The following is a 43403-nucleotide window of genomic DNA, read 5'->3' on the forward strand; positions in this document are numbered from 1 at the left end:
GGTCACCGCCGTGCGAGGTGACGGCGCTGTCGGTGACACCGTGCAGATCCGCGTACGAGGACGGCAGATAGACGAAGACGCCCACGCCGACCAGGACGAGCGAGATCACCGCGGAGATGAAGAATCCACGGTTGATGGCGGTCATTCCGCTGCGGTCGGCGCGCCGCGGGGCGACCGCGAAGATCCCGATCATCGCGGTGACCACGCCGATCGCCGGAACGATCAGCGGAAAGGCCAGTCCGGCGTCGCCGAAGGCGGCCTTGCCGAGGATGAGCGCGGCGACGAGCGTCACGGCGTACGACTCGAAGAGGTCGGCGGCCATGCCCGCACAGTCGCCGACGTTGTCGCCCACGTTGTCGGCGATGGTGGCGGCGTTGCGCGGATCGTCCTCCGGGATGCCCTGCTCCACCTTGCCGACGAGGTCGGCGCCGACGTCCGCGGCCTTGGTGAAGATGCCGCCGCCGACCCTCATGAACATCGCGATCAGCGCAGCACCGAGGCCGAAGCCCTCCAGCACCTTCGGAGCGTCGGCGGCATAGGCGAGGACGACACAGGAAGCCCCGAGCAGACCGAGACCCACGGTGATCATGCCGACCACGCCGCCCGTGCGAAAAGCGATCTTCATCGCCTTGTGCGAAACGGCAGTGAGATCTTTTTCGGGTTCACCCTCCGCGGGCGTCGCCTCCCGCGCGGCAGCGGCCACACGGACATTGCTGCGTACGGCGAGCCGCATCCCGATGTATCCGGTGGTCGCCGAGAAAAGCGCACCCACCAGGAAGAACAACGAACGGCCCGCGCGCTGCGACCAGTTGTCGGCCGGAAGCAGCAGAAGCAGGAAGAAGACCACGACGGCAAAGATGCCGACGGTGCGCAGCTGCCGGGCCAGATAGGCATTCGCGCCTTCCTGGACAGCTGCCGCGATCTCCTTCATACGGTCGGTGCCCTCACCGGCCGCCAGCACCTGACGCACCAGCAGTCGGGCGACGACCAGCGCGGCTACAGCAACGGCCGCGACGGCGACCACGATGACGCGATCGTCATCGGTGAGCACCGCGGCCGCGAGAGATGCGGGCCGGCCGGAAGGGGTGGAAAGTGCGGAATCTTGCGTCAGTCCTGCCAGTGGGGTGTTGAAGAACTCCGCCATACGTCCTCCTTGACGCTCAGCGCTCAAGACGTGGACGGATTGTAAGGAGCGGAAGCCGATCAAAACAGTGCGCGGTAAATGTAATTGACCTTCTCGAGCGGATCGGTAAATGATCGTGCCCACAGATCGACCCGAATGCAGTAATGGGGCAGGCGCATTTTCCGTAGATCAATGATCACATAGAAATGAAAAAAGGCCCTGCTCAGCAGGGCCTCAAAAGACGGATCAAGAAATGGGTCGGGGATGGTTCGGGGGAGGAATCCGACAGGATCGGGACCGGCGGACCGCCCGTGATGGCTGCAGAGCCTCAGGGAAGCACCGTCACTGGCGTCTTCGGCCAGCTCATGCGGATCACTCCGCCGTTGGCCCCCGATCTGACTTCCACATCGTCGACGAGGCCGCTGATGACCGCGAGACCCATCTCGTCCTCGCCGTCGGCGTCGTAATCCGGCCCATCGAGCCCCACGCCGGGCGTGGCGCCGCGTGTCGCGGGGGCCTCGGCGGACCCGCCGGGCTCAGGTTCGGCGCCCGGCCCTGGCACCTCGTCGCCGACCTCGATCGAGAAGGACTTCTCCTCCTCGATCAGGACGACCGAGACGGGAGCGGCGATGCCATGACTGCGGTGCAGCCCGACTGCGCGGCTGCAGGCTTCACCGACGGCGAGTCTGACCTCGTCGAGCACGGCTTCATCGACCCCCGCCCGGCGCGCCACGGCGGCTGCCACGAGACGGGCCGTCCTGACGTGTTCGGGCTGGGCACTGAAGCGGAGTTCAACGGTGGCCATGGGATCCCCCTCAGACGTACGGGCGTGCATCCCGGCGGCCCGGGCACGCTGCCCGGATACCCCGGCTCTTCTTCGGGTCTTCTTCCGGTCTTCTCTTCGCGTTCATTTCGGACTGCTTCCGGATTTCTTCCGAACTTCTTCCGGAACCGACGAACCCGACGGCCGACCGATCTGATCGGCGGCGCCGGACAGCCGGCCCACTGACGTCCGGTCCGTCTGCCGACCGGCGGACGGGCCACCCGAGCGACCGAACAGCCGACAGCCGACCGACAAGCGACTGACCGCCCGCCAGACGACCGGTCGGCAGGCAACCGACCACCCGCCGGCCGGCCGACCGACAACCGACCGGCCGCCGATCAGCTGCCCAGCAACCGGAGCACTGGCTGCCCAGTCTCCCGGCCACCGGCACCGACTGCCTGACTGCGGCAACCGGCCATCCAGGCCACCTGCGCGGCACCGGCCGCCGGTCACGGCTGCCGGTACACCCACCGCTGGTCGGACCGCGGACCGACCGCGGACCGGCCGTCAGTCGGTGGCCGCAACGGCCTCGTCGACCGTGGTGTGAATCGGGAACACCTTGGTCAGACCAGTGATCCGGAAGATCTTGAGAATGCGCTCCTGGTTGCAGACCAGGCGCAGCGAGCCCTCATGGGCCCGGACACGCTTCAGGCCGCCCACGAGCACGCCGAGGCCGGTGGAGTCGAGGAAATCGACGCCTTCCATGTCGACAACCAGGTGGTAGCTGCCGTCATTCACCAACTCGACCAACTGCTCGCGCAGCTTGGGCGCGGTATACACATCAATCTCGCCACCGACCTCGACGACCGTACGGTCGCCACCAGGGCCGGACACATTGCGAGTCGACAAGGACAGGTCCACGGATCCTCCAGCACCTTGCTATCGAGCGGTCGCCCCTCGGTCTCCCCGGCGGAGCCAGGGGACGGATCGCCAGCCGCGATGGCATTCAATCACTTACCAGCAGCCATGCACGACGCCTTGGGACCATTGTCCGTCACGCCAGTGACACACTCGGTGCCGATGGCCAAGAATCACCGCCCCAGTCGACCAGCCGAGAACAGGGACTCCCGCCCCTCTCCCGCCATGGTCCTCGACCGGCTCGCCGCAGTGGCGGGCCGGTCCGCGCGCATCACTCATACGGAGCACTTGCCCCCGCGCACGGGAACCCATGCCATCTGGCCCGATCGCATCCGGCCAGAAGTGATCGCCGCGATCCAGAAGGCCGGAATCGGCCATCCGTGGGCGCACCAGGCCGCCGCCGCCGAGCACGCCCTGGACGGCGAGTCCGTGATCATCGCCACAGGCACGGCTTCCGGTAAGTCGCTCGCGTACCTCGCCCCGGTACTCACCGCCCTGCTCGACGGCTCCGAGGCCCCGAACGGCCGTGGCGCGACGGCCCTGTATCTCGCCCCCACCAAGGCCCTGGCCGCCGATCAGAGGCGTGCGGTGAAGGAGCTCGCGGCACCGCTCGGCAACGCCATCAGGCCTGCGGTCTACGACGGCGACACCCCCGTCGAGGAACGCGAATGGGTGCGCCAGTACGCCAACTACGTCCTGACCAATCCCGACATGCTGCACCGCGGGATACTCCCGTCCCACCCCCGCTGGTCCTCCTTCCTGCGCGCCCTGCGCTTTGTCGTCATCGACGAGTGCCACACCTACCGCGGTGTCTTCGGCTCCCACGTCGCCCAGGTGGTACGCAGGCTGCGCCGCCTGTGCGCCCGCTACGGAGCGGATCCGGTCTTCCTCCTGGCCTCGGCCACCGCGGCGGAGCCCGCCGTCGCGGCGGGCCGCCTCACCGGTCTCCCGGTCAAGGAGGTCGCCGACGACGCCTCGCCGCGCGGCGAGCTGGTCTTCGCCCTGTGGGAGCCGCCCCTGACCGAGCTGCACGGTGAGAAGGGCGCGCCCGTCCGCCGTACCGCCACCGCCGAGACCGCCGATCTCCTCACCGATCTGACCGTCCAGGGCGTCCGCTCGGTCGCCTTCGTACGCTCCCGGCGCGGCGCCGAGCTGATCTCCGTCATCGCCAAGGAACGCCTCGCCGAGGTGGACCGCTCCCTGCCCGCCCGGGTCGCCGCCTACCGCGGGGGCTATCTCCCCGAGGAACGCCGCGCCCTGGAGCGCGCCCTGCACTCCGGCCGACTGCTCGGCCTTGCCGCCACCACCGCCCTCGAACTCGGCGTGGACGTGTCCGGCCTCGACGCCGTCGTCATCGCCGGCTATCCGGGCACCAGGGCGTCGCTGTGGCAGCAGGCGGGACGCGCCGGACGCTCCGGCCAGGGCGCACTGGCCGTCCTGGTCGCCCGCGACGACCCGCTGGACACCTTCCTCGTCCACCATCCCGAGGCGCTGTTCCAGCAGCCCGTCGAGTCGACCGTCCTCGACCCGGACAACCCGTACGTCCTCGCCCCGCACCTGTGCGCCGCCGCTGCGGAGCTGCCGCTCACCGAAGCCGATCTGGAGCTCTTCGGCCCGGCCGTGGCCGAACTGCTGCCGCAGCTGGAAGCCGCGAAGCTGCTGCGCAGACGGACGTCGGGCTGGCACTGGACGCGCCGCGAGCGCGCCGCCGATCTCACCGACATCCGGGGCGAGGGCGGCCGCCCCGTCCAGATCGTCGAGGAGCGCACCGGCCGGCTGCTGGGCACCGTCGACGAGGCTGCCTCGCACACCGCCGTCCATGAAGGCGCCGTCCATCTCCACCAGGGCCGCACCTATCTGGTCCGGAAGCTGGATCTGGAGGATTCGGTGGCCCTGGTCGAAGAGGCCAACCCGCCGTACTCGACGACCGCCCGCGACACCACCGCCATCGCCGTCCTGGAGACCGACACCGAGATCCCATGGGGCGACGGGCGGCTCTGCTACGGCTCCGTGGAAGTCACCAACCAGGTCGTCTCCTTCCTGCGTCGCAAACTGATCACCGGCGAGGTCCTCGGCGAGACCAAGCTGGATCTGCCGCCCCGCACTCTGCGCACGCGCGCCGTGTGGTGGACCGTCACGCAGGATCAGCTCGACGCCGCCCGCATCAACCCGGAGATCCTCGGCGGCGCCCTGCACGCCGCGGAGCACGCTTCGATCGGGATGCTGCCGCTCTTCGCCACCTGCGACCGATGGGACATCGGTGGCGTCTCCGTACCGTTGCACCCGGACACTCTCCTGCCCACGGTCTTCGTGTACGACGGGCATCCGGGCGGCGCCGGATTCGCCGAGCGGGCCTTCCACACCGCCCGCGCATGGCTGACCGCGACCCGCCAGGCCATCGCGTCCTGCGAATGCGAGGCCGGCTGCCCGTCCTGCATCCAATCCCCCAAGTGCGGCAACGGCAACGATCCACTGCACAAACGCGGCGCCGTGCGTCTCCTCAGCGAGCTTCTCCGATGTGCTCCGCCGGAGCCTGGGGAGCCGGACCGTCCGGAGTCGTCGGAGGCGACGGCTCCGGAGAGTCGGGAACAGCCACCGGAGGCCCTGCCCGGGACCTGACCGCCGGTTCGTACGGCCCGAAACGCACCCGGGCCGTCACATCGGCGATCTCTCCTCGCACCACGCACCGGACCACCACGGCCCCCTGTGCCGCGGCCACCTCCTCGGCCGCCCCGCATGCCTCCTTGGACCCTTGCAGGGCCCGGTCGGCCGCGGCCAGAGCCGCCAGGTCAGCCGCTGCGCCGGCCCGGTGCCGAGCGGCCACCACCTGTCCGAGCGCCAGCACGACAGCGAACACCGCACACAAGGTAGCCGTGGTCATCGCCACCCACACCGTCGCCAGCCCCCTGTCCCGGTCGGCCAGGCCCTGGTCCGGGTCTCGGCCCCGGCTCCGTCCGCGACCGGGGCCACAGGATCCACGTACGTGGAGCCACCCGGTCGCAGCCCTCGCGGCACCGCGTCCCATCCCGGTCATGGCGTCACCCCCACCGTGTCCTCGGCCAGTGCCGCCGTCTCCGCATGAAGCGTCAGGGCCAGCGGGCCGAGTCCGGGCGTGGGCGCCGCCACCCTCACCCGCCACAACTCCCCGGCCCGCTCCATCGCGATTTCAGCCCCGCCGGGTGCCGCCGAACGGGCGGCTTCCAGCACCTGCGGCTCCGGTTCCGAACGGGCCGCAGCCCTCGCCCCCGCCCTGGCCGCGTCCACGCACCGGATCTGGGCGGAGGCGGCCATCAGCGCCCAGACCAAGGCCAGGGCGAACACCACCAGTACCGGAATCGCCATGGCCGCTTCCGCCGTCACCGCACCCCGGTCCCCGCCCGCGCCCGCGCCCGCAGTCCCCGAACGGCCCCCGGCGCACGCCCCAGAACCGTTCCTAGAACTTCGCATCAAGTGCGTCCTTCAGCAGTGACTGCAGCGCGGACATGACCGGCTGGCTGGTCACCACCTTGTAGAGCACCGCCGCGAACGCACAGGCCGCGATCGTCCCCACCGCGTATTCGGACGTCGTCATTCCGTTGTCCGACCGGACTCGGCGCACCATGCTCCGCACCCAGCCCCTGATTCGCTGCACCATTTCAACCCCCGCGAAATATGTAATTAATACTGAATAGAGACTTATCAGTGCTTTTCATTCAGCCGGAGTGAAGCAGGCCGGTCGCCAGCCCGATCACTACCGGCGCCACCCCGACCGCCAGGAACGCAGGCAGAAAACAGAGTCCGACCGGTGCGGTGATCAGCACGCCTGCCCGCTGGGCACGCGCCACAGCCGCGCTCGCCCGCTCTGCCCGCATCGCCTCGGCAAGCCGCGCCACCGGCTCCGCCGCCGGAGCTCCGGTCGATCCCGCCCGGTCCAGGCAACGGGACAGCGCACCGGCGCCCGGTATCTCCCCGAACCGCCCCCAGGCCACCGCCGGTTCACCGCCGAGCCGGATCTCCGCCGCCGTCCGTGCCAGACGCACGCCGACCGGCCCGCCCAGCGACTCCCCCACCGCCTCCGCCGCCTCCCGGGGCCCGGCTCCGGCCGAAATGCAGGCCGCCAAGAGATCTGCTGCCAGCGGGAGTTGACGTACGACCTCAGCCGTCTCCGCAGCGCCGGCACCCTGTTCGCCGCTGCGCCGGGCCCGCTGCCACCGCCGGGCGCCGTACGCCCCCGCCAGCCCGGCCACGCACCCCAACAGGCCGCCGACCAGGACCACGCCCGTCGCCACAGCCCCCAGCGGCGCGATCCACTCCTTGGCTGCCCTGCCGGAAACCGCGCGCCCGGGCCGGGGCTTCTCCGCGCCGATCGCCATCAGCACCGCACCCCGACGGCGTACCAGCCGCCTCCGCCGCCGCCCCGACAGGACGAGAGCCAGATACAGGACCACGCCCAGAACCGCCCACACCGCCGCCACCAGGTAGGCGGCTTCGCCGATGACCCCGTTCATGCCGCCTCCCCCGCCCGTACGATCCGTCCGGCCCAGCAGAGCCCGGCAGCCTCCAGCAACCCACCTGCCACCAGACAGACCAGCCCGGCCGGCGTGTGCAGCAGCACCCCCAGCGGATCTGCTCCGAGCGCCGCACCCAGTCCCAGCCCAAGCACCGGCAGCAGCGCGAGCACGGCCACCGTCGACCAGGCACCCGCCAGTTGGGCCCGTAACTCCTCGCGTCTGCGTCGCTCGGACCGCAGCGCGCCCTCCAGACGGTCCAGCCCCGCCGCGAGCCCGGCCCCGCCGTCCACCGCCACCCGCCAGCAGGCCGCAACCCCGGCAAGCCCGTCCAGACCCGGCTCCCGTGCCGCCTGCCCGAGCGCCCCCGGCACATCGCCACCGAACCGCGCCGCAGCGGACACACCGGCCTCCGCCGCTCCCATCACCCCGGTCCCGCGGACAGCGACGAGCAGCGCCTGCCCCGGCTCGTGTCCGGCCCGCAAATCACCCACGACTGCGCCGCACAGCGCCACCACCCCATCGGCGCGGCGTTCCCGCTCCCGCGTCAGGGCCTGTTTCCGCAGCCACCGCCGCACCAGCGGCACCGCGACCGCCCCGGCCAGCACCGGAAGCACCGACTCCCCCAGCACAGCGATGGCCAGCGCCACCGGCAGACAGAGCCATTCCCGCCGCTCCCGCAACCGCGCCTGGAACCACGCCCGAATCCACTCCCAGCGCGCGCGCAGTGGCGACTCCACCACGCCGTCGACGAACAGCACCCGGGCTCTCCGCCGCCCCTGGTCCTGCGCCACTGCCAACCAGGCCGCCACCGCGACGCACAAGGCCGCCGCGCAGCCCGCACCCGCCGACAGCCCCGGCGTCGCACCGCCGCTCACAGCGCGCCCCCGATCAGCGACCGCAGCCGCTCCCAGCCCCGCTCCCGCACGAATCCGCCGGCGCCCCAGCGCAGCGCCGGCACGGTCACCACCAGCCCGGCCGTGTCCCGCTCCAGGACCTGCACCTCGGCGATCCGCCGCTGCCCGGCCCGGTCCCGTACGAGATGGACCACCACCGACAGCGCCGCCGCCAACTGGCTGTGAAGTGCCGTCCGGTCCAGCCCCGCCGCCGTCCCCAGCGCCTCAAGGCGGGCTGGGACGTGCTCGGCAGCATTGGCGTGAACCGTCCCGCAGCCGCCCTCGTGTCCGGTATTCAGCGCGGCCAGCAGTTCGGTGACCTCGGCACCCCGCACCTCCCCGACGACCAGCCGGTCGGGCCGCATCCGCAGCGCCTGCCGCACCAGGTCCCGAAGGGTCACCCGGCCCGCCCCCCTCCTGATTGGCGGGGCGCGACTCCAGACGCACCACGTGCGGATGGTCCGGCCGCAGCTCCGCCGAATCCTCGGCGAGCACGATGCGCTCACGCTCCCCGACCGCACCCAGCAGACTCGACAGGAGGGTCGTCTTCCCTGCTCCCGTCCCCCCGCTGATCAGATACGAGACCCGGGCGTCCACCAGGGCCCGCAGCACCCGGTCGCCGCCCGGTGGCACCGTCCCAGCCGCGACCAGTTCCGTCAGCGAGAAGGCCCTGGGGCGTACCACCCGCAGCGACAGACACGTCGAGCCGACGGACACCGGCGGCAGCACGGCGTGCATACGGGTGCCGTCCGGAAGCCGTGCGTCCACCCAGGGCCGGGCGTCGTCGAGCCGCCGCCCCGCCACGGCCGCCAGCCGCTGCGCCAGCCTGCGCACCGCGGCAGCGTCCGGGAACGTCACCCCGGTGAGTTCGAGCCCGCCGCCCCGGTCCACCCACACCCGATCCGGCGCACAGACCAGCACATCCGTCACCGCGGGGTCGGAAAGTAGCGGTTCCAGCACCCCGGTCCCGACCAGCTCGCCGCGCAACTCATCGGCCGCACCGAGCACTTCGGCATCGCCGAGCAGCCGCCCCTGGGCACGCAGCGCGGCCGCGACCCCGGCCGGGGTCGGCGCCGCGCCGCTCTGCGCCAGCCGCTGCCGTACGGCGTCGAGCAGCTTCTCCGTCATGACGCACCCCCAGCGGTGCGGTTCCCAACGCCCTCCGGGACGAGCGCCCGCTCCCAGAAGGCCGTGCAGAACCTGGCCAGTGGACCGCGCGCACTGCCGCCGGGCGGTGCCCCGCCGTCCTGGGCCGCCAGCAGCCCGGCGTCGAGCGGGAGTTCACCAGCAAGCGGCAGCCCAAGCGCTTGTGCTACCCACCGTTCGTCGAGGCCCGCCGCGTACGGACCGCGCGCCACCACCCGCAGGTCGTCCAGGACCATTCCGGCCATCGACGCCACCCGCTTCGCCGCCGCGACCGCTCGAAGCTCCCCGGGGACCACCAACAGCCCGAGGTCCAGCTGTGCGAGCGCCTCGGCGACCGCCTCGTCGACCCGGCGCGGCAGATCGACGACGACCACCCCGCCGAGCCTGCGCGCGGCGGCCAGCACAGCCTGTATGGCCGGCGGCGGGATCACCACCCAGTCGTCGCGGCCCCAGCTGAGCACCCGCAAACCGTGCAGTGCGGGCAGCGACTCCTCCAGCGCGCCTCCGCCGACCCGCCCCTTGGAATGGGCGAAATCCGGCCACCTCATTCCCTCGGTCCGCTCGCCTCCGAGCAGCACATCGATGCCCCCGCCGAGCGGGTCACCATCGATCAGCATGGTCCGCCGCCCGGCCCTGGCCGCCGTCACCGCGAGGGCGCAGGCCAGTGTGGACGCGCCGGAGCCGCCCCGCCCGCCGATCACCCCGACGGTGAGCGCCGGCCGACCCACACCTTCCGCCGCATTGGCGATCTGGTCGACGAGCCAACCCTCAGAGTCGGGCAGCCTCAGCACATATTCGGCCCCGATCTCCACGGCGCGGCGCCAGACGTCCGGGACATCCTGGTCCCGGCCGACGAGCATCACACCACGCCTGCGCGCCACCCCGCGGCACCGCTGGGCGGCGTCGTCGCCCACGAGAACCATCGGGGCCTGCTCCCAGCTGCCTCTGCGCTCGGGCAGCGAGTGATGAACTTCCGGTTCCGCTCCGGCGGCAGCGCACAGCCGCAGCAGATCGTCGAGGAGTTCCACATCCTCGGTCACGATCAGCGGTCCGCCCCGCCGCACTTCGGCGCTCGGCAGACGATCCCGTGCGTTGGATTCAGCCACGATCCCCACCCCCTTCTCACTGCACCTTCATCGCAGTTCGCGCTGATCTCGGAGCGTTCCGGGATCAGCGATTCCACAACCCGCGGACTTCGCGGCTGGAATCACCGTGCAGCGCTTCGGGAAATCGTGTGGATCTTGCTCAAAAACTGTGGACAACTCCACCGTTGTGAATAACTCGGTCACTCATACCGGCGACTTCCGGAGAGCAGCCCTTCCGCTACGCACCGTGACGGGTCACGATGGTGAGAGACGGGGGCAAGAAGCGGGCCGTCGTAGCCGAAATGGAGGCGGAATCCTTGATTCCGAACCGCAGAAATGGGTCCGGACATGCGACGACCCCCGCCGGGGGGGAGAGCGGGGGTCGTCCCCACGGCCGACTCGGGGGGGGAGGAGCCGGACCGGGTTAGCACGGTCGCGAACGATCCGTGACTTCCATGGTGTACCCGAGAGCCTTCTCAGGCAAACCCACGCGCCAGAGTTTACGCCGAATGGTGGGCCCCTATGCTCTGCCTTGTGGAAAACCGCTTCTTGCCGCGCACAGCAGCCTTCTTCGACCTGGACAAGACGGTCATTGCGAAGTCTTCGACACTGACCTTCAGCAAGTCCTTCTACCAAGGCGGGCTGATCAACCGCCGCGCTGTACTGCGCACTGCGTACGCACAGTTCGTGTTCCTCGCCGGGGGTGCAGATCACGACCAGATGGAGCGGATGCGGGAATATCTCTCCGCGCTCTGCAAGGGTTGGAACGTACGGCAAGTGAAGGAAATCGTTGCCGAGACCCTGCACGATCTGATCGACCCGATCATCTACGACGAAGCGGCGACGCTCATCGAGGAGCACCACACCGCCGGACGCGATGTGGTGATCGTCTCGACCTCGGGCGCCGAGGTCGTCGAACCGATCGGCGAGTTGCTCGGCGCCGACCGAGTCGTCGCCACCCGAATGGTCGTCGGCGACGACGGCTGCTTCACCGGCGAAGTGGAGTACTACGCGTACGGACCGACGAAGGCCGAGGCGATCAAGGCGCTCGCAGTGTCGGAGGGGTACGACCTCTCGCGTTGCTACGCCTACAGCGATTCGGCGACCGATGTACCGATGCTGGAATCGGTCGGACACCCGCACGCAGTGAATCCGGACCGCGCTCTGCGGCGCGAGGCGGTCCTCCGCGAGTGGCCGGTTCTCGTCTTCGACCGACCGGTCCGGCTCAAGCAGCGACTGCCCGCCTTCACGATGCCGCCGCGTCCCGCGCTGGTCGCGGCGGCGGCGGTGGGCGCGGCCGCCGTCACGGCGGGGCTGGTCTGGTACACCTCCCGCCGCCGCTCCACCGCTCCCTCCGCCTGACGCACGAGCCGGGCGGCACCCCGACGCCTTGAAGTCGCCACCCGACCCGGCCAATGAGGCCGGACGAGGCAACCGTCGCGGCCCAATTCACCGGCTGAACCGAGTTGTCCAACTCGCCCGTAATTGAACCTAAAAGTAAAGAAGTACGGCCAGCACTACCGCTCACACCGACCCTGGAGTACAAAGGACTCAACGGCCCGCGAGACCAAGGACGTCCGAGAGGATTACCTGTAACGCAGAGAAGGCCCCACGGACCGAGCATGAAAACCGAGCACCCACGCGACGTCGACCCGTCGATTACGGGCCAGCCGCACCAGGGAACGGGCAAAGTCCCCGACCTGATGGGCACATATCGAGGACGCATGGTAACTGGGTAGACATGCCAGCGGCGGTACCGAGGACGGTACCGCCGCAACCCTTGTATCGGGCCGTGAAGTTGCCCCGGTGAAGTCACCGCGACGTCACCCTTGGCCCGGTGAAATCACCGCGCTGGAGTTGCGCCCCTTCGGTTATGCGGTGAAGTTTCACGGCTGACGATTCAGCCCGTCGCACCCGGCACGGCGAAGCCGCCACCTCGCTACGCGGCGCCGCGCTGCAGCGCCTCGCACACTGCCGTCGATTCCCTGACTCCCAGTTCCACAGCGCGCCCGCAGTGCGCGATCCAGGCCGCCATCCCGTCCGGCGTCCCCGAAAGATAGCCATCGAACGCCGCGATGTACGCCGCCCGGCCCTGCTCGGCGTGCCCCACCTCGGCGGGGCAGATCGATTTGGGGTCGAGCCCGCTCCCGATCAGCACGATCCGCCCGGCGGTCCGCGCGACGAGGCCGTTGTACGAACCGAAGGGGCGCAGGGCCAGCAGTTCACCGTGCACAACCGCCGCCGTCACCAACGCGGGCGCCGAAGTGCCCGAAAGGATCAATCCAGAGAGCCCTTCCAGCCGTCCGGCCACCTCGTCGGCGTCCGGCAGCGGCGCTTCGATCAGCGGTTCGTCCACGGGTTCGCCCGTCAGCCGCGGCCGGCCGACAGCGTCCTCGGGTTCGGCGCCGCCGGCCGCAACCAGATGCAGCCGCGCCAGAACACGCAAGGGCGACTGCCGCCAGATGGAGAGCAGTTGGCCCGCTTCGGCGGTCAGCCTCAGGGCCGCTCCGATCACATGCGCCTCACCGCCTCCGCTGAAGTCGGTGCGTCGGCGCACCTCCTCCAGGTTCCAGTCGGCCCCGGCCAGCGCCGCCGAGCCACGGGCGCCGCGCAGTGCCGCTTCGGCGGTGACCTCGTTGCTGCGGCGCCGCATGACACGGTGACCGTAAACGCGGTCGACAGCCTTGCGTACGGAGTCCACCGCGTCGGCGACTCCCGGCAGGGCGCCCAGGGCGGCGAGCGGATCAGAGGCAGGCGTACTCATAGGTAGCGAGGCTACGCGCACCCCGCTCCAATACCACCCGGGAGTGGCCTTCTTCACGAAGTGTGACAGCAGACCGCGATCACCCCGCTACCCTAGGTGAACATGAAGATCGCTTTCGTAGGGAAGGGCGGCAGCGGCAAGACCACGCTGTCCTCGCTCTTCATCCGCCACCTTGCCGCCAATGAAGCCCATGTCGTCGCGGTGGACGCCGACATCAACCAGCACCTCGGGGTCGCGCTCGGCCTCGACGACCAGGAAGCCGCGACGCTCCCCGCCATGGGAGCCCAGTTGCCTCTGATCAAGGAGTATCTGCGCGGCAACAATCCCCGTATCGCCTCCATCGAGATGATGATCAAGACGACTCCGCCCGGCGAGGGTTCGCGACTGCTGCGGGTACGTGAGGACAACCCGATCTACGACGCGTGCGCCCGTACGGTCCGGCTCGACGACGGGGAGATCCGGCTGATGGCCACCGGGCCGTTCACCGAGTCGGATCTGGGCGTGGCGTGCTACCACTCCAAGGTCGGTGCGGTCGAGCTCTGCCTCAACCATCTCGTCGACGGCCCCGACGACTATGTCGTCGTTGACATGACAGCGGGATCGGACTCCTTCGCTTCCGGGATGTTCACCCGTTTCGACATGACGTTCCTGGTCGCCGAGCCGACCCGCAAGGGGGTCTCGGTATACCGCCAGTACAAGGAGTACGCGCGGAACTTCGGGGTCGCGCTGAAGGTCATCGGCAACAAAGTGCAGGGCGAGGACGATCTGGACTTCCTGCGCGCCGAGGTGGGCGACGACCTGCTGGTCACCGTCGGGCACTCCGACTGGGTACGGGCTATGGAGAAGGGCCGACCCGCCCGCTTCGAGCTGTTGGAGGCGGACAACCGGATGGCTCTACAGGCGCTGCAGAACGCCGCGGAGGATTCGTACGAGCAGCGGGACTGGGAGCGATACACGCGGCAGATGGTGCACTTCCATCTGAAGAACGCGGAGAGCTGGGGCAATGAGAAGACGGGCGCCGACCTGGCCGCCCAGGTCGACCCCGCCTTCGTGCTCGACGAGCGGTACGTACAGGACGGCGCCGCCCAGCCAGCCTGACGGTCGCCTCAGCCAACCCGGTCCGTCGCCTCAACCAACCCGGTCGGTCGGCCCAGCCAATCCGGTCGGTCGGCACCCCGGCCGGGAGGATGCGTTCGTTCCGCCGGGGTGCCGTTGCACACTCGAGCGCCGGTTCACAGCAGAATTAGTCCGCAGCCGAAGGACGCTCAGCTCGGTGGCCGTGCGCGGCCGCCGAGCACCGTCAACGGGTGCTGTCACCGAGCCGGCGACCGGACTGCTCTTCGCCGGATCCGGCGTGAGCCTTGCCGGCCCCCGATGTCCGGCCCGCTTCCGCCGCCGAGCCTTCGGCTCCACCGAGGAACTCCGTCCAGCCCTTCGCCGGGGCCTGGCCGACGTCGAGCGTGCCGAGCTTCGCCAGCGTTGCCGGGTCCTGCACGTCGAGCCAATCGGCCAGTAGCCGGAAGGACACGCAGCAGACGCCCTTCTTGGTGCAGACCGTCGCGTTGGTTCAGACCGTCGCGATGGTCTCCTCGACGGCGCGCATGTACGTGCCGCCGTTCCAGGACTCGAAGTGGTTTCCGATGATCAGTGGTGCGCGGTTCCGCCGTACGCACGGTCGAAGGCCTGAATCAGGCCGTCGCGCATCTGGTTGCCCCAGTACTCGTGCCGGCCCGGGTCGCCCTGTGTCGTACCGGACTGGTTGAACATGAAGGTGTAGTCCATCGAGAGGGTCTCGAACTTCCGCCCCGGGACGGGAACGAGCTACATCGAGAGGTCCCGGATACCGTCCTTCTTTTTTGGCCAGACCTGGTTGTTGACTCCGCTGGAGTCGTAACGGAAGCCCATCGTCCGCGCTGTGGCGGCCGTGTTCTTCTGCCCCTCCAGACATGGGGTACGGCCGCCGATGAGCTCCTTGTCGGAGTCGAGAGGAAGCGGCTTCTCGTCCTTGAGGCCGGAGTCATTGCTCTTCCAGCTCTTCACAAAGGACTTGGCCTGGTCGATCTCGCTCTTCCACTGGTCGACGGGCCAGGTGCCGACGCCGCCCTCGGGGCCGCAGAAGTGGCCGTTGAAGTGGGTGCCGATCTCGTCGCCGTCCTCCCAGGCGCCACGCACCTGGGTGATGGTGTTCCGGATTCCCTCGGTGTCGTTGAAGCCGGTGTCGGAGCTGCCGGCGTTGTGCTTCGGTGGGTCGTAGAGCTCCCGTTTGCCTTTCGGCAGCATGTACACGCCACTGAGACGTCATGTTCGCGTGATACTTCCTTCCGACCTCACGGAAGTGGGAGAACAGCCTCTGCCTGTCCTCCCCTGCGCCGTCCCACGAGAACACCACGAACTGCGGGGGCATTTTCCCAGGCACCAGACGCTGCGCCACGGGTTGCTTCGGCTGGCTGCCCGTGAAGGCGGTGGAGCAGTCGCCGATCAGCCGGAACACGCTCTTGGGCGCAGCTCGATAGGCGTGCTTCTTCGCTCCGGCGTCCCGGTTCGCGGCGCCTGACCCGGCGGCTCCGGTCCTGGATTCCGAACCGGAGGAGCAGCCGGCCACCGCGACCAGCGCAACAGCCACGACACCCAGGGCGGCCCGTCCGGCGGCGGTTCTCTTCGCGACAGCCAGCATCCACCCACCCTCTCCCTTGCATCCAATTCGCGTCGAGGTGCCGACACGGCGCGGCCAAGGTCGCATGCGGCTCTGCCGGAATCAGCACGACAGTCCATATGAAAAGCTGCCTATTCACTTGGTTGGGTGGTTGACCGGGCCATTTGACCTCAAGCATGGACATAAATCTTTACTCTCCATTACGATCTGTTTACCGAGAGTTGAGAAATCCCGCCGCTGCAAGCCGTGACCCACGGCCGCGTCCCCCACGTTCCGCGACCGCGCTGCCCCGGAGGAGACGGGAACATGTCTGCCTGCGTACCCACTCGTCATGACCGCCCACCCCGCAATTCGCGCCCACCCCGCACCTGGGGAATCAAACGACCACACAGCCCGCCACCGCCGCGTCGCGGCGGACGATTCCGCATCGCGGGCGCCGACCTGTCCGCCTCGATCACGGTCTTCCTGCTCGCCGTCCCCATGTCGCTCGGCCTCGCCGTCGCCATGGACGCCCCGCTGGAGGCCGGCCTCATCTCCGCCGCCATCGGTGGCATCGTCGCCGGGCTGCTCGGCGGCACACCCCTCCAGGTCAGCGGCCCGTCCGCCGGACTGACCGTGGTCACAGCCGAGTTGATCCAGATCTACGGCTGGCGTACCACCTGCGCGATCACCATCGGCGCCGGACTGCTGCAGATCCTGTTGGGCTCACTGCGGGCAGCGCGCAGCGCCCTCGCCGTCAGCCCCGCCATCGTGCACGGCACCCTCGCCGGAATCGGCGTGGCCATCGCGCTCGCCCAGCTGCACATCGTGCTCGGCGGCTCGCCCCAGAGTTCAGCAGTCGCCAACACTGTCGCCCTTCCAGGCCTGTTGGGGCGGGTGAGCCCAGCCGCACCTCTGATCGGCGTGCTGACCATCGCCGTCCTGGTCCTGTGGCCGCGGATTCCTGGGCGGGTCGGCCGGGTAGTACGGCGGATTCCGGCCGCCCTCGCCGCAGTGGTGACCGCGACGGCGGTGGCCGCGCTCGCCGCGCCCGGGATCGCCCGGGTCGAACTGCCGTCCTGGCGCTCCCACGCACTGCCCGAGATGCCGCAAGGCCCCGTACTCGCCCTGGCCACCGCTGTGTTCACGGTGATGCTGGTGGCCAGTCTGGAGTCCCTGCTCGCCGCGGTGGCCGTGGACAAGCTGTCGGCCGACCGCGCCGGCGAGCGAACGGCCGCCCGGTCACAGGTCGGCCCGCCCTCGGCGTCCGCGTCGGTATCGGTACCGGTACCGGTACCGGTACCGGCATCGGCATCGGCATCGGCATCGGCATCGGCGCCACCCCTGTCGGCACCGCCGTCCCCGTCAACCCCGCCCGTCAGACGTTCCGATCTTGACCGTGAGCTGCGCGCCCAGGGCATCGCCAACACCCTGTCCGGGCTGGTGGGCGGGCTGGCGGTGTCCGGCGGTGCGGTGCGCAGCTCGGCAAATGTGCGGGCAGGGGCGACGGGCCGCGCCTCCACCGTGCTGCACGGCGTCTGGATGGTTCTCGCCACCGGGCTGCTGGTCACCGTCCTGGAGTGGATCCCGCTGGCCGCCCTCGCCGCGCTGGTCATGATGGTCGGCATCAAGATGGTGAGCTTCGCCCACATCCGCAGTGTCCATAAACACCGGGAATTCCTGGTGTACGGGGCGACGATCACCGGCGTGGTCCTCTTCGGTGTGCTCAAGGGTGTGGTGATCGGCATCGCAGCGGCGGTGGCCGTGGCACTGCACCGGCTGGCCCGGACCAGGATCACCGTGACTGATCAGGGTGAACAGCATCTGATCGTCGTACGGGGCCAGTTGACGTTTCTCGCAGTGCCTCGGCTCAGTCGGACGCTCGGGCAGTTGCCGCAGGGCGGGGATGTCGTCGTCGAGCTGGACGGCTTCTTCATGGACCATGCGGCGTACGAGACGATCCAGGACTGGAGCCTTGCCCAGAAGGCCCACGGCGGCAGGGTCGTCTTTACCGGCAGGTCAGGTGGCCGGATCGCCGAGCCCGCCTCGTCGGCGCACTCCTGTTGCCGTCCCTGGACGCCGTGGCGGAACCATCACTGCCACGAGCCCGAGCAGACGCCCGAGACCCGCCAGGGCCCCGGCGCCCCCTTCAGCGGCACCCGCACCAGCCTGGACCCCACCCCGGGCACGAGCTCATTTCCCAGCACCGTCGACGTCCACGGCTCCGACTCCGACTCCGCCCCTGGTGTCGGTCCCGCCTCCGGCCCCGGAGCCCGCAACACTCACGACCCGGCCACCCCGCCCGCCGCCGCCCCACGCCGGAGCAGCGGCAACCGCCTGGCCAGTGGCCTGAGTTCGTTCCAGCGCAACACCGCCCCGCTGGTGCGGGAGGAGTTGGCCCGGCTGGCTCGCGAGGGTCAGCGCCCCTCCCAGCTCTTCATCACCTGCGCGGACTCCCGCCTGGTCACCAGCATGATCACGGCGAGTGGCCCGGGCGACCTGTTCACCGTGCGGAACATCGGCAATCTGGTGCCCCTGCCGGATGCCGATTCGGGTGACGACTCGGTGGGTGCCGCGATCGAGTACGCGGTGGATGTGCTGAAGGTGGAGTCCATCACCGTGTGCGGGCACTCCGGCTGCGGCGCGATGCAGGCGCTGCTCGACGCCGAGCCCGCCCCGGACACTCGGCAGACGTCCCTGTGGCGCTGGCTGAGACACGGGCTGCCGAGCCTGGAACGGATGGCGTCCCGGCATCACGCCTGGGCACGGATCTCCGGTCGGCTGCCGACCGATGCGGTGGAGCAACTCTGCCTCACCAATGTGGTCCAGCAGTTGGACCATCTGCGGGCCCATAAATCGGTGGCCCGGCGGCTCTCCGAGGGCACGCTCCACCTGCACGGGATGTACTTCCATGTGGGCGAAGCGCAGGCCTATCTGCTGACCGAGGGCGCGAGTGCCGGACTTGCGCTCGACGAGGTCTTCGACCGCGTGGACCCGGGCGACACCCCCGGCAACGCTCCGGCCCAGCCGGCGGCCGAATCCGAGGACCCGGTCGAACCCCACGCCCTTGCCGACGTCCACGCCTCGGCCGCCTCCCATGTCACCGGCGACGACGGCACCCCCGGGCCCACCACCGCCCCGGGAGGTCCCTCCGCCCCGGGCGATCCTTCGGGTTCGAGCGAGTTGGAACGTACTGGCGTCTGAACCGTATTCGCCCGCGGTCCGTGAGACCTTGTGGCCCCGCCTCCGCAACGCACCGTGTCACTCCGCAACGCACCGTGTCGCTCGACCCCGCGCTGGTCGGCACGGCGTCGCATCGCGTCAGCCATACGGGGAGGCGGGACCGTGTCTCCATGCACGCACATACACGAGACACAGGTCTAAACCAATTTCGGGCAGACACTTGTCACCCGGCCTTTGGCCTGATGAGCTATGCCCCGGGACACAACGGACACCCTGGGAATGGGAGATGTCGTGAGCAACGAAAGCTTGGCCAATCTGCTTCGTGAGGAGCGGCGGTTTGCACCGCCTGCCGATCTGGCCGCGAACGCCAACGTCAAAGCGGAGGCGTACGAGCAGGCCGAGGCGGACCGGCTGGGCTTCTGGGCCGAGCAGGCCCGTCGCCTGACCTGGGCCACGGAGCCGACCGAAACGCTCGACTGGAGCAACCCGCCCTTCGCGAAGTGGTTCGCGGATGGCAAGCTGAACGTCGCGTACAACTGCGTGGACCGCCATGTCGAGGCCGGCCATGGTGACCGGGTCGCCATCCACTTCGAGGGCGAGCCCGGCGACAGTCGCGCGATCACTTACGCCGACCTCAAGGACGAGGTCTGCCGGGCCGCGAACGCGCTCATCGAGCTCGGTGTCGGCAAGGGCGACCGGGTCGCCGTCTATCTGCCGATGATCCCCGAGGCCGCCATCGCGATGCTGGCCTGCGCCCGCATCGGCGCCGCGCATTCGGTGGTCTTCGGCGGCTTCTCCGCCGACGCCATCGCCGCCCGTATCCAGGACGTCGACGCCAAGGTCGTGATCACCAGCGACGGTGGCTACCGCCGGGGCAAGCCGTCCGCGCTCAAGCCCGCCGTGGACGACGCCGTCTCCCGTATCGACAGCATCGAGCATGTCCTGGTGGTACGGCGCACCGGCCAGGACACCGCGTGGACCGAGGGCCGCGACGTCTGGTGGCACGAGATCACCGGCCGGCAGTCCGCCGAGCACACCCCCGAGGCGTTCGAGGCGGAGCAGCCGCTCTTCGTCCTGTACACCTCCGGCACCACGGGTAAGCCGAAGGGCATCCTGCACACCTCCGGTGGCTACCTCACGCAGGTCGCGTACACCCACCACGCGGTCTTCGACCTCAAGCCGGAGACCGACGTCTTCTGGTGCACCGCCGACATCGGCTGGGTGACCGGCCACTCGTACATCGTCTACGGCCCGCTGGCCAACGGCGCGACGCAGGTCATGTACGAGGGCACGCCCGACACCCCGCACCAGGGGCGCTTCTGGGAGATCGTGCAGAAGTACGGCGTCACGATCCTCTACACCGCGCCGACCGCGATCCGTACGTTCATGAAGTGGGGTGACGACATCCCCGCCAAGTTCGACCTGAGCAGCCTTCGGGTCCTCGGTTCGGTCGGTGAGCCGATCAACCCCGAGGCGTGGATGTGGTATCGCAAGCACATCGGCGCCGACAAGTGCCCGATCGTGGACACCTGGTGGCAGACCGAGACCGGCGCGATGATGATCGCGCCGCTGCCGGGCGTGACGGAGACCAAGCCGGGAAGCGCCCAGCGCGCCCTGCCCGGCATCTCCGCCACGGTCGTCGACGACGAGGCCAACGAGGTTCCGAACGGCGGGGGCGGCTACCTCGTCCTCACCGAGCCGTGGCCGTCGATGCTCCGCACCATCTGGGGTGACGACCAGCGTTTCATCGACACCTACTGGTCGCGCTTCGAAGGCAAGTACTTCGCGGGCGACGGCGCCAAGAAGGACGAGGACGGAGACATCTGGCTGCTCGGCCGGGTCGACGACGTGATGCTCGTGTCCGGGCACAACATCTCGACCACCGAGGTCGAGTCGGCGCTCGTGTCGCATCCATCGGTCGCCGAGGCCGCCGTGGTCGGTGCCGCCGACGAGACGACCGGCCAGGCCATCGTGGCGTTCGTGATACTGCGCGGTACGGCCACGGCCTCCGACGAGCTCGTCGTGGAGCTGCGCAACCACGTCGGCGCCACGCTCGGCCCGATCGCCAAGCCGAAGCGGATCCTGCCGGTTGCCGAGCTGCCGAAGACCCGCTCGGGCAAGATCATGCGGCGTCTGTTGCGTGACGTCGCCGAGAACCGCGAGCTGGGCGATGTCACGACGCTCACCGACTCCTCGGTGATGGACCTCATCCAGACCCAGCTGCCGTCCTCCTCCTCCGAGGACTGAGCCCAGGCTCGCTCCTCCGAGGGCCGAGCGCAGGTTCCGCCTCCGGCGCGACTGCAAGGGACCGACCCGCGGTGAGCGCGTCCCCGAGGGGCATCCGGCAACGCGCCGGGTGCTCCTCGGACATTTAAGGTGAAGATCACCGGATACAGCGCCGCACACCCCGGGTACAGTGGCAGCGGCATCAACAAAGCAATAAGAAATCTCCACAGGGTGTGCCGGGAAGTCTGGTCGGCAAGTGCATCAGCCATGCCATCGCTGCCGTACCGACCCGGAGGTCCTCACCCGTGGCCGCGCCCACCCCCGCACCCCCTTCCTCTTCGTCCCGCCGTACCTTTCTCGGGCGTCTGTCCCTCCCCGAGCGGAACTACCTCGCGGATGCCCTGCGCACCGAGACCGTCGGCGGCGTCATCCTGCTGGTCGCCGCAGTAGCGGCCCTGGTGTGGGCGAACACTTTCGGTTCCAGTTACGCGGCCGTCAGCGACTTCCACTTCGGTCCCGGTTCGCTGGGCCTCAACCTCTCCGTGGAGCACTGGGCGGCGGACGGGCTGCTCGCGGTCTTCTTCTTCGTCGCGGGCGTCGAACTGAAGCGGGAACTGGTCGCGGGCGAATTGCGCGATCCCAAGGCGGCCGCACTCCCCGTCGTCGCCGCGCTGTGCGGAATGGCGGTTCCGGCCGTCGTCTACACGCTCGTGGCCGTGGCCGGCGGTGGTTCCACGGGCGGCTGGGCCGTCCCCACCGCCACCGACATCGCCTTCGCCCTCGCCGTCCTCGCAGTCATCGGGACCTCGCTGCCGAACGCGCTGCGCGCCTTCCTGCTGACCCTCGCCGTCGTCGACGACCTCTTCGCGATCCTGATCATCGCGGTCTTCTTCACCGAGAAGATCAACTTCATGGCGCTCATCGGCGCCTTCATCGGCCTGGCCGTCTTCTATCTGCTGCTGCGCAGGAATGTGCGCGGCTGGTACATCTACGTACCACTCGCCCTGGTCATCTGGGGCCTGATGTACAACAGCGGCATCCACGCCACCATCGCCGGTGTCGCCATGGGCCTGATGCTCCGCTGCACGCGGCGGGACGGCGAGACCCACTCCCCCGGCGAGCGCATCGAGCACCTGATCCGTCCACTGTCGGCCGGTGTCGCCGTACCGCTGTTCGCCCTCCTCTCCGCCGGGGTGTCCCTCTCCGGCGGCGCGCTGGCGGACGTCTTCACCCGGCCCGAGACGCTCGGTGTCGTCCTGGGACTCGTCGTCGGCAAGACGGTAGGCGTCTTCGGCGGTACGTGGCTGGCCACCCGCTTCACCAAGGCGGAGCTGAACAAGGACCTGGCCTGGGCGGATGTCTTCGCGGTCGCCTCGCTCGCCGGGATCGGCTTCACCGTCTCCCTGCTCATCGGCGAGCTGGCCTTCGTCGGCGACGAGGGCATGATCAACGAGATCAAGGCTGCCGTGCTGCTCGGCTCCCTCACAGCCGCCGTACTCTCCGGTGCACTGCTCAAACTCCGGGTACGCAGATACCGGACGCTGTTCGAGGAGGAGGAGCGCGACGAGGACGAGGACGGCGTGCCCGACGTCTACGAACAGGACGACCCGGAGTACCACCTGCGAATGGCCGCGATCTACGAGAAGAAGGCGGCCGAGCACCGCCGCCTTGCCCAACTGGCGGGGGCAGCGAGCGTCGAGCCGGACAGTCCGGCATGATCTGACACCAGATGTGTTGAGCAGGAGAGCAGAAGAGGGAGTCAGGGATGAGCGACCCCGGCAGCAACGCGGGCAGCACCGACCGCAGTCTCGGACAGCTGGTCGCCGCGGCGACGGCCGAGATGTCCGCACTGGTGCACGACGAGATCGCCCTGGCCAAGGCCGAGGTACGGCAGGACGTCAGGCGCGGCGTCACCGGGAGTGCGGCGTTCGTCATCGCGGGCGTGCTGGTTCTGTTCGCGATCCCGGTGCTGAGCTTCGCGGCGGCGTACGGAATCCACAACCTGGGACTCGGCCTCGCGTGGTCGTTCCTGATCGTGGGCGCGGCGTTCATCGTGCTGGGGGTGTTGCTCGCGCTGTACGCCATCGCCAAGTTCAAGAAGGTGAAGCCGCCGGAGAAGTCCATCGCTTCGGCCAAGCAGACGGCGGCCGTGCTGCAGGGCGTCAAGCCTCACCCGCGGCCCGCCGTCACGGCGGGGCCGAGCCGTCCGGCCGTCGTGGGCAGCACACTGGCGGACAAGGCTCTGGAGAAGTCTCCGGTCCAGGACAAGGCGTCCGCTGTGGCACGCTCGTCCACATGACGGTCCCCGATTCCAGCGCATCCGACCCAGAAGGCCCGGAAGGCTCAGAAGGCCCGGAAAGCCCAGTTGGCCCGGAAGATCAGGTAAGCCAAGTAAGTCAGGTAGATCAGGCAAGCCAGGTGAGCCAGGCAGGCCCGGACGACTTCAGCGCGCCCCGGTCACATGGTTCACCCGCCCCGGCAGGCGTGGCGGGCCAGGCGGGCGCGGCCGGTCCGATGGGCGCGGCCTGTGCCGGTGGGCCCGTGCGGATCGACGGGCCGTGGACCCACCGGGACGTGGCGGCCAACGGCGCCCGCTTCCACATCGCCGAGCTCGGCGAGGGGCCGCTGGTGCTGCTGCTGCACGGCTTTCCGCAGTTCTGGTGGACCTGGCGCCATCAGCTCACCGCACTCGCCGACGCCGGTTTCCGCGCCGTGGCGATGGATCTGCGTGGCGTCGGCGGCAGCGACCGCACGCCCCGGGGTTACGACCCCGCCAACCTGGCACTCGACATCACCGGCGTCATCCGCTCGCTCGGCGAACCGGACGCAGCGCTGGTCGGCCATGACATGGGCGGTTACCTCGCCTGGACGGCCGCGGTGATGCGGCCGAAGCTGGTGCGCCGCCTCGTGGTCTCCTCGATGCCGCATCCACGCCGCTGGCGCTCGTCGATGCTCTCCGACTTCGCGCAGTCCCGGGCGGGCTCGTTCGTCTGGGGTTTCCAGCGCCCGTGGGTGCCGGAGCGTCAGCTCGTCGCGGACGACGCGGCGTTGGTGGGCCGGCTGATCCGTGACTGGTCGGGCCCCCGCACGCCGGAGTTCCCCGGCCACGCCGCGATCGACGTCTACCGCCGCGCGATGTGCATTCCGTCGACGGCGCACTGCTCGATCGAGCCGTACCGCTGGATGGTCCGCTCTTTGGCCCGTCCGGACGGAATCCAGTTCAACCGGCGGATGAAGCGGCCCGTGCGGGTGCCCACACTGCACCTGCACGGTTCACTCGATCCGGCGATCCGTACGCGGAGCGCGGCGGGGTCCGGCGAGTACGTCGAAGCGCCGTACCGTTGGCGACTTTTCGACGGTCTGGGACACTTCCCGCACGAGGAGGATCCGGCCGGCTTCTCGGCCGAACTCATCAACTGGCTCAAGGATCCTGAGCCCGACCGGTAGCCGTGCGGCACAGCTGTCCGACGAACAGCCAATTGCCCGGCGCATAAGCCAATTGGCTGGCGGACGGGCGGTTACCGACCATGAGGCACGGGCAGACGTCGGGGTATGGGCTGGACGCACGACTTCGGTGACGCAGCACGCAACCGTCGCTCGACCGCCACGGCGGGTCCGAGCACTCATGAGGGGGGCGGCCCCCAGGGCCGGGTGCAAGATATGCATGTTCTGCATGATCCCCGGCTCGGTATCCCGCGCATTCTGCGCCGCCGGGCCCGCTGGGTCTCGGCGCGACTGCGCCATCCACGCGGATGAGGTCCGCCCCGCCCGGCCGGTGAGCGTTCACCGGCCGGGCGGGACTTCCACCGCTCTTCCCCGGCTGCCACCGGTCAGTACGCGTGGATCGTCGGCGCACACCCCGTACGCCTGAAGCGACCCCACCGAGCAAGTGGGGTCGCTCGGTGCGACCGCGCGCGCCTAGAGCGCGCACGCCTGGCTGTCGACCTGCTGGTTGGCGGAGCGGCCGTGCGCGATGTCCTGACGGATCTCGTCGGCCGTCAGCGCGTAACCGGTGTCCCGGTCGTCGCGCGACTTCGCGAAGACGACCCCGTACACCTTGCCGTCGGGCGTCAGCAGCGGTCCGCCCGAGTTTCCCTGACGGACCGTCGCGAAGAGCGAGTACACATCGCGGCGGACGGTGCCCCGGTGGTAGATGTCCGGGCCGTCGGCGTCGATACGGCCCCGGACGCGCGCGGCGCGTACGTCGTACGAGCCGTTCTCCGGGAAGCCCGCGACGATGGCGCTGTTCCCGGTCCGGGCGTCGTGATCGGTGTCGGTGAACTTCAGCGGCTTCGCGTCGAGGTCCGGGACGTCGAGTACGGCGATGTCGCGCTGCCAGTCGTAGAGGACGACCTTCGCGTCGTAGAGCCGTCCCTGGCCGCCGATCTGGACGGTCGGCTCGTCGACGCCGCCGACGACATGGGCGTTGGTCATCACCCGGCGGTCGGAGAAGACGAAGCCGGTGCCTTCGAGGACCTTGCCGCAGCTCGGGGCCGTACCGACGACCTTGACGATGGACTCCTTGGCGCGGGCCGCGACGGGGCTGCCGACCAGCGCCGGGTCCGGCGCTCTGACCTCGGTGATCGGCTCGTCGGCGAAGGGGCTGAAGACCTGCGGGAAGCCGTTCTGCGCGAGGACCGAGGAGAAGTCCGTGAACCAGGTGGAGGCCTGGGTGGGCATCACGCGGGAGATGCCGAGCAGGACCGAGGAGCTACGGACCTCCTTGCCCAGCGTCGGCAGTGAGGTACCGGCCAGTGCCGAGCCGATCAGCCAGGCGACCAGCAGCATCGCGACCACGTTCACCAGGGCGCCGCCGGTGGCATCGAGGGCGCGCGCGGGCGACCACGTGATGTACCTGCGGAGCTTGTTTCCCAGGTGGGTGGTGAATGCCTGCCCCACCGAGGCGCAGACGATCACGATGATGACGGCGACGACGGCTGCCGTCGATGAGACCTCGGAACCGTTCGTCAGCTGGTCCCACAGGACCGGCAGCAGATAGACGGCGACGAGACCGCCGCCCAGGAACCCGATCACCGACAGGATGCCGACGACGAACCCCTGGCGATAGCCGATGACCGCGAACCACACGGCGCCGGCCAGCAGCAGGATGTCCAGCACGTTCACCGTCTATAGCCTCGCAGATTCGTCACCGGGCCCGGGCCTTCGGCTGGGTCCGGCACGGCCGGACAGCACAGCACGGGAGTCAGCCTGTCATGCGCGCCAGTCGAGCGGCACCTGCTTGGCGGTGTCCCACGGGCGCTCCCAGCCCGCGAAGTGCAGAATCCGGTCGATCACTCCGGCCGTGAAACCCCAGACCAGGGCGGATTCGACCAGAAACGCCGGGCCTCGGTGACCGCTCGGATGGACCGTGGTCGCGCGGTTGGCCGGATCCGTGAGATCCGCCACGGGAACGGTGAAGACCCGCGCGGTCTCACCCGGATCGACGACGCCGACCGGGCTCGGCGACCGCCACCAGCCGAGAACCGGTGTCACGACGAAGCCGCTCACGGGGATGTAGAGCCGGGGCAGCACGGCGAAGAGCTGGACCCCGCTCGGATCGAGGCCGGTCTCCTCCTGGGCTTCCCGCAGAGCGGCCCTGAGCGGCCCTGTGGTCGCCTGGTCACCGTCCTCCGGGTCCAGGGCGCCGCCGGGGAAGGACGGCTGCCCAGCGTGGGAACGCAGGCTTCCGGATCGCTCCATGAGAAGCAGTTCGGGGCCGCGCTCGCCCTCCCCGAACAGTACGAGTACGGCGGACTGCCGCCCTGCGCCGCTCTCGGGCGGAAGAAAGCGGCTGAGCTGGTCCGGCTCGATGGTCTGCGCGGCGCGGGCCACGGGCATGAGCCAGTCGGGCAGGCCCTCGCTCGTGACGGTGATGGCACCGTCGTGACCGGCGCCCGCCGGGGCGGCTGCGGCCGCTGCTGCTGCGACCGCAGCCGCGGGGCTGACGGACGCGGGGCCGCCCGTCGGGCGGTGGACCGCCACGGGATGCACCATCGCGGGTGAGGCTGCCGCTTCCGCGATCTGCTCGTGCGTGCTCTGCTCGTGCGTGCTCTGTTCGTGCGTCTTCATAGGCACCCCTCGTCTCACAACGCCTGTCGTCACGCATTTCGTTCCGGAGCGACCGCCCGTGCGTCAGTCGGCTCCCAGGGCCGGCGCGGACTTGCCCGGGTAGTCCGGCGGCGGACTCAGCCGCTGACCGGGCTGACCACCCATCTCGTACTTCAGCAGCTTCTTGGCCTTCTCCGGGTCCGTCTCGCCCTCCCCGTACGCGGGGCAGAGCGGGGCGATCGGGCACGCCCCGCAGGCGGGCTTGCGGGCGTGGCAGATGCGACGGCCGTGGAAGATCACACGGTGGGAGAGCATCGTCCACTCGCTCTTGGGGAAGATCGCGCCGATCTCGGCCTCGATCTTCTCCGGGGTCTCCTGTTCCGTCCACTTCCAGCGGTGGACCAGGCGCGCGAAATGGGTGTCGACGGTGATGCCCGGTACGCCGAAGGCGTTCCCGAGCACGACATTGGCGGTCTTGCGGCCGACCCCCGGCAGCGTGACGAGATCGGTGAGACGGCCCGGTACCTCGCCGCCGAATGTGTCCCTGATCGCCATGGAGAGACCTATCAGCGACTTGGTCTTGGCCCGGAAGAAGCCGGTCGGCCGGATGAGCGCTTCCAATTCCTCCGGAACGGCCGCCGCCATGTCCTCGGGGGTGGGGTAGGCGGCAAAGAGCGCGGGAGTGGTCTGATTGACCCTCAGGTCGGTGGTCTGGGCCGAAAGGACCGTGGCGACGAGAAGCTCGAAGGGGTTCCTGAAGTCCAGCTCGGGGTGGGCGTACGGGTACACCTCGGCGAGCTCACGGTTGATCCTGCGGGCGCGGCGGACCATCGCGCGGTGCGATTCCGGTTTCGCACCGGCTTTCACTCCGGGCTTTACGGACTTAGCAGACTTAACGGGCTTCACGGACATCGCGGGCTCCGCTCCGGAATTCACGGCTTTCGCTCCGGTTTTCCCTGGTTTCGCTCCGGCATTCGCGGGCTTCACGGTGGGCTTCGCCGGCTTCACGGTGGGCTTCGCGGGGGACTCCGATGAGGACTTCGCTCCGGTGGGCCCAGCTGCCGCCTTCGTCACGCTCTTCGCTCCGGTGGGCCCGGCTGCCGCCTTCGTCACGGACTTCGCTCCGACCTTCGGAGCCTGCCCGGCCAGAGGGCGTTTTGTCGCTTTTTTCGGGCGACTCGCACCCTGTTCGCCCACAGCGGAATCACGGCCTTCCGACACCCCATCAGCCCCCTTGGCCTGCACTCTCACCGGCGATTTGGACACCCGGCCAGCCTAGAGCCACGCACTGACATCCGCCCCGGTCACCGCGTATCCGCCCCCGATCGGCCCCCTGCCGCACGGTTCGGCACGTCCGTGCGTCAAACTGGTTTGTGATTGATCGCACTGTTTTACCGTCCGGCATGATGGGGACCACGGTTCCCTGAACAGGCCGACAAGGAGAGAACTCGTGGACGACGTTCTGCGGCGCGCCCCGCTTTTCGCGGCGCTCGATGATGAGCAGGCCGCGGAGCTCCGCGCCTCGATGAGTGAGGTGACCCTCGCACGCGGCGACGCGCTCTTCCACGAGGGCGACCCGGGCGACCGCCTCTATGTGGTCACCGAGGGCAAGGTGAAGCTCCACCGCACCTCGCCGGACGGGCGCGAGAACATGCTGGCGGTCCTCGGCCCCGGCGAGCTGATCGGTGAGCTGTCGCTCTTCGACCCGGGTCCCCGCACCGCGACCGCGACCGCGCTGACCGAGGTCAAGCTCCTCGGCCTCGGTCACGGCGACCTCCAGCCCTGGCTGAACGCCCGCCCCGAGGTGGCCACGGCCCTGCTGCGCGCCGTCGCCCGCCGGCTGCGCAAGACCAACGACCAGATGTCCGACCTGGTCTTCTCGGACGTACCGGGCCGTGTCGCCCGCGCCCTCCTCGACCTGTCGCGCCGCTTCGGCGTCCAGTCGGAGGAAGGCATCCATGTCGTCCACGACCTGACCCAGGAAGAGCTGGCCCAGCTGGTCGGCGCCTCCCGCGAGACGGTCAACAAGGCGCTCGCCGACTTCGCCGGACGCGGCTGGCTGCGCCTGGAGGCGCGCGCCGTGATCCTGCTGGACGTGGAGCGCCTGGCGAAGCGGTCCCGCTAGTCGGCCGACCGTCCCGGCGGCCGATCGGCCGCCGGGACGGGGCGCCGGACTGGACGCCGTCTCCGCACGGCAAGGCCCTGCTACGCGGCCCTGCCGTGCGGCAGGGCCGTGCGCGTACCCGTCCTGCCTAGATCAGCCCGTGCTCGCGCAGGTACTCCAGTTGCGCGAGCACCGAGAGTTCCGCCGCGGGCCACAGGGACCGGTCCACGTCCGCGTACACCTGCGCCACCACCTCCGAGGCCGTCCGGTGCCCCGCCTCGACCGCCGTCTCCACCTGGGCCAGCCGGTGCGCCCGGTGTGCGAGGTAGAACTCGACCGCGCCCTGCGCGTCATCCAGCACCGGGCCGTGCCCCGGCAGCACCGTGTGCACGCCGTCGTCGACAGTCAGCGAGCGCAGCCTCCGCAGCGAGTCCAGGTAATCGCCGAGCCGCCCGTCCGGATGCGCGACGACCGTCGTGCCGCGTCCGAGGATCGTGTCCCCCGTCAGCACCGCCCGGTCGGCCGGCAGGTGGAAGGAGAGCGAGTCCGCGGTGTGCCCCGGGGTCGGCACGACGCGCAGCTCCAGCCCCCCGGTGGTGATCACATCGCCCGCGGTCAGCCCCTCGTCACCGAGGCGCAGCGCCGGATCCAGGGCACGCACCTTCGTACGGGTCAGCTCGCCGAAGCGTGCCGCGCCCTCCGCGTGGTCGGGGTGCCCGTGGGTGAGCAGGGTGAGCGCGATCCGGCGGCCCGCCCGCTCGGCGGTGTCGATGACGGTTCGCAGATGTATGTCGTCCAGCGGCCCCGGATCGATGACGACCGCGAGGTCGGAGTCGGGCTCGGCGATGATCCAGGTGTTGGTGCCGTCCAGCGTCATCGGCGAGGCGTTGGGGGCCAGGACGTTGACGGTACGGGCGGTGGCGGGCCCGGACAGGACTCCGCCGCGTGGCTGTCCGGGCAGTGCGTGCGCGTCGCTCATCCCGCTTCGCCTCCCGTACCACCGGTACCGGCAGAGCCGCTCGGGATGTGCTTGGTGAACTCGTCGTGTCCCGGCCAGCTCAGCACCAACTCGTCACCCTCCAGCCGCGCCTGTGCGAGTACGGGGGTGAGGTCCTGGGAATCCGCCGCCTTCAGGGCCTCGGCGGCTGTCCTGTACGGCCTGAGCGCCCGCAGCGTCGACACGGTCGGCGGCATCATCAGCAGCTCGCCCCGGTCGTAGCCGTCGGCCGCCTCACCGGGACCGATCCACACCGTGCGGTCGGCCTCCGTGGAGGCGTTGCGGGTGCGCTGGCCCTCGGGGAGCGCGGCGGCGAAGAACCACGTGTCGTAGCGGCGCGGCTCGAACTCGGGGGTGATCCAGCGCGCCCAGGCGCCCAGCAGATCGGAGCGCAGCACCAGACCTCGCCGGTCCAGGAACTCCGCGAAGGACAGCTCGCGCGCGACCAGTGCCTCGCGATCGGCCTCCCAGTCGGCGCCGGTGATGTCGCTGACGACCGTGTCGGCGGTCGGGCCGGCGAGGAGGACGCCCGCCTCCTCGTACGTCTCACGGACCGCCGCGCAGACGATGGCCTGGGCCTCGGCCGGCGTATCGACGCCGAGCCGCGCGGCCCAGCTCTCCAGCGCGGGTCCGGACCAGCCGACGAGCCGGTCGTCGTCACGCGGGTCGACTCCGCCACCCGGATAGGCGTACGCGCCGCCGGCAAAGGCCATGGAAGCGCGGCGGCGCAGCATGTGGACCGCGGGGCCGCCCTCGGTGCCCGTGGCAGGGTCCCGGAGCAGCATCACGGTGGCGGCCCGCCTCGGGGTCGCGGCCGTCAGCTCGCCCGCGGCGAGTGCCCGGATCCGGTCGGGCCATTCCGGTGGGTACCACTGACCATTGGACATGGCCGGAGGCTATCCGGAACCGCGCCGATGTTCGAGAGGCATGTTGATCCGTACATGCCCCGTACACACATGATCCCGTCCGGTCGCCACGACCGGACGGGATCAGAGAATCGGGCGGCGGACGGCAAGCACACGCGAGGGCACCGCCCGCACCGGACCGCGGCAGACGTACGGCTCAAGCCCGCACCGGACCGCGGCAGACGTACGGCTCAAGCCCGCACCGGACCCCGCAGGACACACAGCTCAAGCTTCACCCGACCCCGGCAGGCCCACGCCTCAAGCGCCACCGCCCCCAGCAGACGACCTACCGCTCAGGCCTCGACCAGCTCGACCTGGACCTCGACCTCCACCGGCGCGTCCAGCGGCAGCACCGCGACGCCCACCGCGCTGCGAGCGTGCACGCCCTTGTCGCCGAGGACCGCGCCCAGCAGCTCGCTGGCGCCGTTGATCACGGCGGGCTGCCCGGTGAAGTCGGATGCCGAGGCGACGAAGCCCACGACCTTCACGACACGTGCGATCCGGTCCAGATCGCCCGCGACGGACTTCACCGCGGCCAGCGCGTTGAGCGCGCAGGTCTTCGCCAGTTCCTTGGCCTCCTCGGCCGTGACCTCCGCACCGACCTTGCCGGTGACCGCGAGCTTGCCGTCCACCATCGGCAGCTGGCCGGAGGTGTACACGTACACCCCCGACCGCACGGCCGGCTGGTACGAGGCCAGCGGCGGTACGACGTCCGGCAGCGTCAGCCCGAGCTCGGCGAGCTTCGCCTCCACGGCGCCCGCCATTACGCCTTCTCCCGCTTCAGGTAGGCCACGAGCTGCTCGGGGTTGTTCGGGCCGGGAACGACCTGGACCAGCTCCCAGCCGTCCTCGCCCCAGGTGTCCAGAATCTGCTTGGTCGCGTGCACGAGAAGGGGCACGGTCGCGTATTCCCACTTGGTCATGGCCCGACTGTAATGCCTGGCACACACAGCCTCGTGCGTAGCCCGCGGCCCGACTGGTTAGGCTCGAATACGTGAGCAGGTTCCAGGTCGTCAGCGGCAAGGGTGGTACCGGTAAGACCACGGTCGCCGCCGCCCTCGCGCTCGCCCTCGCGACCGAGGGCAGGCGCACTCTCCTCGTGGAGGTCGAGGGCAGGCAGGGCATCGCCCAGCTCTTCGAGACGGAGTCCCTTCCGTACGAGGAGCGCAAGATCGCCGTCGCACCGGGCGGCGGCGAGGTGTACGCCCTCGCGATCGACGCCGAACGCGCCCTTCTCGACTACCTCCAGATGTTCTACAAGCTCGGCAGCGCGGGCCGCGCCCTCAAGAAGCTCGGCGCGATCGACTTCGCCACCACGATCGCGCCCGGTGTACGGGACGTGCTGCTGACCGGCAAGGCCTGCGAAGCCGTACGCCGCAAGGACAAGCAGAACCGGTACGTCTACGACTACGTGATCATGGACGCCCCGCCCACCGGACGCATCACCCGCTTCCTCAATGTGAACGACGAGGTGGCGGGGCTGGCCCGGATCGGCCCGATACACAATCAGGCGCAGGCCGTGATGCGGGTGCTGAAGTCCCCCGAGACCGCGGTCCATCTGGTGACGCTGCTGGAGGAGATGCCGGTCCAGGAGACCGCGGACGGCATCGCGGAGCTGCGGGTGGCCGAACTGCCGGTCGGCCGGGTCATCGTGAACATGGTGCGACCGCATCTGCTGGACGAGGACGCGCTGCGCACCGCCGCGGGCGGCCGCCGCAAGGAGATCGCCAAGGCGCTGACGCGGGCGGGCCTGACCGGCTCCGCGGGGCTCGTGCGTCCTCTGGTCGAGCAGGCCGCCGAGCATGCCCAGCGGGTCGAGCTGGAGCGCGAACAGCGTGCGGTGCTCGCGGACCTGGAGCTGCCGGGGTACGAACTCCCGCTGATCGGCGAGGGCATGGACCCGGCCGGGCTGTACGACCTGGCGACCGAACTCCGCAAACAGGGCGTGGGCGACGGGGAGGGACAAGGGGTGGGCACATGAGACAGGGCGCGGACACGGCCGAAGCCACCGCCACGGACACGTACAAGGCCGCTACCGCAGCCACAGCCACAGCCACAGCCACAGCAGCCGACCCCGCACCCGCCCCCGCGCTGAACACCGACGCGCTGCTCGACGACCCCGGCATCCGGATCGTCGTGTGCTGCGGTTCGGGCGGAGTCGGCAAGACCACGACCGCCGCGGCGCTGGGCGTACGAGCGGCCGAGCGCGGTCGCAAGGTCGTCGTCCTGACCATCGACCCGGCCCGCAGGCTCGCCCAGTCCATGGGCATCGACTCGCTGGACAACATCCCGCGCCAGGTGCCGGGCATCACGGGCGACGGCGCCGGGGAACTGCACGCGATGATGCTCGACATGAAGCGGACCTTCGACGAGATCGTCGAGGCACACGCGGACGGCGAGCGGGCCCGCGCGATCCTGGAGAACCCCTTCTACCAGTCCCTGTCGGCCGGTTTCGCGGGCACGCAGGAGTACATGGCGATGGAGAAGCTCGGCCAGCTGCGCGCGCGCAACGAGTGGGACCTGATCATCGTGGACACCCCGCCGTCGCGCTCCGCGCTGGACTTCTTGGACGCGCCGAAGCGGCTCGGTTCATTCCTGGACGGAAAGTTCATCAAACTGCTGATGGCCCCGGCGAAGATGGGCGGCCGGGCCGGGATGAAGTTCCTCAACGTGGGTATGTCGATGATGACCGGCACCCTCGGCAAGCTGCTCGGCGGTCAATTCCTGCGCGACGTACAGACCTTCGTGGCGGCGATGGACACCATGTTCGGCGGCTTCCGCACCCGGGCCGACGCCACGTACAAACTGCTGCAGGCACCCGGTACGGCGTTCCTCGTCGTCGCGACACCGGAGCGGGACGCGCTGCGCGAGGCGGCCTACTTCGTGGAACGCCTTGCCGCGGAGGAGATGCCGCTGGCCGGTCTGGTGCTCAACCGCGTCCACGACAGCGGCGCCGCCCGGCTCTCCGCCGAGCGCGCCCTGGCAGCCGCAGAAAATCTTCACGGGGTCGGCATTGTGGATCAGTCGTCAGGGAAGACTGGACTTGGTGACCCGGCCGACTGGTCGGTCACGCCTCCCGAAACCGTTGACACCCCGAATACCGCCCCCGCAGCCCCTCCTGACCGTTCCGAGCACGAGTCCGAGCACAAGGACACCGAAGACCGCGAACCAGACCCGGAAACAGACCCAGCAGAAGACCCAGCAGAAGACCCGGGAAAGGATCCAGAGGCCGCTTCCGTCGAGGAGCTGACCGCAGGCCTGTTGCGGCTGCACGCGGAACGAATGCAGGTAGTCGCGCGCGAACAGCGCACACGCGACCGCTTCACCGCGCTGCATCCCGAGGTAGCCGTGACCGAAGTGGCCGCGCTGCCCGGTGACGTACATGACCTCGCGGGGCTCCGGGCCATCGGGGACCGGCTCGCGACCGGTTCCGCCCCGGCCGGAGCTGCGTAGCCGTCCGTCCGCCGCTATCCCACCGCGGCGTACCTCTCGTGCAGTTCGTCGTCGTCCAGCCCGATCGCCACGGGCAGGATGCCCGCGGACTGCTCGTACTCGCTGCGCGCGGTCTCCAGCAGCCGGCGCCACGACGTAACGGTGGGCCGCCTGCGCAGCAGTGCGCGGCGCTCCCGCTCCGTCATTCCGCCCCACACGCCGAATTCGACGCGATTGTCCAGCGCGTCGGCCAGGCACTCGGTCCGCACCGGGCATCCGGTGCACACCGCCTTGGCCCTGTTCTGCGCTGCCCCTTGTACGAACAGTTCATCCGGATCGGTAGTGCGGCAGGCTGCCTGCGCACTCCAGTCGGTTACCCAGCCCATCACGGCGCCGTCCTCTCCCGAATCGAGGCTCCCCCACGGCGGTAGCGGCATATTCACCGCTGCCAGTTGAGGACGTTACGGAAGGCGGCGACAGCACAACACCCCCTTCGGGCCCAATCTTGGATGGCCCGAACGGACTATGCGTATGCGGCAGATCACCCAGGGGAGTGAGGTGAGGACATACGGGACTATCCCCGCAGAATCGGGACAGTTCTCCCGGATCACAACGGACGTTCACCGACACAGGAGGCGAATTCGGGAGCGCCTGAACTCGTGGCCGGATCGTGTGCGGGGGTTGATGCGGAACGGGACTGCTGTGACAGTTGAGAGCAGCTTAGGCCAAGGCATATACGTGTGTCCGGCGAATGAGAACGTAGGCTGCCCCCATGCCAAAGAAGCGCTCGGGCGGGGGTCTCACGACGACCCAGCAGGCCGCCAAGTTCCTCGGTGTCGCCGCACTTTCCGGAGTTGTGCTCGCGGGCATCGCACTGCCGGCCGCCGGAGCACTGGGTCTTGCCACCAAGGGGACGGTCGAGGGATTCGACGAGATCCCGGCCAATCTCCAGACGCCACCGCTGAGTCAGCGCACCACGATCCTGGACAGCAAAGGCGGAATGATCGCCTCGGTGTACTCGCGCGACCGCACGGTGGTCGAGCTGAAGGACATCTCGCCGTACATGCAGAAGGCGATCGTCGCGATCGAGGACGCCCGCTTCTACAAGCACGGGGCCGTCGACCTCAAGGGCATCCTGCGCGCGCTGAACCGCAATGTGCAGTCGGGCGGGACCGCTCAGGGCGCGTCGACGCTCACGCAGCAGTACGTGAAGAACGTCTTCGTCGAGGAGGCCGGTGACGACCCGGACAAGGTCGCCCAGGCCACCCAGCAGACCCTGGGCCGCAAGATCCAGGAGCTGAAGTACGCGATCCAGGTCGAGGAGAAGCTCGGCAAGAAGCGGATCCTGACGAATTACCTGAACATCACCTTCTTCGGGCAGCAGGCGTACGGCGTCGAGGCCGCCTCCCAGCGCTACTTCTCCAAGTCGGCGAAGGACCTGACGCTGGAGGAGGCCGCGATGCTGGCCGGCATCGTGCAGTCGCCGAGCCGCTACGACCCGGTCAACGACCCGGCGGAGGCGACCAAGCGCCGCAACACCGTGCTCCAGCGGATGGCCGACGTCGGCGACGTCACGCAGGCCGAGGCCGACAAGGCGAAGGCGACCCCGGTCAAGCTGAAGGTGAAGAAGCCGAAGAACGGCTGCATCACCGCCGTCAGTGGCGCGGGCTTCTTCTGTGACTACGTACGCAACGTCTTCCTCACCGACCCGGCCTTCGGCAAGACCAAGGAGGACCGGGCCAAGATCTGGAACCGGGGCGGCCTGACGGTCCGCACGACGCTCGACCCGCAGTCCCAGCAGTCGGTGCAGAACTCGGTCAAGAGCCACGTCTACAAGTCGGACAAGGTCGCGACGGCCGTGACGCTGGTCCAGCCGGGCACCGGCAAGATCATGGGAATGGGCCAGTCCAAGCCGTACGGCTTCGGACCCAACGAGACCCAGTACAACTACTCGGTCAACAAGAGCATGGGCGGCTCGAACTACGGCTTCCCTACCGGTTCGACGTTCAAGCCGTTCCTTGCCGCCGCGGCCATAGAGGGCGGCAAGCCGGCCACGCAGACCTACCCCTCCCCGTACGAGATGGACTACCCGGACACGGTGCAGTCCTGCGGGAAGCCATGGGTCAACGACGGCGTGCCGAAGTATCACCTGGAGAACGAGAGCGAGTCCGAGAAGGGGCCGTACCCGCTGAAGGTGGCGATGGAGAAGTCCGTCAACACCTACTTCGTGCAGATGCTCCAGGACATCGGCATGTGTCCGGTCTCAAAGATGACCGACAAGCTGGGCGTGGTGCAGGGCGACGGCACCAAGCTGCCGCAGAACCCGTCCACACTGACTCTCGGTTCCAACGGCCTGTCGCCGCTGACGATGGCCAGTGCCTACGCCGCCTTCGCCAACCGCGGTACGTACTGCACACCGATCGCCATAGAGTCGGTGAACAAGGCGGACGGCACCTCGCTGCCCGTACCGAAGACCACCTGCTCGCAGGCGATGTCGCAGACAACGGCGGACACCATCAACACCCTGCTGCGCGGCGTGGTCGACTCCGGTACCGGTCAGGAGGCCGGCCTCCAGAGCCGCGACAACGCGGGCAAGACCGGTACGACCGACGCCCGTAAGAACGCCTGGTTTGTCGGCTACACGCCGAACATGTCCGGTGCGGTCTGGGTCGGCAGCCCGTCCCAGAGCGTCGAGATGGAGCACATCACCATCGGCGGCGTGTACCAGGACAAGGTGTACGGCGGGCAGGTCCCCGGACCGATCTGGCGTGACGCGATGACGGGCGCCCTCAATGGCGTGGACGCCCCCGCCTTCAATACCGTCAACATCCCGGACCCGCCGGAGCGCGGCGATGACGAGGACCATGGCAGGCCGGGTCCCGGCGGCAAGAAGCCCGGCAAGAAGCCCGGCGGCAAGAAGCCGTTCCCCGGCATCAGCGTCCCGCCGAACCTGATCGGCGGGAACACCGGCGGCCGCGGCGGTCAGACCAACGGCGGTACGCAGGGTCCCTGACCCGTACGGTCGACGCACATGAAGGTGGGGCGCCCCGGATCGATCCCGATCCGGGGCGCCCCACTTCGTACATCCCTGTCCGTACGTCGCGCGGCCTCAGCTCGCCAGGAGCTTCTTCACCGCGGCAGCCACCCGGCCACCGTCCGCGCGCCCCGCGACCTTCGGGTTCACGATCTTCATGACGGCGCCCATCGCCCGCGGCCCCTCGGCCCCCGCGGCCTTGGCCTCCTCGACGGCGGACGTCACGATCGCGCCCAGCTCGTCATCGCTCAGCTGCTTCGGCAGATACGCATCGAGGATTTCGCCCTCCGCCTTCTCACGCTCGGCCTGCTCGGTCCGGCCGCCCTGGGCGAAGGCCTCGGCCGCCTCGCGGCGCTTCTTCGCCTCCTTGGCGATCACCTTCTGCACCTCGTCGTCGGAGAGCTCGCGCGCCGTCTTGCCGCTGACCTCCTCCTTCGTGATGGCGGTGAGGGTCAGCCGGAGCGTGGACGAGGTCAGCTCGTCACGCGCCTTCATGGCCGTGGTGAGGTCTTCCTTGAGCTTGGACTTGAGCGTGGTCATGTGCTGATTGTGGCAGGTACCAGGCGCCCACCGCCCGCCGGTTTTCTTCCCGCCGCACGGTGTCTGCGACGATGGGCGCATGCGCGCACGCTACGGAGTACCCCTGAAAGTCATGGCAGTCGGCGCAGCGGTCGGCGCCGCCGGCCTCGCCTACGCCGCCGGATTCGAGGCCCGCTCGTTCCGCCTGCGGCGGGTGGCCATCCCCGTACTCCCGCACGGGGCACGCCCGTTGCGCGTACTCCAGGTCTCCGACATCCACATGGTGAGCGGCCAGCGCAAGAAGCGCGCCTGGCTGCAGTCACTGGCCGGCCTGCGTCCGGACTTCGTCGTGAACACCGGCGACAACCTCTCCGACCCCGAGGCCGTACCCGAGCTGCTCGACGCACTCGGTCCGCTGATGGAGTTCCCGGGCGTGTACGTCTTCGGCTCCAACGACTACTACGGCCCCAAGCTCCGCAACCCCGCCCGCTACCTCTTCGAGAAGACCCAGGGCAAGCATGGCCTCAACGGGAACGCCCCCGCGGTCGGCGTCGTCCACAACCCGTGGGAACCGATGCGCGACGCCTTCGACGAGGCGGGCTGGCTGGGCCTGTCCAACACCCGCGGCCGCCTCAAGATCGACGGCCTGGAGATCGCCTTCACCGGCCTGGACGACCCGCACATCAAGCGCGACCGCTACGCGGAGGTGTCGGGCGGCCCCGAGACGAGCGCCGACCTCTCCATCGGCGTGGTCCACGCCCCCTACCTGCGCTCCCTCGACGCCTTCACGATGGACGGCTACCCCCTGATCCTGGCCGGTCACACCCACGGAGGCCAGCTCTGCATCCCCTTCTACGGGGCCCTGGTCACCAACTGCGACCTGGACACGGACCGGGTCAAGGGCCTCTCCACCCACTCGGTCGACGATCACCGCGCCTACCTCCACGTCTCCGCAGGCTGCGGCACCAACCGCTACACCCCGGTCCGCTTCGCCTGCCCGCCCGAGGCGACCCTGCTGACCCTGACACCCCGGGACTGAGCGCCCACGGCCCCCCTCGCCCTCAGCTGCACATAAACCGGATTTCGTCTGCGGGCGCGGGTGGGCTAAAGTAATCGATGTCGCCGGGACACCGGTGACGATCGGGGTGTAGCGCAGCTTGGCAGCGCGCTTCGTTCGGGACGAAGAGGTCGTGGGTTCAAATCCCGCCACCCCGACAGCTGAAATACCAGGTCAGGGGCCTGATCCACTAAGTGGATCAGGCCCCTGAGTGGTTTCCGGGGCCATCTTGGGAGCCGTTTGGGAGCCGACTTCCTGAGCGGCTCCCTGCAGGGAGCCGCTCAGGAAGTGGCGGCCGTACGCCTGCTCCGGTCGTCGAGGACGATGACGGCGGGGCCGTTCTCCTTCTCCGCCTCGTGCGTCACCTGGTCCACCGCGAGGGCGGTCCTGCGGTAGACGGCCGCGGCCAGGGCCCAGGTCGCCGGGTCCTGGTCCTTCCCGGACGCGGCGCTCGTCTCGTGGTCACGAATCACCTGCCACATGGTGGTGAGCAGGGCGAGCAGGGACCTGCCCGATAGTGATGTCTGGATGCGCCCGTCGTCTACGTCGTCGACCTGCTCCGGAAGGCGGAAGTGGGGGCGGCCGCTGGTCTGCTCGGCAATGAAGTCCCACGTCTCGCGATGGCAGACCAGCTGTGCGGAGGCGATGGACGCCGCGGACAGCAGTCGCCCCAGGTGAGCCCTGTCGTCCTCTTGGCCTGCCGCAGAAGTATCTTCGCGAGGACTCTTGGCGGGAGACTCGGGTGGCGCGGCGATCTCCCCTGCGGCGCGGGCTTGGCCGTGAGCGGTGCGGACTTCTTCAAGCGGATCCACCTGGGCTTCGTTCCCCTCGACAGGTTCGATGACTTCGGACGGTGCCGCCGACGCTTCCGCCCCGTGCGGGTCTTCGATGGCAGCCGGCTGCTCCACCGAATCGGCGACGACGACTGGCGCCGGGAGATCCGGCGCCCGCGCCTCAGGGGGCGCCTTGGTGTTCTGCTCCATGCGCTGGCTCAGGGCCTCCAGGCTGCTTCGGGTGTCGGCCAGATCGGTGATCATCCGCTCCTGGCGCCGACGAAGCTCGCGGTTCTCCTCACGCAGCCCGAGCGTGCCCTGTGCCACAGACTCCAGGACCTTCTGGCGGCTCTGGTCCAGGGTCACGTACAGCGCACTCAATCCCGTGGCCGGATCCTCAAGTGCTGTGCGTATCACTTCGAGTTGGCTGAGCACCTTGTCCGTCTTCTCGGCCGATCTCCACGCCATGCAACTCTCCCTCTACCGACAGTGACGACCGGAGATGTCTCCCCGACTCAGGGTCGGACAATGCGATGATTTCCAGCCGAATCACTATTCCGCTTGTGCACGGATCGGCAGACCGGTACGACCATGACCATGCACCGTTGGTCGCGTCTCAACGATCGCCAGCTGACCCTGCTCATCCGCATCGGAGACGGGTCCGACCCCGTCACGGCGGACAGCCCCGAGCTCGCCGTCACCGCCCGCGCTCTCAAAGGCCGTGGTCTGATCACCATGCCGAGGCACGATGGGAAGTGGCGGGCGGAGATCACTGATGCGGGGCGCTTCTATCTGAAGCATGGTCATCACCCGGACCAGCCGGAGCGGGCTCCGCAGAAGCAGCAGTCGGCGCCGGCCGATCCGAAGTCACAGACGCCCCTTCCCCCTCGGCGACAGGCCGCACCGCCAGACGAGAAGAAGCCAGCCCCGCAGCCGCCCTTGAAGCCGCCACGGCAGTCACCGGCGGAAGTCGGCACGGCCTTGATCGCAGAGGTGCAGAAGGCTGGGCGCTTCCTCCGTGTCCCGGACCCGAGCGACGAGGAGCGGGCCCGCTACCGGAGAGCATTCGAAGCGGCGCGGCAGTGTGCTCCTGAGGGTTACCACCTCAAGTACAGCGGGCGGGCGAAGGGAGACTTCTTCCTCGGCCTGCTCAGGGTGACCGGCGAGGACGACACCGAGTGGAACCGAATCCGCCTGGCACGCAGCCGTGTGATCACCGACGTTGACGACGTGATCGCCGCGGTGACCGCGGACCACAGCGCCTTTGAGGTCTCGGAGGAGGTCCTTCCCCGGGTGCTCTCACTGCTCCGGCTCCTCGCCGAGCAGGCCCTCGTCCTCCATGGCGAGATCGCGGTGTCCAAGAAGCGCAGGCAGCCGAGACCCCTGCTCACCATCCACGGCAGGACGTACGAGATCAGCTTCCGCGAGCGGGAGAAGCAGGTGCGGTACGTGCCCAAGCAGCCGGGCCGGCGTACCTACGACTGGCAGCGGGTAACTCCGGCGCACCGGTTCGAGCCGTCTGGCGAGCTGGAGCTGCATTTCAGCCAGCACTCGGGCTACAGCTACGCCTCCGGCTGGAAGAAGGACTGGGCCGACACCGCCAAGAAGCCGCTGGAGGACCAGATCGGTTCGGTTTTCCGAGCGCTCAAGGCGGGTGCTGAAGAGCAGGAGCGGGCTCGGCTGGAGCGGGAGGCTGAGCAGCGACGGCTGCGGGAAGAGCGAGAAGCGGAACAGCAGCGGCTGCGCGAGGAGCGGGAGCGGCAGGATGAAGAGCGCCGTCGTCGGGAAGCGGAGGAGAAGGAGCGCAGGCAGCGGGAGTGGGAGGCGGCTGTCAGCGTCGCGTCCATCAAGGCAGTGGACGCGGTGCGTGCCGAGCGCTTCGGCACGGCCTTGGAACAGTGGCGGGCCGCAGGGGAGATCAGGGACTTCTGCGCAGCTCTGGACGAAGCCGCCGCCACGTCCGACGACGTCCTCGACGCCGAAAGGCTGCGGGAGTGGTCGGCGTGGGGGAAGGCCGAGGCCGACCGGCGCGACCCCACCGTGAGCGGCAGGGGACTGGCCGGCCGCAGCTTCCACGCGAAGCCGACGGGAGACCAGCTGCGGCCGTTTCTCGACGGCTGGCACCCACAGCGGCCGGAGAAGGAGGAGCTACCGAAGAAGGAGAAGTCTCAGGCGGAAGTCGCGCCACCCAAGCCGGAGCCAGAACGGCGGCGCGACTTCAGCGACGAACGTCTGGACCAAGGCTGGAGATATGGACGCCAAGGTCGCGCTCAATGGTGGAGGCGATGACGCCATGCCCGCGGTCGCGTAGGGCTGTCACCGCGCGCTCGACCAATTGCCCGAGCCGGATGACCTCGGCGCGCAGGGCGACCAGTTCGTCGTAGCGCTCGGACTTGTCCTCGCCGCACCACGCCCGCACGGCCCTCAGGATGGCCGCTTCCGCGTCCAGCTTGCGGTCGTCCCGGCGGCTGTAGGAGTACCAGGAGGACTGGGCACGTTCCTGCTCCAGGCTCTGCTGCTTGCGGTCCACCTCCGGCAGGATCGTGTCGGCGAGGCGGTCGGCAACATGACGGGCGAGGCGTTCGGTGACCGGCCAACCGGCCAGGCACAGGCCGTCGCGGTTCTCGTAGACCATAGGGTCGTCCCGCAGTTCCGCGGCGTCCATGCCGACGAGCGGTGCGGTCTCATCCAACCGGCCCATGTCCAGAATCCCGGCGTCCGGGACTCCTCGTCGTAGGCGCAGTTTGCTCTTCGGTCGGACGAACCCAAGGATCAGCCGCGCGGCCTCGAAGTCTGTGCTGCCTCTCACGTGTCGCGATGCCTCGGCCAATGCCAGTTCCGCCTTGTCGTCCGCGCGGAACGTTTCGACCTTCGCCCACGGCGCAACGAGGGAAGTGGGATTGACCCATTCCTGCAGGCCAGCGGCGTCGCCTTCGAGGAACCGCACGTGGACCCAGCCAGTCCTGCCGGGGCCGCCCACACGAACGATCCCTACCTGGCGAACGGCGCTGCCCAGTTCCTTCGGTCTCGCGCGGTATGCCCAGTGCTCGCCCATCTCCATGTGCCTATTGAGCCAGGTCTGTTAATGCCGGCGCCCGTCGATTTGCCAAAACCACCAGAAGGAACCGAGCGCCCCAGAGTCCCGTCGACGTGATCAGGCCCGGTGGGTAGGCCCAGCGAGCTTCGAGCGACGAGGAAGCACCTGTGCCCCGTAGGTGAAGTTCCCCCTCTGAAGTGGACAGCCTGATACTGGGACGGATTGGTCCCGGAGGAAGCAGTCCAGGTTGAGTGGCAAGAGCAACATGAGCAAGC

The 43403-nt window shown here is 69.3% G+C and carries 36 protein-coding genes, 1 tRNA gene and 2 pseudogenes (1 of these 39 cut by a window edge); 16 read left to right on the plus strand and 23 right to left on the minus strand.

Translation table 11 applies throughout. The features are described from left to right. The 3 genes from ACFVV1_RS28715 to ACFVV1_RS28725 form a co-directional block, all read right to left on the minus strand. Window positions 1-1144 carry the 5' portion of a sodium-translocating pyrophosphatase gene (locus ACFVV1_RS28715; RefSeq protein ID WP_389994875.1) on the minus strand. 1307 nt of this gene lie to the left of the window's left edge, so only the first 1144 of its 2451 coding nucleotides appear in the window; it begins with the start codon at window positions 1142-1144; its stop codon lies off the left edge, out of view. A gap of 307 nt (window positions 1145-1451) precedes the next feature. Beyond that, window positions 1452-1928, minus strand: coding sequence for an ATP-binding protein (locus tag ACFVV1_RS28720; protein ID WP_389994878.1), 477 nt, complete (start codon window positions 1926-1928; stop codon window positions 1452-1454). A 525-nt stretch (window positions 1929-2453) separates the two neighbouring features. After that, window positions 2454-2807: an STAS domain-containing protein gene (locus tag ACFVV1_RS28725; protein WP_003967428.1), complete on the minus strand. Its 354-nt coding sequence runs from the start codon at window positions 2805-2807 to the stop codon at window positions 2454-2456. Window positions 2808-2885: 78 nt separating this feature from the next. On the opposite strand from ACFVV1_RS28725, the gene ACFVV1_RS28730 reads away from it, so the two are divergent. Then, window positions 2886-5423 (plus strand): DEAD/DEAH box helicase, encoded by a 2538-nt coding sequence (locus ACFVV1_RS28730; protein ID WP_389994881.1) that lies wholly within the window; start codon window positions 2886-2888, stop codon window positions 5421-5423. Here the strand turns inward: ACFVV1_RS28730 and ACFVV1_RS28735 are convergent. The 7 genes and pseudogenes from ACFVV1_RS28735 to ssd form a co-directional block, all read right to left on the minus strand. Then, window positions 5305-5838 carry an Rv3654c family TadE-like protein gene (locus ACFVV1_RS28735; protein WP_389994884.1) on the minus strand — a complete coding sequence of 178 codons (534 nt, stop codon included), beginning with the start codon at window positions 5836-5838 and terminating at the stop codon, window positions 5305-5307. The two genes, ACFVV1_RS28730 and ACFVV1_RS28735, sit on opposite strands and share 119 nt — an antisense overlap. Continuing rightward, window positions 5835-6164 (minus strand): TadE family type IV pilus minor pilin, encoded by a 330-nt coding sequence (locus ACFVV1_RS28740; RefSeq protein ID WP_389994887.1) that lies wholly within the window; start codon window positions 6162-6164, stop codon window positions 5835-5837. Before ACFVV1_RS28740 ends, ACFVV1_RS28735 begins: the two co-directional genes overlap by 4 nt. A gap of 73 nt (window positions 6165-6237) precedes the next feature. Then, window positions 6238-6438, minus strand: a complete 201-nt coding sequence (locus tag ACFVV1_RS28745; protein WP_389994890.1) for a DUF4244 domain-containing protein — start codon at window positions 6436-6438, stop codon at window positions 6238-6240. A gap of 58 nt (window positions 6439-6496) precedes the next feature. After that, entirely contained in the window at window positions 6497-7291 is a 795-nt protein-coding gene (locus ACFVV1_RS28750) for a type II secretion system F family protein (RefSeq protein ID WP_389994893.1), read from the minus strand. Continuing rightward, window positions 7288-8169 carry a type II secretion system F family protein gene (locus tag ACFVV1_RS28755; protein WP_389994896.1) on the minus strand — a complete coding sequence of 294 codons (882 nt, stop codon included), beginning with the start codon at window positions 8167-8169 and terminating at the stop codon, window positions 7288-7290. Before ACFVV1_RS28755 ends, ACFVV1_RS28750 begins: the two co-directional genes overlap by 4 nt. Then, window positions 8166-9315 (minus strand): annotated as a pseudogene (locus ACFVV1_RS28760) (TadA family conjugal transfer-associated ATPase). The gene ACFVV1_RS28755 and the pseudogene ACFVV1_RS28760 overlap by 4 nt, the downstream one beginning before the upstream one ends. Further along, window positions 9312-10412: a septum site-determining protein Ssd gene (ssd, locus tag ACFVV1_RS28765; RefSeq protein ID WP_389994977.1), complete on the minus strand. Its 1101-nt coding sequence runs from the start codon at window positions 10410-10412 to the stop codon at window positions 9312-9314. The pseudogene ACFVV1_RS28760 and the gene ssd overlap by 4 nt, the downstream one beginning before the upstream one ends. 528 nt (window positions 10413-10940) lie before the next feature. On the opposite strand from ssd, the gene ACFVV1_RS28770 reads away from it, so the two are divergent. Further along, window positions 10941-11780, plus strand: coding sequence for an HAD family hydrolase (locus ACFVV1_RS28770; protein ID WP_389994899.1), 840 nt, complete (start codon window positions 10941-10943; stop codon window positions 11778-11780). A 577-nt stretch (window positions 11781-12357) separates the two neighbouring features. Here ACFVV1_RS28770 and ACFVV1_RS28775 read toward each other — a convergent pair. Then, complete coding sequence (locus ACFVV1_RS28775; protein ID WP_389994901.1) at window positions 12358-13182, minus strand: oxidoreductase; 825 nt, start codon at window positions 13180-13182, stop codon at window positions 12358-12360. A gap of 102 nt (window positions 13183-13284) precedes the next feature. On the opposite strand from ACFVV1_RS28775, the gene ACFVV1_RS28780 reads away from it, so the two are divergent. Next, a complete protein-coding gene (locus ACFVV1_RS28780; protein WP_389994903.1) occupies window positions 13285-14280 on the plus strand; it encodes an ATP-binding protein in 996 nt (331 codons plus the stop codon). A gap of 202 nt (window positions 14281-14482) precedes the next feature. On the opposite strand, the pseudogene ACFVV1_RS28785 reads toward ACFVV1_RS28780, so the two are convergent. After that, window positions 14483-15856 (minus strand): annotated as a pseudogene (locus tag ACFVV1_RS28785) (hypothetical protein). Window positions 15857-16141: 285 nt separating this feature from the next. Here ACFVV1_RS28785 and ACFVV1_RS28790 point away from each other — a divergent pair. The 6 genes from ACFVV1_RS28790 (at window position 16142) to ACFVV1_RS28815 (ending at window position 24979) form a co-directional block, all read left to right on the plus strand. Then, the gene (locus ACFVV1_RS28790) at window positions 16142-19018 is read left to right on the plus strand and encodes a bifunctional SulP family inorganic anion transporter/carbonic anhydrase (protein ID WP_389994906.1); all 2877 of its coding nucleotides are present in this window, start codon (window positions 16142-16144) and stop codon (window positions 19016-19018) included. A 228-nt stretch (window positions 19019-19246) separates the two neighbouring features. Continuing rightward, window positions 19247-21244, plus strand: coding sequence for an acetate--CoA ligase (acs, locus tag ACFVV1_RS28795; protein WP_389994908.1), 1998 nt, complete (start codon window positions 19247-19249; stop codon window positions 21242-21244). 284 nt (window positions 21245-21528) lie between these two features. Beyond that, complete coding sequence (gene nhaA, locus ACFVV1_RS28800) at window positions 21529-22941, plus strand: Na+/H+ antiporter NhaA (protein WP_389994911.1); 1413 nt, start codon at window positions 21529-21531, stop codon at window positions 22939-22941. Between the two features lie 47 nt (window positions 22942-22988). After that, a complete protein-coding gene (locus tag ACFVV1_RS28805) occupies window positions 22989-23522 on the plus strand; it encodes a phage holin family protein (protein ID WP_389994913.1) in 534 nt (177 codons plus the stop codon). After that, on the plus strand, window positions 23519-24670 hold the full coding sequence (locus ACFVV1_RS28810; RefSeq protein WP_389994916.1) for an alpha/beta fold hydrolase: 1152 nt from the start codon (window positions 23519-23521) through the stop codon (window positions 24668-24670). The genes ACFVV1_RS28805 and ACFVV1_RS28810 overlap by 4 nt, the downstream gene beginning before the upstream one ends. Before the next feature lie 105 nt (window positions 24671-24775). After that, window positions 24776-24979: a hypothetical protein gene (locus tag ACFVV1_RS28815; protein ID WP_266747039.1), complete on the plus strand. Its 204-nt coding sequence runs from the start codon at window positions 24776-24778 to the stop codon at window positions 24977-24979. 162 nt (window positions 24980-25141) lie between these two features. Here ACFVV1_RS28815 and ACFVV1_RS28820 read toward each other — a convergent pair whose 3' ends face one another. The 3 genes from ACFVV1_RS28820 to nth form a co-directional block, all read right to left on the minus strand. After that, complete coding sequence (locus ACFVV1_RS28820) at window positions 25142-26347, minus strand: MarP family serine protease (protein WP_389994919.1); 1206 nt, start codon at window positions 26345-26347, stop codon at window positions 25142-25144. Between the two features lie 87 nt (window positions 26348-26434). Further along, window positions 26435-27292 (minus strand): NUDIX hydrolase, encoded by an 858-nt coding sequence (locus ACFVV1_RS28825; protein WP_389994921.1) that lies wholly within the window; start codon window positions 27290-27292, stop codon window positions 26435-26437. Between the two features lie 63 nt (window positions 27293-27355). Beyond that, window positions 27356-28183, minus strand: coding sequence for an endonuclease III (gene nth, locus ACFVV1_RS28830; protein WP_389994924.1), 828 nt, complete (start codon window positions 28181-28183; stop codon window positions 27356-27358). 538 nt (window positions 28184-28721) lie between these two features. Between nth and ACFVV1_RS28835 the strand changes: the two genes are divergently transcribed. Then, complete coding sequence (locus tag ACFVV1_RS28835) at window positions 28722-29396, plus strand: Crp/Fnr family transcriptional regulator (protein ID WP_014046869.1); 675 nt, start codon at window positions 28722-28724, stop codon at window positions 29394-29396. A gap of 127 nt (window positions 29397-29523) precedes the next feature. On the opposite strand, the gene ACFVV1_RS28840 is transcribed toward ACFVV1_RS28835, so the two are convergent. The 4 genes from ACFVV1_RS28840 to ACFVV1_RS28855 form a co-directional block, all read right to left on the minus strand. Next, window positions 29524-30354 carry an MBL fold metallo-hydrolase gene (locus tag ACFVV1_RS28840; protein ID WP_389994927.1) on the minus strand — a complete coding sequence of 277 codons (831 nt, stop codon included), beginning with the start codon at window positions 30352-30354 and terminating at the stop codon, window positions 29524-29526. Beyond that, complete coding sequence (locus tag ACFVV1_RS28845) at window positions 30351-31259, minus strand: NUDIX hydrolase (protein WP_389994930.1); 909 nt, start codon at window positions 31257-31259, stop codon at window positions 30351-30353. The genes ACFVV1_RS28840 and ACFVV1_RS28845 overlap by 4 nt, the downstream gene beginning before the upstream one ends. Before the next feature lie 311 nt (window positions 31260-31570). Next, entirely contained in the window at window positions 31571-32041 is a 471-nt protein-coding gene (locus ACFVV1_RS28850; RefSeq protein WP_389994933.1) for a RidA family protein, read from the minus strand. Next, entirely contained in the window at window positions 32041-32199 is a 159-nt protein-coding gene (locus tag ACFVV1_RS28855) for a DUF4177 domain-containing protein (protein WP_003967454.1), read from the minus strand. The genes ACFVV1_RS28850 and ACFVV1_RS28855 overlap by 1 nt, the downstream gene beginning before the upstream one ends. Window positions 32200-32270: 71 nt before the next feature. Here ACFVV1_RS28855 and ACFVV1_RS28860 point away from each other — a divergent pair, with 71 nt between their 5' ends. Both ACFVV1_RS28860 and ACFVV1_RS28865 read left to right on the plus strand, forming a co-directional pair. Further along, window positions 32271-33257 (plus strand): ArsA family ATPase, encoded by a 987-nt coding sequence (locus ACFVV1_RS28860; RefSeq protein WP_389994936.1) that lies wholly within the window; start codon window positions 32271-32273, stop codon window positions 33255-33257. Beyond that, window positions 33254-34729, plus strand: a complete 1476-nt coding sequence (locus tag ACFVV1_RS28865) for an ArsA family ATPase (protein WP_389994939.1) — start codon at window positions 33254-33256, stop codon at window positions 34727-34729. The genes ACFVV1_RS28860 and ACFVV1_RS28865 overlap by 4 nt, the downstream gene beginning before the upstream one ends. A 14-nt stretch (window positions 34730-34743) precedes the next feature. On the opposite strand, the gene ACFVV1_RS28870 is transcribed toward ACFVV1_RS28865, so the two are convergent. Next, window positions 34744-35094 (minus strand): WhiB family transcriptional regulator, encoded by a 351-nt coding sequence (locus tag ACFVV1_RS28870; protein ID WP_187438703.1) that lies wholly within the window; start codon window positions 35092-35094, stop codon window positions 34744-34746. 386 nt (window positions 35095-35480) lie between these two features. Here ACFVV1_RS28870 and ACFVV1_RS28875 point away from each other — a divergent pair, with 386 nt between their 5' ends. After that, entirely contained in the window at window positions 35481-37721 is a 2241-nt protein-coding gene (locus tag ACFVV1_RS28875; RefSeq protein ID WP_389994942.1) for a transglycosylase domain-containing protein, read from the plus strand. Between the two features lie 96 nt (window positions 37722-37817). Here the strand turns inward: ACFVV1_RS28875 and ACFVV1_RS28880 are convergent, their stop codons facing one another. Beyond that, window positions 37818-38282, minus strand: coding sequence for a GatB/YqeY domain-containing protein (locus ACFVV1_RS28880; protein WP_389994945.1), 465 nt, complete (start codon window positions 38280-38282; stop codon window positions 37818-37820). Between the two features lie 79 nt (window positions 38283-38361). Between ACFVV1_RS28880 and ACFVV1_RS28885 the strand changes: the two genes are divergently transcribed. Both ACFVV1_RS28885 and ACFVV1_RS28890 read left to right on the plus strand, forming a co-directional pair. After that, window positions 38362-39300, plus strand: coding sequence for a metallophosphoesterase (locus ACFVV1_RS28885; RefSeq protein WP_389994948.1), 939 nt, complete (start codon window positions 38362-38364; stop codon window positions 39298-39300). A 102-nt stretch (window positions 39301-39402) separates the two neighbouring features. Continuing rightward, window positions 39403-39476, plus strand: a tRNA-Pro gene (locus ACFVV1_RS28890). A gap of 123 nt (window positions 39477-39599) precedes the next feature. On the opposite strand, the gene ACFVV1_RS28895 is transcribed toward ACFVV1_RS28890, so the two are convergent. Next, on the minus strand, window positions 39600-40559 hold the full coding sequence (locus ACFVV1_RS28895) for a hypothetical protein (RefSeq protein WP_389994951.1): 960 nt from the start codon (window positions 40557-40559) through the stop codon (window positions 39600-39602). A gap of 129 nt (window positions 40560-40688) precedes the next feature. Here ACFVV1_RS28895 and ACFVV1_RS28900 point away from each other — a divergent pair, with 129 nt between their 5' ends. Next, on the plus strand, window positions 40689-42380 hold the full coding sequence (locus ACFVV1_RS28900; protein WP_389994980.1) for a PE-PGRS family protein: 1692 nt from the start codon (window positions 40689-40691) through the stop codon (window positions 42378-42380). Here the strand turns inward: ACFVV1_RS28900 and ACFVV1_RS28905 are convergent. After that, window positions 42310-43152 (minus strand): PE-PGRS family protein, encoded by an 843-nt coding sequence (locus ACFVV1_RS28905; RefSeq protein ID WP_389994954.1) that lies wholly within the window; start codon window positions 43150-43152, stop codon window positions 42310-42312. The genes ACFVV1_RS28900 and ACFVV1_RS28905 overlap by 71 nt on opposite strands. Window positions 43153-43403: the final 251 nt, after the last annotated feature.

The sequence above is a fragment of the Streptomyces sp. NPDC058092 genome, from assembly GCF_042884935.1.
Classification (GTDB): Bacteria; Actinomycetota; Actinomycetes; order Streptomycetales; family Streptomycetaceae; genus Streptomyces.

What these genes read in the sequence shown, in the direction of transcription:
- ACFVV1_RS28720 (WP_389994878.1), bottom strand. Translation starts at nt 1,928, where the DNA reads ATGGCCACCGTTGAACTCCGCTTCAGTGCCCAGCCCGAACACGTCAGG.
- ACFVV1_RS28730 (WP_389994881.1), top strand. Translation starts at nt 2,886, where the DNA reads ATGGCATTCAATCACTTACCAGCAGCCATGCACGACGCCTTGGGACCA.
- ACFVV1_RS28735 (WP_389994884.1), bottom strand. Translation starts at nt 5,838, where the DNA reads ATGACCGGGATGGGACGCGGTGCCGCGAGGGCTGCGACCGGGTGGCTC.
- ACFVV1_RS28745 (WP_389994890.1), bottom strand. Translation starts at nt 6,438, where the DNA reads ATGGTGCAGCGAATCAGGGGCTGGGTGCGGAGCATGGTGCGCCGAGTC.
- ACFVV1_RS28750 (WP_389994893.1), bottom strand. Translation starts at nt 7,291, where the DNA reads ATGAACGGGGTCATCGGCGAAGCCGCCTACCTGGTGGCGGCGGTGTGG.
- ACFVV1_RS28770 (WP_389994899.1), top strand. Translation starts at nt 10,941, where the DNA reads ATGCTCTGCCTTGTGGAAAACCGCTTCTTGCCGCGCACAGCAGCCTTC.
- ACFVV1_RS28775 (WP_389994901.1), bottom strand. Translation starts at nt 13,182, where the DNA reads ATGAGTACGCCTGCCTCTGATCCGCTCGCCGCCCTGGGCGCCCTGCCG.
- ACFVV1_RS28780 (WP_389994903.1), top strand. Translation starts at nt 13,285, where the DNA reads ATGAAGATCGCTTTCGTAGGGAAGGGCGGCAGCGGCAAGACCACGCTG.
- ACFVV1_RS28790 (WP_389994906.1), top strand. Translation starts at nt 16,142, where the DNA reads ATGTCTGCCTGCGTACCCACTCGTCATGACCGCCCACCCCGCAATTCG.
- acs (WP_389994908.1), top strand. Translation starts at nt 19,247, where the DNA reads ATGCCCCGGGACACAACGGACACCCTGGGAATGGGAGATGTCGTGAGC.
- ACFVV1_RS28805 (WP_389994913.1), top strand. Translation starts at nt 22,989, where the DNA reads ATGAGCGACCCCGGCAGCAACGCGGGCAGCACCGACCGCAGTCTCGGA.
- ACFVV1_RS28810 (WP_389994916.1), top strand. Translation starts at nt 23,519, where the DNA reads ATGACGGTCCCCGATTCCAGCGCATCCGACCCAGAAGGCCCGGAAGGC.
- ACFVV1_RS28815 (WP_266747039.1), top strand. Translation starts at nt 24,776, where the DNA reads ATGGGCTGGACGCACGACTTCGGTGACGCAGCACGCAACCGTCGCTCG.
- ACFVV1_RS28825 (WP_389994921.1), bottom strand. Translation starts at nt 27,292, where the DNA reads ATGAAGACGCACGAACAGAGCACGCACGAGCAGAGCACGCACGAGCAG.
- nth (WP_389994924.1), bottom strand. Translation starts at nt 28,183, where the DNA reads ATGTCCGTGAAGCCCGTTAAGTCTGCTAAGTCCGTAAAGCCCGGAGTG.
- ACFVV1_RS28840 (WP_389994927.1), bottom strand. Translation starts at nt 30,354, where the DNA reads ATGAGCGACGCGCACGCACTGCCCGGACAGCCACGCGGCGGAGTCCTG.
- ACFVV1_RS28845 (WP_389994930.1), bottom strand. Translation starts at nt 31,259, where the DNA reads ATGTCCAATGGTCAGTGGTACCCACCGGAATGGCCCGACCGGATCCGG.
- ACFVV1_RS28850 (WP_389994933.1), bottom strand. Translation starts at nt 32,041, where the DNA reads ATGGCGGGCGCCGTGGAGGCGAAGCTCGCCGAGCTCGGGCTGACGCTG.
- ACFVV1_RS28855 (WP_003967454.1), bottom strand. Translation starts at nt 32,199, where the DNA reads ATGACCAAGTGGGAATACGCGACCGTGCCCCTTCTCGTGCACGCGACC.
- ACFVV1_RS28865 (WP_389994939.1), top strand. Translation starts at nt 33,254, where the DNA reads ATGAGACAGGGCGCGGACACGGCCGAAGCCACCGCCACGGACACGTAC.
- ACFVV1_RS28870 (WP_187438703.1), bottom strand. Translation starts at nt 35,094, where the DNA reads ATGGGCTGGGTAACCGACTGGAGTGCGCAGGCAGCCTGCCGCACTACC.
- ACFVV1_RS28875 (WP_389994942.1), top strand. Translation starts at nt 35,481, where the DNA reads ATGCCAAAGAAGCGCTCGGGCGGGGGTCTCACGACGACCCAGCAGGCC.
- ACFVV1_RS28880 (WP_389994945.1), bottom strand. Translation starts at nt 38,282, where the DNA reads ATGACCACGCTCAAGTCCAAGCTCAAGGAAGACCTCACCACGGCCATG.
- ACFVV1_RS28885 (WP_389994948.1), top strand. Translation starts at nt 38,362, where the DNA reads ATGCGCGCACGCTACGGAGTACCCCTGAAAGTCATGGCAGTCGGCGCA.
- ACFVV1_RS28895 (WP_389994951.1), bottom strand. Translation starts at nt 40,559, where the DNA reads ATGGCGTGGAGATCGGCCGAGAAGACGGACAAGGTGCTCAGCCAACTC.
- ACFVV1_RS28900 (WP_389994980.1), top strand. Translation starts at nt 40,689, where the DNA reads ATGCACCGTTGGTCGCGTCTCAACGATCGCCAGCTGACCCTGCTCATC.
- ACFVV1_RS28905 (WP_389994954.1), bottom strand. Translation starts at nt 43,152, where the DNA reads ATGGAGATGGGCGAGCACTGGGCATACCGCGCGAGACCGAAGGAACTG.